Below are 40,525 nucleotides of genomic sequence, written 5' to 3'. Positions count from 1 at the left end.
CGATCGGCGTGGAATACGCCATTACGCCGCTGGGGCACTCTCTGCGTCAGCCCTTCGAGGCGCTCTGCGGTTGGGCACTTGCGCATGGCGACGCGATCAATAACGCCAGCACTGCATGTGACCGCGCCAAGCAGGCCGAGTAGGCTTTACGGGTTATCTTCCAGGAATGGACTGGTGAACGACATCGGGTTTCCCTGGTAAACCGGCAACGTTGAGTTCGGCAGATGGGGCGCCAAGGCGCATCAGAACGCTGCGAAGAGCACGCTCGGGCGCGGTGTCGCGCACGGGGACCTTCGCCATGGTGTTGGACATGGTCGCGCTCCAGGGATTGGAGATGCTGTCAGGGGGAAAAGGAACGGGCCGCCGCGAATCTCGCTGGCATGAGCGCGCCGAGAATGTACCCCATAAGTGCGTCCCGTCGTTTCGACGTCAAGAGGCGTTCCGACGATGGTGCACCATGTGGTCCCGACCCATCTTCGCGCTGGCCGCGCCCTCCTCGGCTGGCGTCACACCGCCCTCGCGGAAGCCTCCGGCGTGTCACCGCGTACCATCAAGCAGCTGGAGCTGGCGCCTGACCTGATTCCCCTCCCCGGCCGGCTTTCACCGTCGAGCAGCTCGTGCAGCCGCTCGCCGACGCGAGAGTGCAGCTGCCCCGCGGACGCGGCGCACTGGGTGTCTCCCTCAGCATATCGTCGCCCGTCCTATCGTGACCGATCCCACTGACGACGAGGAGCGACAACAGCTGAAGGCTGAATGACGAACGAGGGCATCGCCCCCGATGGGTAATTGTATCGCCCGGCCGGCGCCGGCGGGGGGCGGGCCGCCTACGGCCGCCCCCCCCCCCCCGCCGGCGCCCAGCCGGGCTGAGAAAGGTGGAAGGGGAATTCGGTGGCCTCAGGAGATTTCATGACCTTTGTTCCGCCCCACCGCCCCCAACTCGCCGACTCCTCTTCGTCCTATCCGCCCTATCTGCGCGGCTTCGAACACATCCCGCTCCTGCGCTCCGACCTCAATCCTTTCGGCGACGCCGTGTCCGCCAGCTCCGGTGGTATCTGGTGTCGTCACCGCGACGGCAGCGGCCGGGAGACTGGATCGGAACTCATCAAGAGCGGCCCCGGCGGCGGCTTCGCCTTCACCCGTGGCGGCTCCCGCAGCTTGTTTCGTACTCCAGGCCCCTGTCGGCGCCGCCTCGTCCTCGTTGACAGCCCGATGCAGGCGATCTGTCTCGCCGCGCTGAAGCCACATGCTCACGGCACGACCACCTTCGCTGCGCCGGGGCGGGTGGTCGCGGGCTGCAGACGAGACGCTCTCCGCCCTTGTCGCCGCTGATCCCCCGCGGAAGGTGATCCTGGGCTTCGCACCCCTCGTGGATGGTGCCTGTCCCTCGCGTCACCGCGTCCTTGCGCTCCTCCGCGAGGTGATGCCCGCCGGCTCCCACGAGCCGGTGATGCTGGCGCCACCAAGTGGCGGCTGGGTCACCGCCCTCCACGAGGCCCGCTCTCCCGGCCGGCGCGCCGCCTGAACTCGTGGCGGCGGGACGATCACCGACCGCCTCCGCTCACCCTCCCGGATTCCTTCACATGCCTCTCACACCCCACAGTGCTGGCCGCGGCGAGCGTCGCACCCGCGAGTCCATCATCCGTTGGGCTCAGGCTCTTCCTGCCGCCCAGTACGCTATCACCGCCGTTCCTGCCGAACTGAGCAGCGGCACATCTCCGCACCGCCGCGTCTGGGACATCGGCGAGCTCGAGCGTGCCGTCCCTTGGCTCCGCCGCCTCAACGCTAACGGACATCACATCCTCGGTCGTCCGATCGACCCACGGCATGTGTTGATCGACGATCTACACCGGGATGCCGTTACTGCTCTGTCCCGCCATCACCGCCCCGCGGTCGTCGTCGCCTCATCGCCCGGCAACTTGCAAGTCTGGCTTACCATTTCAGACACACCCATCGCGCCTACACTGGCCGACGCCGCCGCGAAGTTGCTGGCGGCCCGCTATGTTGGCGATCTTTGCGCCGCGCGAGCGTCGCAGCCATCCAGGATTCCGGGGCTGACGAACAGGAAGCCCCCGCACCAGCAAGCGACAGGGCTCTTCCCCTACGCGCTGCTCCTCCGCGCTGACGGGCCGGTTCTCGACCCGGGCGGCCCCGCGCTGCTCAGCGAAGCGCGATCAGCTATGGAGAAGGTGGGGAAAGCGAAAAGCCTTCCATCACCCAACACCCCAACTTCCGCGCTGCACCGCTCGCCGGCCGAAGAACATGCCGCTGGGGTGGCGAGGGTTCTGACCTCTCTTCCGCCCGGTGCTGCGCTGGATCGTAGCCGGGCCGACTTCGCGACTGCGCGGCGCTTGGCCCAACGTGGCTTCTCAGTCCCGCAGATCATCGCCGTCATCCTGACTGGTGACCGCGCCAGAGGTCCTCCGCCCTCATCCGCCGAAGTCTACGCCCGGCGAACGGCCGAAGCAGCCTGCGCCGAAAGGCCTTCTTCCCCACAGGATTAGGAGGGCTGATCACACACCCCGCCCGGTTGCCCGGGAAGCCGGGTGTGCCCCGGGCCGGGTCTGTCGCGCCAGCGTGGTTAGCGCTCTTCTGCCCTCACCTCAATGAGTGAACCATGCCACCCATGAATCACGGCGTCCGTGCCCGACTCGCGCAACGTCTAGTTCAGGCCCGCGCACCCGCCAACCGGCTGGAAATCGAACTGCTCCAAGCCGATCGCGATGACCCCATGCTCAGGCCTGTTCTCGAGATCCTAGAGCGCGTAGTCGCCGAGGGCGCAGCTCGATGGTGGACCACGCCTGCCTACGGGTTGAACGGGCAGCTGCCACGCGATGTCGCATTGACTGGACGCTTCGGCCGGGAGCGCGTCGCTGTCCTGCTTCTCCAGATCGAGTGGGGTATTTTGAGTTAGCTTGGTAACCCCACACATCTGCGGCGCCCTCGCCCAGCAATTGAAGGCTGGCGCAACTCCCGGTATCGGCACCCGCCAGGAAATTCCGGCAAACTGGAACTGCACGTTGTGAATAGTGCACGTGTCCTGGCCCGCGCTGAGGCTGCCGGGATCCGGTTTCAGGTGGAGGATGGGGGGGTGCGGATGAGCGCCGTTGCGCCTCCCCCGCCCGATCTGCTGGCCGAGTTGCGCCAGCACCGGGAGGACGTGGCGTTCTTGCTGGCCATCCGGCACGCACTGGAGAACCCCGGGCCCATGGACCACGACGCGGGGGAGGCTGCTGCTATGGCGACCTTCTACGCGGCATCTGCGAGCCCGGATCCCGTCAATCCTCCCCCTCGGCCTCGCGATGAGCTGGACAAGTGGCTGGAGAGCTGACGCTGCCTGCTCTTTCAGAGCCACCCGACGCTGCCATACCGGAAAACTCCAGTCCGACTGCGGCATCTCGTTGCCACCGACGGCGTGCCTGCCGAATGGTCCCATCAGGAAGTCGTAGAATCACGGTCTCAGGCACCGCGCATGGGGCGAAAAGGTGAATTCGAGCCCCGGCGCGCGACAGGTCGAACACCACGCATCTGATGGGTGTCTCGGCCACCGCGAGTTGCCCCAGCCGGATTACTTGCTGTCGGGCCGCCCGGCGTCGCTCCATACCTAACTTCCTATCGACCCATGCCGAGTAGAGAGCCCGGACCTGGATGTTCAGCGGACGGACTGCGAGAGCATGGCACGGCCACATCTCCGCCCGGTGTGTCCAGGCGTGTCCAGTCATTCCAAATCATGCTTGGGAATGACCTTGGGAACGGCCCGCGACCATCTCCGAATTCGCTCGCAAAACCAGCGACTTATAGAGGGTAAATGGCGGAGGGGATGGGATTCGAACCCACGATAGGACTTGACATCCTATAACGGTTTAGCAAACCGCCGCCTTCGGCCACTCGGCCACCCCTCCGCAAGAGTGGATAGTCACACGGCGTTGCAGGCGCCGCTTCTAGCGGCGCCTCGCCCATCCGTCAAACCCTGAAGGCCGGGACAATTCAGGAAAGCTCCACCTCAAAGCCCCGCTTCGTGCCCGGGCGGGCCATCATTCGCTCGTACCAGCTACCAACATTCGGAAAATCATCGAAAGACACTTGGTGCCGCTCATGCCGCCAAGCCCAGCCGATGATGGCGAAATCCGCCACACTCGGCTCACCCTTCGTCGCCACGAAATCCCGCCCGGCCAGTCGCTTATCCAGCACGCCGTAGAGGCGCCGGGTCTCCTTCCCATAGCGGGCAAGGCCATACTCCTTCGCCGGCCCATCTGGCTGCATCAAGAAGTGGTGCACCTGCCCGGGCATGGGGCCAAACCCTCCCATCTGCCACATCAACCATTCAAGCACGGGCACCCGGGCGCGCAGATCGGCCGGCAAGAACTGACCGGTCTTCTCGCCAAGATAGAGCAGGATCGCGCCCGATTCGAACACACTGATTGGCTGCCCCCCGGGCCCCTCGTCATCCACGATGGCCGGGATGCGGTTGTTCGGGCTGATGGCGAGGAACTCCGGGCGGAACTGCTCATCCTTGCTGATATTCACGGTCTTCACCGTGTAGGGCAGCCCCATCTCCTCCAGGGCAACGCTGATCTTGCGGCCGTTCGGGGTGTTCCAGCTATGCAGGGTAATCATTGGCAATCTCCTTGCGCCGGAGCATCGCCCCGGCTTGGCGCCGAGGGAAGACGCCCTGGAACCGAGCCAGCTGCACTCCGATTTATCGGCGGCCATGCCGGAGACCCACCAGCCCGATCTTCCCCGCGTCTCGCTGCCGGAAGCCCCGCTCGGCGGTCTCGCCCTGCTTCGGGCGGTCATTCGCAACCCGCTGGAGGCCCTGCCCCGGGCAGCCTTTGAGCAGCCCAGTACCCGCCGGAGCGTCCTGGGGCGGGAACGTCTTTTCGTGACCGGCCCCGAGTTGATCCAGCAGGTGCTGCTGACCGAGGCAGCCTCCTTCGAAAAGTCGGATACGATGCGCCGCGCCCTCTCCCCCGCCCTCGGGGAAGCTATCCTGACTGCGGATGGCGAGCGCTGGCGTTGGCAGCGCCGGGCCGTCGCGCCCATTTTCCGGTCTGAACGGCTAAAATCCTCCCTTCAGCCCATGCTGGAGGCCGCGGCCCGCACCCGTGATCGCTGGCTCAACCAGCCCCCCGGCACCTCGGTGGAGTTAGGGCACGAGATGATGCGGACCACCTTCGACATCATCGTTGAGACCACGCTCTCCGGCCATGGCGCGATCGACGTGGCCCGCGTGGAGAAAGGGATCACCGACTACCTGGCCAGCACAGGCTGGGCGATCGCGCTCGCGATGACCAAGGCCCCGGCCTGGACACCCTATCCCGGCCAGCGCCGCGCGGCCCGTGCCCGCGATTATCTCCGGGATGAGCTGCTGCACTTGGTCTCGGAACGGCGTCGGCTTGGCTCGGAGCGGGAAGACCTGATCACCCTGTTGATCGCGGCACGCGATCCCGAAACAGGCCACGCGATGAATGACCGCGACATCGCCGACAATCTGCTGACTTTCATCAGCGCGGGCCACGAAACCACGGCGCTCGCCCTCACCTGGGCCTTTTACCTCCTGGCGAAACATCCGGAGGAGGAAGCGCGCCTTCTGACCGAAATCGCCGGCGTCACGGGCGGGCGGCCACTCGAACCCACCCATGTCGCCGCCCTGCCTCGTACCCGCCAGGTCATCCAGGAGGTGCTTCGTCTCTATCCGCCCGCCCCGATCATCGCCCGGACGGCCCATCGGGCCGCCGAGATCGGCGGAGAGGACGTCAGGCCCGGCACTACGGTTATCATCCCGGTCTATGCGACTCACCGCCTTCCCAGCTTTTGGAAGGACCCGGACCGCTTCGACCCGGACCGCTTCGAGCCCGCGGCGGTGAAGGCTCGCCACCGCTATGCCTGGATTCCCTTCGGAGCGGGGCCACGGATCTGCATCGGCAGCGGCTTTGCCATGGACGAAGCGACAGCCATCCTTGCCACTCTCCTGCCAGCGCTCCGCCTCCGCCCCGAACCGGGCTTCGACCCGGGCCTGCAGATGAAGATCACCCTCCGGCCCGCCCGCGGCATGCCAATGCGCATCGAACCCCGACTCGCGTGAAACGACCGGGCCTCCCGCGCGTCCTAACCCCGCGCGGAGGTGGCTGATGGCCGAAGATGGTGTTCTGGACTGCCTGATCATCGGTGGCGGCCCCGCGGGGCTGACCGCCGCCCTTTACCTCGCCCGCTTCAATCGTCGCATCGTGCTGGTGGACGGCGGCGCCAGCCGCGCTGCCTGGATCCCCACGAGCCACAATTTCCCTGTCTTCTCCGAGGGCATCGGCGGTCCCGAGATGCTCGCCCGCCAACGGGAGAATCTGGCGCAATACGGGGTAACCCCCCTTCCCGCCCACGTCTCGGGCCTCATCCGCCAGCCCGGCTGCTTCGTCGCCACGCTGGAGGGCGGATCGAGCGTCCGCCAACTCCGTGCGCGCCGGGTACTGCTGGCGACGGGCTGCGTGGATATCGAACCCGAGTTGCCGAACCTACCCGATGCCGTCCGGCGCGGCCTGCTCCGCTACTGCCCGATCTGTGACGGCTACGAGGCCCGCGGACGTCGCGTGGCCATCTTCGGCCATGGAGCGCGCGGCCTGGGCGAGGCGGTCTTCGTCGCGCGCAGCTACACCAAGGACGTCACGCTCATCACCCTCGGCGAGACACTTTCGCCTGAGGACGACCAGCGCGCGCGCGAGCATGGCATCCGCGTGATCACCGCGCCGATCGAGACCTTGGAGGTGGAGGGCGACCGCATCAATGCGGTGCGTGCGGGGGGGCAGGAGCACCGGTTCGAGACGCTCTACTCCGCCCTTGGTCTGAAGGTCCGCTCTGACCTCGCCCTGGCGCTGGGTGCCGAACATGACGAGGTCGGCGCGCTGATCGTCGACGACCACAACCGCACAACCGTGCCTGGCCTCTACGCGGCAGGCGACGTGGTGCGCGGCCTCAACCAGATCGTGGTGGCGATGGGCCATGCCGCCATCGCCGCCACCGACATCCACAATCACTGCGAGCTGCCGACCGAGGACGAGCCGGGCGGCAACTCGCAAGGCTGATAAGATAGCCGGGCTGGATAGCGTTAGCCGTCCAGCTTCGCCTTCAGTACCTCATTCACCAGGGCCGGGTTGCCCTGTCCCTTCATGGCCTTCATCACCTGGCCCACGAACCAGCCGAACAGGGTTGGCTTGGCGCGGTACTGCTCGATCTTGTCCGGATTGGCGGCCAGGATTGCATCCACTGCGGCCTCGATGGCTCCGGTATCCGTCACCTGCCGAAGGCCGCGCTCCTCCACAATGGTCCCGGGCGGCTTGCCCGTCTCGGCCATCGCTTCCAGCACCTCCTTCGCCATCTTCCCGGACAGGGTTTTGTCCGCGATCAGGTCCAGCAACGCGCCGAGATGCCTGGCCGAGATCGGGCTGTCCTCGATGCCGCGCCCCATGCGGTTGAGGATGGCGAAGAAGTCACCCATCACCCAATTGGCCGCCAGCTTCGGATCGCGCCCGGCAGCCACCTCCTCGTAGAAGGCCGCTGTCTCCTTCTCCGCCACCAGAACGGAGGCGTCATAGGCGGAAAGACCGAACTCGTTCACGTAGCGGGTGCGGCGCGCATCTGGCAGTTCCGGCAGGCCGGCCTTCAGCTCCTCGATCCAGGCGGGATCGACCACCAGCGGCGGCAGGTCCGGATCGGGGAAGTAGCGGTAGTCATGCGCGTCCTCCTTGCTCCGCATGGAGCGGGTGACGCCGCGTGTGGTGTCGAAAAGCCGAGTCTCCTGGTCGACCGTGCCGCCGGACTCCCACACCTCGATCTGCCGCCGCGCCTCGGCCTCCACCGCCTGCATGACGAAGCGGATGGAATTGACGTTCTTCACCTCGCAGCGCGTGCGGAAGCCCTCACCCGCCTTGCGGACCGAAACATTCACGTCCGCGCGCAGCGAGCCCTGCTCCATGTTCCCGTCGCAGGTGCCGAGATAGCGCAGGATCTGCCGCAGCTTCGTCAGATAGGCGCCCGCCTCCTCCGGCGACCGCATGTCGGGCTCCGACACGATCTCCATCAGCGCCACGCCGGAACGGTTCAGGTCGATATAGGACTTGGTCGGGTGCTGATCATGCAGTGACTTGCCCGCATCCTGCTCCAGATGCAGCCGCGTGATGCCGATCTCCCGCGTGCTGCCATCGGACAGCTCGATGGTGATCTTGCCCTCGCCCACGATCGGGAACTGGTACTGGCTGATCTGATAGCCCTGCGGCAGGTCCGCGTAGAAATAGTTCTTCCGGTCGAAGCGCGACCAGGGATTCACCTGCGCGTTCAGCCCGAGCCCCGTGCGCACCGCCTGGGCCACGCATTCGCGGTTGATCACCGGCAGCATGCCGGGAAAGCCCGCATCCACGAAGCTCACCTGGCTGTTCGGCTCCGCGCCGAACTCGGTGGCGGCGCCGCTGAACAGCTTCGCCTTGCTGGTCACCTGGGCATGAACTTCCAGCCCGATCACCAGCTCCCAGGGGCCGGTCTCGCCCTCGATGGTGTAGCTCATGCGAAAGCCCTCACCTGCGGCAGCTTCGTCAGATTGGCAGCGTGCTCAATCGCCGCGCTCACGGCGAAAACGGTTTCCTCGTCAAACGCCTTGCCCAGCACCTGCAGCCCCAGCGGCAGGCTCTGGCGGTCATATCCCGCTGGCACCGTCATGCCGGGAATGCCCGCCAGATTGGCCGTCACGGTGAACACGTCATTCAGATACATTGCCACCGGATCATCCTGCTTCTCCCCGGCCGCGAAAGCGGCGGAGGGCGTCGCCGGCGTCACGATGGCATCCACCTTCGTGAAGGCCTCGTCGAAGTCGCGCTTGATCAGCGCCCGCACCTTCTGCGCCTTCAGGTAATAGGCATCGTAATAGCCGGCACTCAGCACATAGGTGCCGATCATGATGCGGCGCTTTACCTCGTCGCCGAAGCCGGCCGCGCGGGTGCGCTCATACAGGTCCTTCAGATCCTCGCCGTCCACGCGCGCGCCATAACGCACGCCGTCATAGCGGGCGAGGTTCGAGGAAGCCTCCGCCGGGGCCACAATGTAATAGGTCGGCAGCGCGTATTTCGTGTGCGGCAGGGAGATGTCGACGATCTCCGCACCCTCGGCGCGTAGCCAGTCCAGCCCTTGCTGCCACAGCGCCTCGATCTCCTCCGGCATTCCCTCCAGCCGGTACTCGCGCGGAACACCGATCCGCAGCCCCTTCACGCCCCGGGCGCAGGCAGCGGCGAAATCGGGCACGGGAAGATCTGCCGAAGTGCTGTCCTTCGGATCGTGGCCGGACATGCTCTCCAGCAGGAGCGCGCAATCCTCGACCGTGCGCGCCACGGGGCCCGGCGTATCGAGCGAGGAGGCGAAGGCCACCACGCCCCAGCGCGAGCAGCGCCCATAGGTCGGCTTGATACCCGCGATGCCGCAGAAGGCCGCGGGCTGGCGGATGGAGCCGCCCGTATCCGTCGCCGTCGCGCCCAATGCCAGACGCGCGGCCACCGCCGCCGCCGAACCACCGGAGGAGCCACCCGGCACCAGCGTGGTGCCGTCGTCATTCCCACGCTTCCAGGGATTCTCCACCGGCCCGTAGGCCGAGGTGGCGTTGGAGGAGCCCATGGCGAACTCATCCAGGTTCACCTTGCCCAGGAAGACCGCACCATCCCGCAGGAGATTGGACGTCACCGTGCTTTCATAGGGTGGGGTGAACTCGCCCAGGATGCGGCTGGCGGCCGTGGTCCGCACGCCCTGGGTGCAGAACAGGTCCTTGATCGCCAACGGGATGCCTTCAAGCTTCCCGGCAATGCCATCCGCCCGCCGCCTGTCAGAGGCACGGGCCGCCTCCAGGGCGCGCTCGGCTGTCACGGTGATGAAGGCATTCAGCCGCGGGTTCAGCGCCTGGATGGCCTCCAGATGGGCCTGAGTCAGCGCCTCCGAGGTGACGACGCCCTCAGCCAGCGCCTCCAGGGCGCCACGGATGGTAAAATCGGTAGGGTTCATCACTCAACAACCTTCGGAACGGCGAAGAACGCGCCGGCGCGGTCCGGGGCATTGGCGAGCACCGCCTCTGCCTGGCCGCCATCATTCACCACATCCTCGCGCATCGGCATCGCCGTGCCGCCAGCGCCGGAGAGCGGCTCAACACCGCTGGTGTCCACCGCCTGCAACTGCTCGATCCAGCCCAGGATGCCGTTCAGCTCCACTTGCAGGCGCTGATCCTCCCCCTCCTCCAGATGGAGCCGGGCGAGCGACGCGACGCGCCTCACGGTTTTCAAGTCGAGCGACATGGTCGGATGAACTTCCCCAAATTGGGCCGAATGGGGTCAGGAAGCCGCCCGCCCCCCCGAAGTCAAGGGCTGCGGTGGCCGGATCGGCGGCCGCACGGGCAGGCGGGCTCGTCGGATGGCCGCTCCGCGCCGCGGAAGCCAGCGGCTCGATCCGGAAGCGCTGGGTCCTTGCCCACGCAACCAGCCAAACGCTACCGCGGCTAGGCGCGCTACACCCCCGCCCTTCGCGCCGAGCATCCGCTACAAGGCTGCCGCATGCCCCTTCGTCCATCCTCGATCCCGTTCCTGACGTTCCTGCTTCTCGCCTCCTGCGCCGCCTGCCCGCCGGGGGAAGGCGACCGCCTGGTCCTCGCCGCGCAAGGCGCTCCGGCCTCTCTCGCCCTGCTCGGGCGCGAGGCGGGCCCCCTGCCCATCGTGCTCGCGCAAGCCAATGGGGCGGCCCTGCCCTTCGTGCTGGATACGGGGTCCAACCTCACCCTGCTCCGCCCGGGCGCCGCGGCGTCACTCGGCCTTCCGCCCGATCCCGGGCGCGCCACCTCCATCACGGGGGTCGGCGGCACCTCGCGCCTCCCCAACGCTCTGCTGCGACACTTCCAGTTTGGCGGCCGTGCCTTTGAGAACCTCTCCTTGCCCGTGGCACCGGGCGGAGAGGATTCGGGGCGCCTGGCCGGCATCATCGGCGCCGACCTGCTTCGCCATGGCGCCCTGGAGCTGGACCTGCCTGCCGGACGCGTGGTGCTGCACGATTCGCGGGCCTGCATGGCCGCCCCGCCACCCTGGCCGGTTGTACAGGAGGAGCTTCCCGTGGAAGTGACCCCCGAGGGGCTGGTCATCCTCACCCTCCGGATCAACGGCCGCCCCGCGCGCGCCTTGCTGGACACGGGGGCGGCGCGGAGCGTGCTGCGGCAGGACCGCATAGCCGATTTCGGTATTCCGGCAGCGGCGCTGAGGGCCCCGGCTGCCGGCACGATCTACGGCACCGGTGCCGAAACCGCGGCCTTCCACATCCGTGAGGGGATTACCCTTCAACTCGGCGAGCGCGACCGGGTCACACTGCCCATTGTCATCGCGCCCCTGCCGCCCTCCCTTCCGGTGGATCTGGCCTTGGGCCTGGATGTGCTAGGCCACCGCCGGCTCTGGCTCTCCTATGCCGGAGGGCGGCTTTATGTCGCGCCTTCCTCCCCCTCCCCCGCCAGGCCCTGACCAACTATGCCCGTCACGCCACTTCCGGCCCTCCGTGCCGCCCTTCCCCGCCATGCCCGCCTGATCGGGTTGGACCCCGGCAGCAAGACCGTCGGCATCGCCCTCTCCGATGTCCTGCTGATGCTCGCCTCTCCCTATGCGGCCCTCCCCCGCGGCAAGCTGGCGCCCACCGCCGCCGCGATCCGTCGCATTGCCGATAAGGAGGGGGCTGGCGGCCTGGTCTGTGGCCTGCCACTAGGCATGGACGGCTCCTTCGGGCCTGCCGCCCAAGCCGCGAAGGACTGGGCCATGGCCGTTTCGGATGCGACAGGCCTGCCAGTGGCACTGTGGGACGAACGCCTCTCCTCCTCCGCCGTGAACCGGATGATGATCGAGGCCGATATGAGCCGCGCGAAGCGCGCCAAGGCCGTGGACGCCGCCGCGGCCGCCTACATGCTCCAGGCCGCACTGGACGCCACGCGCCCCTGATCCGCCGAGTTCGCCATACCCCTGAGGTATGACAAGCGGCAGCGACCGGCATTGGACACCATGGCAACCCCAGCGCATCCAGGATGCCCCCCGTGCACCCGAGATGACGAGGCAGGACCGATGCTGACCCCGCAGGGCGCCCTGGCCGATCTTCCCGGCCCCGAAGCCGGCGCGGCGCCGAGGCCGCCGAGCTGCGCGGCCCTGTTCCTGGGCTTTCTGACCCTGGGTCTGACGGGCTTCGGCGGCGTCCTGCCCCTGGCCCGGCGCATGATTGTCGAGGAGCGGCGCTGGCTGACACCGGAGAGCTTCACGGAGCTGCTTGGCCTCTGCCAGTTCCTGCCGGGCGGCAACATCATCAACCTCTCCGTCGCCATCGGATTGGAGTTCCGGGGTGTGGCCGGGGCCGTTTCCGCCCTGATGGGGCTGATTGCCGGCCCGACGGCGGTCGTGATCGGCCTCGGCGTCCTCTATGACCGCTTCCGCGACACTCCCACTCTCCAGCACATCTTCGCAGGACTGGCCGCTGCGGCGGCCGGGTTGCTGGTCGCCACCGCGCTGAAGATGCTGGCCCCACTGCGCCGCAAGCCCATGGCGCTTGCCATCGTTGCCCTCTGCTTCCTCGCCATCGCCGTGCTGCGCCTGCCACTGCTACCGAGCATGGCCGTGCTTGCCCCGCTCAGCATCCTCGCCGTGTGGTGGGCCGGCCGATGAGCACGCTCCTCGCCCTGGCGCTGATCTTCACCGAACTTTCTTTGCTCGCCTTCGGCGGGGGCAACACCATTCTGCCGGAAATGCAGCGCCAGGTCGTGCAGGTGCATGGCTGGATGTCAGCGCAGGATTTCAGCGCCCTCTTCGCACTGGCTCAGGCTGCGCCGGGGCCGAACATGATGGTGGTGCCGCTGGTCGGCTGGCATGTGGCGGGCTGGAGCGGGGTGCTGGTTTCGTCCCTGGCGAAATTCGGCCCCTCCTCGCTGCTGACCGGCATCGTTCTCGGCCTCTGGAAGCGCTTCAAGGACCGCCCCTGGCGCTGCGTGATCCAGGCCGGGCTGGTGCCCATGACAGTGGGACTGGTCTGCTCCAGCGCCGCCCTGATTGCCGAAGCGACGAGCACGCACTGGCTGCTCGTCGCCATCACCGCCGCCGGGGCTGGGCTGATGCTCGCCACTCGGCTGCACCCGCTCTGGATCCTGGCGGGGGGTGCAGTGGCAGGGTTGGCGCTGTCCTGAAGTCCCGCGCCCCGCTCTGTCAGGGGCTTCGTTCCATGTATCGCGCCGCGTCGTCGTAGCGCCGCAATATGGCGTCCAGGGCCGGATCGGAAGTCGCCGCGAAGCCCTGCGCCCGCCAGAACTCTTCCGTTCCCGCGATCGCCACCAGGGCCATGGGCAGCCCGCCCGCCAGCGCCGCAAGCCGCTGGATCGCAACCCGTCCGGCACCGGCGCCCCGCGCGGCCGGCAGCAGTGCCAGATCGTGCAGGTAAAAGACCTCCGGCACGGGCGGCAGCGCCCCCAGCAGCACATCCAGCGCCGGCGGATGGCGACGATACCAGGGGTGGGCCATCGCATAGCCCGCCGCCGCCCCGCCGGATTCCAGCATCAGACAGCCCGCGGGAAAGAGCGCCAGCCGCTCCGCAAAGACCGCTTCCGACTCGGGGTAGTCAGGATGCACGGCCGCCGCGATGGCCAAAACCGCCCGCAGATCGCCCAGCGCCATGGGCCGCCAAGCCCAGCCCTTTTCCCCCAAGCCCGCCTCCCCTACACAGCCAGGGGCCGCAAACCCGCCGGCCCTCGCCCGTCCTTCCGCCCGAGGCCCCATGCCCCTCTACCCGCACCGGCACCTCCTCGCGCTTCAAGGACTGGAACCACCCTATATCGCGGAACTGCTAGACTTGGCGGAGAGCTACGCCCTGCTGAACCGCAGCGGGAAGACGCAGCGCGACGTGCTCCGCGGCCAGACCCTGATCAACCTCTTCTTCGAGGACAGCACACGCACCCGCACCAGCTTCGAGCTGGCCGGCAAGCGCCTGGGGGCTGACGTGATCAACATGTCCGTCTCCACCTCCTCGGTGAACAAGGGGGAGACGCTGCTGGACACGGCCGCCACGCTGAACGCGATGAAGACGGACCTGCTGGTGATCCGCCACGCCCAGTCGGGCGCCCCGGCACTCCTTTCCCAGAAGGTCGATGCCGGGGTCATCAATGCCGGCGACGGCACGCATGAGCATCCCACCCAGGCCTTGCTCGACGCCCTCACCATCCGCCGCCACAAGGGCTCCCTCGATAACCTCACGGTAGCCATCTGCGGCGACGTGCTGCATAGCCGCGTTGCCCGCAGCAACATCCACCTGCTGCTGGCCATGAACTGCCGCGTCCGCGTCGTCGGCCCACCCACGCTGATCCCCTCCGAGATCGAGGAACTGGGCGTCGAGGTCTTTCACGACATGAGGGCCGGGCTGAATGACGCCGACGTCGTGATGATGCTACGCCTGCAGAAGGAGCGCATGCAGGGCGGGCTCGTTCCCTCCGCCCGCGAGTTCTTCCGCTTTTACGGACTAGACGCCGCGAAGCTGCGCCACGCCAAGCCCGATGCCATCGTCATGCATCCCGGCCCGATGAACCGCGGTGTGGAGATCGACAGCGCCGTCGCCGACGATCCAACGCGCAGCGTGATCGGCGAGCAGGTGGAAATGGGCGTCGCGGTCCGCATGGCCGTGCTCGACATCCTCTCCCAGAATCAGCGGCGCAACACCCGATGAGCCTTGTCCTCAACAACGCCCGCCTGGTCTGCCCGGAGACCGGGCGCGACTCCCCGGGCAGCCTGCTCGTCGAGAATGGCCGGATCGCCGCTCTGGATGTCACGAGCGCGCCCCAGGGCGCGACGGTGGTGGACTGCGGTGGCGCCATTCTTGCCCCCGGCCTGATCGACCTGCGCGCCTCGCTCGGCGAGCCCGGCCACGAGCACCGTGAGACCATCGAATCCGCGGCGGAGGCGGCGGCGGCTGGCGGCATCACCACCCTCTGCGCCCTGCCGGACAGCGACCCGGCCCTGGACGACCCGGCCCTGCTGCAATTCATCCTCCGCAAGGGCGAGATGACGGGCAGCCTGACCATCCTCCCCTACGGCGCCGCCACGCGCGGCTGCGCGGGCAAGGAAATGACGGAGTTCGGCCTTCTGCGCGAAGCCGGCGCCATCGCCTTCACCGACGGCACCCGGGCCATCGGAGATGCGCGCACCATGCGCCTGGCCCTCTCCTATGCCCGCGCCTTCGGCAGCTTCGTGGTGCAGCACCCCGAGGAACCTTCCCTCACCCGCGGCGCCGCGGCCACGGAAGGCGAGATGGCCACCCGCATGGGCCTTCCCGCGGCCCCCGCCGCCGCCGAGGCGATGATGGTCGCGCGCGACATCGCCCTGGCCCGCCTCACCCGGGGCCATGTCCATTTCGCCCATGTCTCCACTGGTGCCGCGCTCGACCTGATCCGCGCTGCCAAGGCGGAGGGGCTGCGTGTCACCTGCGACACCGCACCGCCCTATTTCGACCTGAACGAGACGGCGATCGGCGATTTCCGCACCTATGCCAAGCTCTCCCCGCCCCTGAGGCGGGAGTCGGACCGGCGCGCCGTGGTCGCGGCGCTCGCCGATGGCACGATCGACGCGGTCGCCTCCGACCACCAGCCGCGTGACGCCGACGATAAGCGCGTGCCCTTCGCCCAGGCCGAGGCCGGTGGCGCCGGGCTGGCCACTCTGCTGGGCGTCACCCTCGCCCGCGTCCATGCCGGCGACGTGACGCTGATGCGCGCCCTGGAACTGCTCACCGCCGGCCCGGCAAGGCTCCTCGGCCTGGAAGCCGGCCGCCTCGCCCCTGGCGCCCCGGCGGACCTCGTCCTGTTCAATCCCGACCGGGGCTGGAAAGTCGAGGCCGGGAAGCTGCCGGGCAAGGCTCAGAACTCGCCCTTCGACGGGCGGGCGCTGGAAGGCCGCGTCCTCGGCACCTGGAAGGCCGGGAGGCGGGTCTTCGGATGAACACCGCCCTCGCCCTCATCCTCGGGCTGCTGCTCGGCTCGATTCCCTTCGGCCTGCTCCTCACCCGCGCCGCCGGGCTGGGGGATATCCGCGCGATCGGCTCCGGCAATATCGGCGCGACCAATGTCCTGCGAACCGGCAACAAGAAGCTGGCCGCGGCCACCTTGCTCCTGGATTTTCTCAAGGGCGCCGTCGCCGTCTGGCTCGCCGCTCGGCTGATTGGCCCAGAAACGGCGGGAATCGCAGCTATCGGCGCGGTGCTCGGCCACTGCCATCCGCCCTGGCTGGCCTTCCGGGGTGGCAAGGGCGTTGCTACGGCCCTGGGCGTCTTCCTGGCCCTGGCCTGGCCTGTCTTCGTCGCCGCGGGGCTGACCTGGCTCGCCATGGCCAAGATTTCCAAGATCTCCTCCGCCAGCGCCCTGACGGGCATGGCGGTCGCCGCCCTGGTCGCCTTCCTCTGGGGTGGCTGGGCCCTCTTCTGGCCGGTGGCGCTGATCGTGATCTACGTCTTCATCCGACACCACGCGAATATCCGGCGCCTCCTGGCGGGGACCGAGCCGCGGATCGGCCAGGGCAAATAGTGAGCCCGGCCGACTCCCTCGCCCGCCTGCGGCTGGCGCGCACGGATGGGGTCGGCCCGCAGCATTTCGGCCGCCTGATGGCTCGGCACGGGGACGCCGCAGGTGCTCTTCGGGCCATCGCCGCCGATTCGACCCGCCGCTTCACCCCGGCCGAAGCGGGCGAGGTAGAGCGGGAACACGACACCGTCCTGGCCATGGGGGGAAGCTGGATTCATCTGGGCCAGCCAGACTACCCACCCCTGCTGGCGGCGCTGGACGACGCCCCCCCGGTCCTGGCCGCCATCGGCAACACTGCCCTCCTGCCCAGCCGCCAGGTCGCCATCGTGGGCGCCCGCAACGCCTCGGCCGGTGGGCGCCGCATTGCCGAGGACATGGCCGAGGCCCTTGCGGAGGCTGGGGTCACCATCACCTCCGGCCTCGCCCGCGGCATCGATGCTGCCGCCCATACCGGCGGGCTCCGCTCGGGCCGGACCATCGCCGTGATCCCCGGTGGGCTGGACATCGCCTATCCGCCCGAGAATCGGGAGCTCCAGGACCGCATTGCGGAGCACGGCCTGCTCCTGGCCGAGGCCCCGCTCGGCACCGCCCCCCTCGCCCGGCATTTCCCTCGCCGGAACCGCATCGTGGCCGGCCTCTCCCTGGGCATCGTGGTGGTGGAGGCCGCGCCACGCTCCGGCACCCTCATCACCGCCCGGCTGGGGGCAGAGGCCGGGCGGGAAATTTATGCGGTCCCCGGCAGCCCGCTGGACCCGCGCTGCCAGGGCTCGAATGACCTCCTGCGGCACGGCGCCCATTTCTGCGAACGGGCTTCTGACGTGTTGGAATCCCTGCCGGCCACGGCCGAGCCCATGCCCCTCTTTGCCCCGCGCCCCTCGCGCGCGCCTGTGCGCGAGCCCGCGCACGCGCGCATGACGTGCGAGGAATCAAGCACTTCCGACCTGCTGACCCTGATCGGGCCGACACCCGTCGCGGTTGACGAGGTGCTCCGTCGCTGCCACCTGTCGGCCCCAAATGCCCGTGCCGCGCTCCTGGAGCTGGAACTGGTGGGTTTGATCGAGGCGCTGCCCGGAAACCGTGTCGTGCGGACCGGCATTCAGCGCGCAGAGGAATTGGAGGGCTAGCAGCCCCGGCATGACAGACGTCGTCGTCGTCGAATCGCCCGCCAAGGCGAAGACCATCAACAAGTACCTGGGCTCCGGCTACACGGTCCTGGCCTCCTTCGGCCATGTGCGCGACCTCCCCGCCAAGGACGGCTCCGTCCGCCCGGAAGAGGACTTCGCCATGGACTGGTCCTCGGAGGACCGGGGCGAGAAGCAGGTGCGCGAGATCGCCCAGGCCTTGAAGGCCGGCCATGCCAAGCGCCTCTATCTCGCCACCGACCCGGACCGGGAGGGCGAGGCCATCTCCTGGCATGTCCGGGAGATGCTGGAGAGCAAGCGTGCCCTGAAGGGTGTCGAGGTTCACCGGATCACCTTCAACGAGATCACCAAGCGCGCCATCCAGCACGCGATCGAGCACCCGCGCGATCTGGACGTGCCGCTGATCGACGCCTACCTGGCCCGCCGCGCGCTGGACTACCTCGTCGGCTTCACCCTCTCTCCCGTGCTGTGGCGCAAGCTCCCGGGCAGCCGCTCGGCAGGACGCGTGCAGTCCGTGGCACTCCGCCTGATCACCGACCGCGAGGCGGAAATCGAGGTCTTCAAGCCCCGCGAGTACTGGACGGTCGAAGCCGCCTTCCGCACCCCGACTGGCGCACCCTTTACGGCGCGGCTGACTCATCTGGAAGGCAAGAAGCTCGACCAGTTCGACCTTCCCAACGAAGCCGCGGCGCATCACGCGAAGATGCTGGTGGAGGGCGGCAGCTACACCGTCTCCTCCGTCGAGAAGAAGCGCGTCCGCCGTAACCCGCCGCCGCCCTTCACCACCTCCACCCTCCAGCAGGAGAGCAGCCGTAAGCTTGGCTTCGGTGCCCAGGCCACGATGCGCCTGGCCCAGCAGCTCTATGAGGGCGTGGATATCGGCGGCGAGACGGTCGGGCTGATCACCTATATGCGGACGGACGGCGTCCAGATGGCGCGCGAGGCCATCATGGGCATCCGCGACCATGTGCAGTCCGCCTTCGGCCAGGATTACCTGCCCGCCGCGCCGCGCGAATACGTGTCCAAGGCGAAGAATGCCCAGGAGGCCCACGAGGCCATCCGCCCGACGGATGTGACCCGCACGCCGCAGGAGGTGGCCCGCTACCTGAACCCGGACCAGCGCCGCCTCTACGACCTGATCTGGAAGCGCGCCGTCGCCAGCCAGATGCAGTCGGCCGAAATGGACCAGACCGCGGTGGATATCGAGGACGCGGCCGGCAAGACCCGCCTGCGCGCCACCGGCCAGGTCATCGCCTTCGACGGTTACCTGAAGCTCTATCGCGAGGATACCGATGACGGCCGCCAGGAGGCGGATGACGACAGCAAGACCCTGCCGCCGCTGCATGAGGGCGAGGCCCCGAAGCGCGGCGAGGTCACTGCCAGCCAGCACTTCACCCAGCCACCGCCCCGCTACACCGAAGCCTCGCTGGTAAAGAAGCTGGAGGAGCTCGGCATCGGCCGCCCCTCCACCTACGCCTCCATCCTGCAGACTCTGCAGGACCGCGATTACGTGCGACTGGAACAGCGCCGCTTCGTGCCGGAGGATCGCGGCCGCCTCGTCACCGCCTTCCTCATCTCCTTCTTCGAGCGCTACGTGGACACGAATTTCACGGCGGCGATGGAGGAGAAGCTCGACGACATCTCCGGCGGCCGGGCCGACTGGCGCCAGGTGATGCATGAGTTCTGGGACCAGTTCCGGGCGGCGGTGGACGCAACCAAGGACCTCAAGATCAGCGACGTCATCGATGCGCTGGATGAGGATCTCGGCCCGCATTTCTTCCCGGCAAAGGAGGACGGCGCCGATCCGCGCGGCTGCCCGGTCTGCCAGGCCGAGCATCGCACTGGCGGCCGGCTGGGCCTGCGTCTCGGCCGCACGGGCGCCTTCATCGGCTGCTCCAACTACCCGGAATGCCGCTACACCCGTCCCCTCGCCGTTCCGGTCGAGGGCGAGGACGCGTCGAATGACGGCCCGCGCACCTTGGGCACCGATCCCGACACTGGTCAGGAGGTCTCGCTCCGCCGGGGTCCCTATGGCCTCTATGTCCAGCTTGGCGAGCCCGGCACCGACGAGAAGGGCAAGGCGACCAAGCCACGCCGCGCCTCGCTGCCACGCGGCATGGATCCGGACACGCTGACGCTGGAGCGGGCGCTGGCGCTGCTGAACATGCCCCGCGTTATCGGTCTGCACCCGGAAACCGGCGAGGAGATCACGGCCAATCTCGGCCGCTTCGGCCCCTATTTGAAGATGGGCGCCCTGTCGCAAAGCCTCACGCCCGGCGACGACGTGCTCTCTATGGGCATGAACCGGGCCATGGAGCTGCTGGCCAATGCCAAGCCGCGCGGCATCACCCTGGGCAACCATCCCGGGGATGGCGCCCCGGTAGAAGTGAAACGCGGACGTTTCGGACCCTTCGCCCAGCACGGCAACCTGGTCGCCTCGTTGCCTCGCGGCGTGCAGATGGAGGACTTCACCCTCGACCAGGCCGTCGCGCTGCTGGCGGAGAAGGGGAAGGTCCTGCCGCCGAAGAAGGGCGCGGCCGGCCGGAAGACGACGGCGAAGAAGGCTGCCACCGCCCCGGCCGCCGAGGCAGCGCCCACCAAGGCCGCGCCACGGGCGACGGCGGCGAAGCCGAAAGCCGCCGCGAAGAAGGCTCCCGCCAAGAAGGCGGCCGCTGCGACGAAGCCCGCCGCTCGCGCGAAGCGGCCGGCCTGACTTGGCCGGGCGCCCCCCGCGCAGGATCGGTCGCGGCGGGCCCGGCTCGGCGGACAGCGGGCCGCGCCCGGTTCCCCGCCCCGCTGCCGGGGAGCCGCTAAATCCCCTGCCCAGCCGGGAGGAGCTGCGCGCCTTCCTGCGCAACGCCACCGGCCGGGTGGGCAAGACGGAGATCGCCCGGCATTTCGGCCTTTCCGCCGACCAGCGTCCGGCCCTTCGCGCCCTGATGGCTGCGCTCAAGGAAGAGGGCAGCATTGCCCCCGTGGGCCGCCGCACGATCCGCCACAGCGCCAATCTGCCGGACATGGCGGCGCTGGAGGTCTTCGGCACCGATCCTGATGGCGAGCCGATGGCCCGCCCGATCACCTGGGAGGGTGAGGACAGGCCCGTCGTCTATATGCGCCCGGAACGCCCGGGCCAGCCGGCCCTGGCGCCAGGCGACCGCGTGCTGGCACGCATCAGCCGGATCGGTGGCAACAAATATGAGGGCCGCACCTTCAAGCGGATCGGCAACAGCTCACCTTCCCGCATCCTCGGCATCTACACCAACGGCACGGTCGAGCCTGTGGACCGCCGTTCCCGCGCCGTCTGGACGATTCCCGCCGGCCAGGAGAACGGCGCCGAGGAAGGCGAGCTGGTCCAGGCCGAGCCCATCCCCGGCGGCAGCCGCGAGCGTTTCATGGGCCCCAAGCCTGCCCGCATCGTGGAGCGGCTGGGGCGCATGGACGATCCGCGCGGGGTCTCGCGTCTCTGCATCGCCGCCCATGGCATTCCCGACGAATCCCCGGAGGAGGTGGTCCAGGCCGCCGAGCGGGCGAAGGCCGTGCCACTGGGCACGCGCGACGACCTGCGCGAGGTGCCGCTGGTTACCATCGACGGCGAGGACGCCCGCGATTTCGACGACGCCGTTTTCGCCGAGCCCGATGGTGACGGCTGGCGCATCATCGTGGCGATCGCGGATGTCGCACATTACGTCCGCCCGAACGCCCCGCTGGATCGCGAGGCCAGCAAGCGCGGCAACTCCGTCTATTTCCCCGACCGCGTCGTGCCGATGCTGCCCGAAGCTCTCTCCAACGGGTGGTGCAGCCTGAAGCCGAATGAGGACCGGGGCTGCCTCTATGTCGAGATGCGCTTCGACCGGGAGGGCACGAAGACCAGCCACCGTTTCGGCCGCGGCCTCATGCGCTCAGCCGCGCGCCTGACTTATGAGAAGGTGCAGGCAGCGCGCGAGGCCGGCGAGGATGCGGGGTTGGAGAAGGGCCATATCGCCCGCCTCTACGGCGCCTTCGAGGCCCTGCTGGCGGCGCGGCTGAGGCGCGGTACGCTGGATCTCGACATCCCCGAGCGGCGCGTGATCCTCGACCCGCAAGGCAAGGTCCTCTCCGTCGCGCCGCGCCCTCGCCACGACAGCCACAGGCTGATCGAGGAGTTCATGGTGGCCGCCAATGTCTGCGCGGCGGAGGAGCTGGAGCGCCTGCACCAACCCTGCATGTACCGGATCCATGACCGCCCCTCGGACGAGAAGATGGAGACGCTGCGCGCCTTCCTCGGCGGATTCGGAATCAGCCTTCCGCCCTCGAATCTGGTGAAGCCGCGCGACTTCGCCCACATCCTCGACAAGATGAAAGACGCGCCGGAGTCGCGGCTGATCAGCGAGACGATCCTGCGCGGTCAGTCGCAGGCGGAATACAATCCGGAGAATATCGGCCATTTCGGCCTCGCCCTGCCCCGCTACGCCCATTTCACCAGCCCGATTCGCCGCTATGCCGACCTGCTGGTCCATCGCGCGCTGATTCGCGGGCTGAAACTCGGCGATGACGGTCTTGCGGAAGCGGAAGCGGCTGCGATGCCCGATATCGGCGAGCACATCACCAAGACCGAGCGACGCGCCGCGCTGGCCGAGCGTGACGCGGTGGACCGCTACCTCGCCGCTTTCATGGCTGATCGCGTCGGTGTGCATTTCCCGGCGCGTGTTTCGGGCGTGACACGCTTCGGCCTCTTCGTGACACTGGAAGAGAACGGCGCCAACGGAATCGTTCCGATGAGCGCCCTCCCGGACGACCAATGGTTTCACGAGGACGCGGCGATGCGCCTGATCGGCCGCCGCACGGGACTGACCTTCACGCTCGGCCAGGAGGTCGAGGTGCGCCTGGCCGAGGCCGTGCCGCGCACGGGCAGCCTGACCTTCGACCTCATGCAGGGCGACCCGCGCGCGTCGGAGCCGCAGGCGGTACGCAAGGGGCCGCCGCGCGGGCGGCAGAAGATCACGGAGCGCAAGCCGAAGCCTGGCCAGCACAGCGGCGCGACGCGGCGGCGCTGATCGCCCGGCGCCGCTTCGGCTGGCTCGGCCTCTGGCATCGCCCCCTGGGGCTGATTGCCCTGACCGTGCTGCTTCTCGTCTCGCCCGCGCGTGCCCAGGACATGGCGCCCACGCTGCGGGCGGCCTTCGGTGCGATCGCCGAGCGGCATCTGGAGGTAACGGATCCCGTTCTGGTTGGCCTCTGGGCGCTGCGGGGGCTGGAGGCGATCGACCCCTATGTCTCCGCCGCGCGGCGTGGCCCCTCGCTGGTGCTCGCCCTTTCGGACCGTGTGCTGGCCGAAAGACCGACGGGAAACAGCCCGGATTCGGTCGGCGATGCCGTCGCTGCCCTTTACGCCGAGGCGGAGCGGCAATCCCCGGCGCTGCGCCGCGCGGGCCAGGAGGCGATGCTCCAGGCGGGCTTCGATGAGGTGTTCAATCACCTCGACCCCTACAGCCGCTACACGAGCCCGGATGAGGCGCGGCACGGCCGGGAGCGCCGGCTGGGCGCGGAGGATCTCGGCCTGACGCTGGTCAAGGCGGGACGGCGCTCCGTGGCTGTGGGCGAGGTGGCGCCGGATGGGGCGGCGGCCCTCGCCGGGCTTCGGCCAGGCGACCGGCTGCTGGCCGCCGATGGCATCATCATCAGCTCGGAGGATCTGGGCGAGGCCCTCTCGGCGCTGGAGGGGCCGCCGGGCAGCAGTCTCCTGCTGACCGTGCAGCGTGGGCGTCGGCGCCTGGACCTGCTCCTGACACGCCGGGCCTCACCCCGCCTCTCGGTCTCGGCCGAAACCCGGGATGGCATGCTCTGGCTTCGTGTGCCGCTTTTCTCGGCGGCCACCCCGGTGCAGCTCGACCGGGCGCTGCGCGAGACGCCGGCCAGCGCAGCACCGCTGGGCGTGGTGCTGGACCTCCGGGGCAATCGGGGCGGGCTGCTTCAGCAGGCGATCCAGGTCGCTGATTCCTTTATCAGCTCCGGCATCCTGGTCATGACGGATGGGCGTCACCCGGCTTCGCGGCGCGTCTTCAACGCCTCGGGACCGGATTTCGCCCAGGGCCGCCCGCTGATCGTTCTGGTCGACGGCCGTACCGCTTCTGCCGCCGAGGTGGTCGCGGCGGCGATCGGAGATCGCGGGCGCGGGTTGGTCGTGGGCAGCAGCACCATGGGCAAAGGGCTGATCCAGGTTCTCGTTCCCCTGCCCAACGGCGCGGAGTTGGCGCTTTCATGGTCGCGTATCCTGGCCCCACGCGGCTGGCCGCTGCAGATGCTGGGCGTGCTACCCGCGATCTGCACCAGCAAGGGGGAGGAAGAGACCGCGCGGAACCTGGCCACGCTGGGCACGCCGGACAGTCCGATGGCCGTGCCCCTCGCCCGCGCCCGCGCCGCCCGGGCGCCGGTTCCGATCAGCGAGATCGCCGCCCTCCGGGGTGCCTGCCCCCCTTCGGAAGGCCGGGATTCGGATTTGGCTACCGCCCGCGCCGTGCTGGAACGGCCGGAACTCTATCAGGCTGCGCTGGCCCGCTGAGCCTTTCCGCTTGACGTCCGCGGGATGGCCGCTAGGTTGCGGCCCCTTCGCGAACCGGCCCTGGCCGGCGATCGCCCCTGTGGAATCGAGTCATGGCCAAGTCGAACACCATCCAGATCCGTCTCGTCAGCTCCGCCGACACCGGCTACTTCTACGTGACGAAGAAGAACACGCGTAATGCGACCGGGAAGATGGAAAAGAAGAAGTACGACCCGGTGGCGCGCAAGCACGTCGTCTTCCGCGAGGCGAAGATCAAGTAATCCCCGGGCGGGCCTCTCGCCCGCCCCAGCGATTGCCACAGGGGGCCTGGAATCCATCGGATTCCAGGCCTTTAGGCATGCGAGCTAGGCCGCCTCTGCCTTCAGCACCATCCGCCCCGTCACCTTGCCGCTGCGCAGCCGCTCCAGCACCGCATTGGCCTCCGGCATCGGCGCCGTGGTCACGGGCAGTGCGGCCAGCTTCCCCGCCTTGGCCAGCGCCATGACGGAGCGCAGGTCGTGCAAGGAGCCGACATAGGAGCCCTGTAGCGTGAGGGCCCGGATGGCCATGAGCGGCAGGGGCAGGGTTACCTCGCCCCCGAACAGCCCGACCTGCACGAGCACCCCGCCCTTGCCCAGCGCGTCGAAGGCGAAGCGCGCGGTGGCGCTGCCATTCACCAGGTCAATCACCGCCAGGACAGGTCCGCCGCAGGCCTTCACGATAGCCCCGGTCACGTCGCCCTCCGCCAGCACCGTGTCCGTGGCGCCTGCCGCCTTCGCGGCTTCCAGCTTCTCCGCCGAGACATCCACGGAGACGATCCGCTGGTGGCCCAGGGCGCGCAGCATGTGAACGGCGTTCAGGCCAAGCCCCCCTGCCCCCACCAGCACCACCGGCCGGTCGGGCGGCAGCTTGCCGAGCTTCTTGATCGCCGCGTGCACGGTGATGCCGGAGCAGGCATAGGTCGCCGCTACGGCCGGATCGATGCCGTCCAGCGGCACGAGGTAGCGCGCATCCGGCACCAGCACATGCGTGGCGTAACCGCCATTGCGGTAGATGCCGAGGGTGCGCGCGGCGTTGGGACACATGTTGTCCTCCTCCGCCGCGCAACGCTCGCATTTCCCGCAGCCGATCCAGGGGAAGACGACCTTCATCTCCCCGGTTGCCACGCCTTTCGCCTCTGGCCCCATGGCCGCGACGCGCCCGACGATCTCATGTCCCATGGCCAGCGGCAGGACGACGCCGCGGTCCTGAAGGGAAAGCCGCCCGCGACTGCCCAGATCGTAGCCGCCCTCCCAGATATGCAGGTCGGAATGGCAGACGCCGCAATGTGTCACCTCGACCAGCACCTCGGCGCCTTTCGGCTCCGGCGTCGGCCAGTCCAGGGCCTGCAAAGGCTGTCCCGTCTCTACCACCGCCCAGGCACGCATGCCGCTCCTCCTTCTGATCCTTGTCCGGGGATGGCACACCCCCGGGAGGGCAGGGTCAAGCGGGCAGCCCTGGCGCGCGCCACCGGATGGGGGTAGTGGCGCCTTCACAAGATCGGAGGACCAACGCCATGGATCGTCGTGCCCTTCTCGGCCGGGCCGGGCAAGCCGCAACCCTGGCTGCCGGCACCGCAGGCCTCGCCGCCCCTGCCATCGCGCAGACCGCGCAACCGACCCTGCGCTGGCGCCTGACCTCCTCCTATCCACGCTCGCTCGATGCGATCTATGGCGCGGGTGAGGTCTTCTCGCGCGTGGTCTCCGAGCTGACCGACGGCCGCTTCGAGATCCGCGTCTTTGCCGCCGGCGAGATCGCGCCGCCATTGCAGGCCCTGGATGCCGTGCAGTCCGGCAGTGTCGAGTGCTGCCACACGACCAGCTTCCTCTACACCGGCAAGAACGACGCCTTCGCCTTCGCCACCGGCCTGCCCTTCGGCCTCAACACGCGCCAGCAGAATGCCTGGATGTATGAGGGCGGCGGCATCGACCTGCTGAATGAGATGCACCGCAAGTTCAACGTCTATGGCATGCCGCTTGGCACCACGGGCGCGCAGATGGGTGGCTGGTTCCGCAAGGCGCTCGGCCCGGCCTCGGACCTGAACGGGCTGAAGATGCGGATCGGCGGCCTTGCCGGGCAGGTCCTGTCCCGACTCGGCGGCGTGCCGCAGCAGCTCGGCGCGGGCGACCTCTACCCGGGGCTGGAGCGCGGCACGATCGATGCCGCCGAATGGCTCGGCCCCTATGACGACGAGAAGCTCGGCTTCGTCCGCGTCGCCCCATTCTATCACTACCCCGCTTGGTGGGAGGGTGCGGCCAACACCTATTTCTACGTTAACCTCGACCAGTGGAACGCCCTGCCGAAGTCTTACCAGGCCGCGATCCGCGCCGGCTGCGCCGAGGCGACGCACTGGATGGTCGCGCGCTACGACATCCGCAATCCCGACGCCCTGCGCCGCCTCGTCGCTCAGGGCGCGAAGCTCACCCCCTTCTCCCGCGACATGCTGGACACCTGCCTGCGGACCTGGATGGAGCTGGAGAAGGAGCTGGTCGCGAAGAACCCGGACTTCGCGAAGATCCATGAGAGCTGGTCGAAGCACCGCGACGACATGCGGATCTGGTTCCGCGTGTCGGAGCTGCCTTTCGACAACTACGTCGCCCAGGCTTCCGCGCGCCGCTGATCGCCGGGGTCGACCAGCGGGGGGCGGATGCGGCATGAAGGCGCCTGGTCCCGCGGGGCATGCCCGCGGGGCCGGACCAGCGTCAGGACGACCCCGCCATGCCCCGCATTCTCCGCCTCGCCGCGGCCCAGATGGGCCCCAACCAGCGCGCCGATAGCCGCGAGGCCATCCTCGCCCGGATGATCAAGCTTCTGGAGGAGGCAGCTGGCCAGGGCGCGAAGCTCGTCGTCTTCCCGGAACTGGCCTTCACCACCTTCTTCCCGCGCTGGCTGCTCGAGGGCGCGGAGCTGGATGCCTATTACGAGCGGTCCATGCCTAACCCGCGGGTCCAGCCCCTCTTCGACCGCGCGCGGGAGCTCGGGGTGGGCTTCTATGTCGGCTATGCGGAGCTGACCGAGGACGGACGCCGCTTCAACAGTGCCATCACCACCAATCCGGACGGCACGATCCTGGCGAAGTACCGCAAGGTCCACCTCCCCGGCTCCGTCGAGCCGCGCCCGGGCGACCGTTTCCAGCAGTTGGAGAAGCGGTATTTCGAGTATGGCGATCTCGGCTTCCCCGCCTTCCGGGGGCCGGCCGAATGGAACGCGCCAATCATGGGGATGCTGGTCTGCAACGACCGCCGCTGGCCGGAAGCCTGGCGCGTCTATGCCCTGCAGGGGATGGAGCTGATGGTGGTCGGCTACAACTCCGCCGCCTATGACCCGAATGGCGGCAGCACGGAGAATGAGGAAATCCGCACCTTCCATTCGATCCTGGCCGCTCAGTCCAACGCCTATATGAACGCCACCTGGGCCGTCAGCGTGGCCAAGGCTGGAAATGAGGACGGGTCGGGCCTCATCGGCGGCTCGGTCATCGTTGATCCAAACGGGGTGATTGTTGCTCAGGCGAAGACCCTGGGCGATGAGGTGCTGGTCGCCGATTGCGATCTCGATCTCTGCCGGCAGGGCAAGGAGAAGATGTTCAACTTCGCTGCCCATCGGCGGCCTGAGCATTACCGCCGGATCGTCGAGCAGGTCGGCGCCGAGCCGCCGGCCTGAGAAAGGTCGCCGGGCGGAACCGCCGGGAAGCGCGGATCCGCTTTTTGCGACAGGACCGGGGCATCCGAACCAGCGGGATGCTCCGGCAGCGCTTCGTCGGGTTGGCTGATCCGGCAGGGGCCGTGGCGGCCTGGGCTGCGTGACCTCCTCCAGCCCTTACCGAGGTTTCCGTTTCCGGCCAAGGTCATCCGGCATGCGGTCTGATTGTATTGTCCCCCGCTCCTGAAGTTCTGACTGACCGAAGGTCTGGGTAGCAGGTGCGTGAGCCAATACGGCCTGGCGCGGCGGTGAGCTCTGGTTCCAGGCCGCGCAGCACTGCCGCCTAGAAGGCGGCCTGCTGGTTCTCGCGCGCTGCCACCGAACCCGCTCGGATCGACGCTGCCGAGCCCATTGCGCGCCCGCCCTCAGGGCTGAGCACGCCGAATTACACCGCCGCAGAATGAGCCCGCGCGAATGACTCAGCAGTTCATGCGGCCCATGCGGCGGGTCTCACTCTTTCACCGCACCGGTGAGCGAAGAGACATAGTAGTCCACGAAGAAAGAGTAGAAAATTGCAACGGGAAGCGAACCGAGGAGTGAGCCGGCCATCAGCGAGCCCCATTGGTACACGTCGCCTTGCACCAGCTCCGTGAGGATCGCGACGGGAACGGTCTTCTTCTCCGAGGAGGAGATGAAGGCGAGCGCATAGATGAACTCGTTCCACGATAGGGTGAAGGAGAAGATGCCAGCGCTGATCAGGCCGGGCACCGCAAGGGGCAGCGTGATCCGGCGCAGGATTTGCAGCCGGGACGCACCATCCATCAGCGCGCATTCCTCCAGCTCATAGGGAATGGACTTGAAGTATCCGATCAGGAGCCAGGTGCAGAACGGGATCAGAAAGGTCGGATAGGTAAGGATCAGGGCAAGGGGACTGTCGAACAGGCCGAGTTGGAAGACCATGGTTGCGAGGGGAATGAACAGGATCGATGGCGGGACGAGATACGCCAGGTAAATCGCAAGCCCCACCGCGTTCGCCCCGCGAAAACGCAAGCGCTGGATGGCATAGGCGGCCAGGACGGAAGCGAAGATGGACAGAACTGTAGAGCAGACGGCGACCAGCATCGTGGTCATCAGCCAGCGCGGATAGGAGGTCTCGAAGAGCAGCTTGTTGATATTGGCAAGCGTCGGATGCACGACCCAGAAGGGGTTGAAGTTCTTGTAGTCGTAGAGCTCCGCGTTCGGTTTGAAGGTCGTGATGGTCATCCAATAAAAAGGGAAGAGCAGCACGAAAATGAAGCAGGCTAGCGGAAGATAAACCGTCAGGACTCTTCGTGGGCGGGATTGCCAGGACAGATGCGCATCGTCCGCAGTGGCGTCACTCATCACTGCCTCCCTGCTGCCACTTGCGACGCGCAAGGGCGAAATAGCTGAACAGCGTGGCAAAGAGCAGGAAGGGGATCATGGAGACGGCGATGGCCGCTCCCTCCCCCAGCTGACCGCCGGGAATGCCACGCTGGAAGGCAAGGGTCGCCATCAGATGGGTGGAATTGATCGGGCCACCGCGGGTGATGGCATAGACCAGCTGGAAGTCCGTGAAGGTGAAGAGCACGGAGAAGGTGAGCACCACCGCGAGAATTGGCAGCAGCAGCGGAAAGGTGATCTTCGTGAAGCGCTGCCATGAGGTGGCTCCGTCCAACAGCGCCGCCTCGTAAAGAGAGGGCGAGATGGTCTGCAGCCCGGCCAGAAGCGAGATCGCCACAAAGGGAATGCCGCGCCAGACATTGGCCGCGATCAGCGACCAGCGTGCATGCCAGGGTGTGCCGAGGAAATCGATGTAGTGCGAACTCCAGCCCAGCACGTCGACCAGCACATAGGAGATGATGGAGAACTGCGCGTCATAGATCCACCAGAAGGTGATGGCGGAGAGGACGGTCGGCACGATCCAAGGCATCAGGATGATGGCACGGATGAGCGACTTGAACGGAATTTTCTCATTCAGCAGCAGGGCAAGCCAAAGCCCCAGCCCGAACTTCAGCACCGTCGCCACGGCCGTATAGAACACGGTGTAGAAGACGGCGCTCCAGAAGACGCGATCGTACCAGAGGGATTCGAAGTTCTCGAGGCCCACGAAGATGCCACCGCGGCCGATATGGGTGTCCGTGAAGGCGAGCCAGATGCCAAGGCCCAGCGGATAGGTGAGGAAGGTCAGCAACAGCCCAACCGCGGGGAAGAGGCAGATCGCGATCAGGAATGGCTTGCTGTCGAAGAGCCTGGCCACCCAACCGCGCTCGGCGCGTCGGGGGCTCCAGGTCAGGTCGGCGGATGTGACGCCGGACATCGGCTCCCTCCTGCGGAATGCGGGACGCGGCGCGACGGGCGCGGCGCCCCGACAAGCTTCAGCGGTAGTAGCGGCGGCAGCGGCGCTCGGCCTCGCGCACCGCCTCCTCGGGCGTAGCCTGCCCCGAGGACGCCGAGGCGAACATCTGAACGACCACGTAATCCGCCGCGACTGAGCCCGATGCCGCACTGATCGGCCCCTTGTAGCCGGACCAGTACTCCACCGTATTGGTATCGCGGTACACGGCGAGCTTGGGATCGCTCCTCCAGACCTCACTCTCGCCATAGGCGTTGAGCGGGTGCGCCCAATAACCGCCGCAGCCGACCAGCCAGGGATTGTACTGCTCCGCCTCCATCATGAAGCGGAGATACTCCTTTGCGGCATTGGGGTAGCGGCTGTGCTTGAACACCATCGCATTCAGCAGCAGCACGTTCTCCGCCAGCTTGCCTGCGGACCCCGTGGGCATGTGCTCCATGCCCGTGTCCTCGGCGATGGGCGCCGTGCGGGGGTCGTTCTTCATTGAGAAGTACATGGAGACGCCGTTCTGGGTCAGCCCGATCTCGCCTGCCGCATAGGCGCGGTTGTTGTTCACATCGCCCCAGGAGACAGTGCCGGGAATGAAGGTCTGGTACAGCTCCTTGGCGTAGCGGAGCGCCTGTAGGGTTTGAGGACTGTTGATGGCGACCTTGCCGGCCTCGTCCACCACCATGCCGCCATGCGACCAGAGCAGCCAATTGCAATAGGCGTTGCCATCGCCCACTGCATTGCCCAGCGCGAAGCCGGCGGGATGGCCGTTGCGCTTCAGCCCCTGGCAGAGCTTCAGGAAGCCCTCATGGTCGGTTGGCAAGCGATCGAACCCCGCCTCCTTGGCCCAGGAGATGCGGTAGACGCAGGGCGAGCCGGTGCCACCCATGGGAATGGAGATCCACTGATCCGACCCCCACTTTTTCCCAAAGCGCTGCGGCAGGGCCATCCACCCCCCATATTTCTGGCCGAGGTAGTTGGCCAGCTCGGTCATGTCGAGCAGCTTGTCCGAATAGATGTGCGGATCATCCGCCCAGCCGACCACCACGTCCGGCCCCGCGCCGGTATTCGCAGCCACAGCCGTCTGGGGGCGGAGGTCCTCCCAGCCCGCGAAGTCCACGCGCACCTGTACGCCGGTCTGGGCCGCAAACTTAGCGCTGTTCTCGCGGAACACCGTCTCGTCGGCATCCACGAATTTTGTCGGACGCAGTACACGCAGGGTCGCCCCGTTCTCGATGCGCGCCTGGGGTGGCGTGGCATTTCCCATGGGGATGGCAGCGCGCGCATCACGGCCAGTTGCGCCTGCGGCGAAAGCGCCGGCGCCAAGCACCAGGGTTCCGCGCCGGGTGAAGCTGTTCATTTCTTGGTTCCTCCTCCACTGCCGTCTCCGGCACCGCGCCGCCATCAGGCCATGAGGCGCAACCCGGTTTCACCGTTGAACAGATGAGCAAGTGCCGGCTCCGGCTGGACGTGAAGCGTGTCGCCCACCCGCGCCGAAACCCGCTCCCGGAAAGCACCGACGAGCGTGATGTTCCCCATGCGAGCCGTCACCATCGTCTCCGCGCCCGTGGGCTCGACGAGTTGGACGGTCACGGGGATGCCTGTGTCGGAGAGGCGAAGATGCTCGGGGCGGATGCCATAGACCACCGGCTGCCCCTCTGCCGCCCGCTCGGGCAGCGGAAGTGCGATCGGCCCGGCGCTGTCCAGCCCTTCCGGACGGAAGGCGCCGCCGTTGACCTGGCCACGCAGGAGGTTCATTGCCGGGCTTCCAATGAAGCCGGCGACGAAGAGGTTCGCCGGCCGGTCATAAAGCTCAAGCGGCGTGCCGATCTGCTCCACCCGCCCAGCCTGCATCACGACGATCTTGTCGGCCATGGTCATGGCCTCGATCTGGTCATGGGTGACGTAGACGGTGGTGGTTCGCAACCGCTGGTGCAGATCCTTGATCTCGCCACGCATCTGCACGCGCAGCTTCGCATCAAGGTTGGAGAGGGGCTCGTCGAAAAGGAAGACCTGCGGATGGCGCACGATCGCGCGGCCCATCGCCACGCGCTGCCTCTGGCCACCGGAGAGCTGCCGCGGATAACGGTCGAGCAGCGCCTCCAGCCCAAGGATGCGGCTCGCCTTTGTGGTCTCGGCCTCAATCACCGATTCCGGCGCCTTCGCCAGGCGCAGCGAAAAGGCCATGTTCTCGCGCACCGTCATATGCGGGTAGAGCGCGTAGTTCTGGAACACCATGGCGATGTCCCGGTCCTTCGGCGGCACGGTGTTTACCACCCTGCCATCGATGGCGATCTCCCCGCTCGTGATGTTCTCCAGCCCCGCAACCATGCGGAGAAGCGTGGACTTCCCGCATCCTGAAGGCCCGACGAGCACGCAAAACTCGCCATCGGCGATGTCCAGGTCGATTCCATGGAGGATGGGAGTTCCGCCGAAGCTCTTGCGGACGCCGCGAATCTCGACAGAGGCCATGGATCAACCGTCAGCGCTGCACGGCAGTTCGCAACCGCATACACGGCATGGACGGCCTCCCCTTCGTTGTCCCGAGCCTACGCATCGTCGGAGCATTTTTGCAACAAACTTCGGAGAAAGGGTCGGGCAGTTCGGCCGGTGGTCCTTGCCCGGCCTATCGGAAAGGGACGCACTCCGGCTGCCAGAATGACGCCAGAGGGCGTCGTCAGGTTTGTGACGTCAGGTTCAAAAACTATCCGTGCTGGCGGTGCCGTCCCAGGGCGGATGCGGCTCCGGTCACATCAAGCCAAACGCGGATCGCAGGATGGGGAAGACGCGGGCCTGTGCAGCCCGTGCAGGCGCCGCACCCAGTTCAGTCCAACCTCGCGCCGGAGATGCGAACCGCTTTCCGTCAAAGGGCAGCGTTGGCTTGGATGGTGCCCAGGCAATCGGTTGGTTCGCCGCAGATTGAAGTAGCACCCGGCCATTCCAAGTCTCTGCACGGAAACCGGGGAATCCCGTCTCGTCAAAGGTCGGCACATCCCGGAGGCTCGGAACCCGGTCAAGATCGGCAATGGCCAGATACCGGATGCTCCCGCCACCCTGATGCGGGATGACGTCCGCCGGGTTGCCGAAATGCGCCGCGACATCGCCCGTCAGAAGCGCCTGGGTCGCCGGCGCGCCCTCCCTGTACAGAACGTGTTGCATCTCGGTGCCGGCGCGCGACAGGAAGAGCACCACCGCAAGGTGAGGTGAAGATCCATTACCAGCGCTCGAATAGTCGAACTTGCCTCGTGAGCGGCGTGCCAGATCCAAGAACTCCAAACGCCTGAACTGCCTGAGATAACGGGGACCGGCGCCAAGTGCTTCGCCGGATCGAAGCTCAGCTGCATCAGCACCGGCAGCATCATCATCTGAGACGCACTCGCCACGAACAGCGTTCAGCCGTCCGGTGCATTGCGCGCGACGAACTCAGCAGCGATGGCGTCATTGGCACCGCTGCGATTCTCCACGACCACGGGATGGCCCAGTGCCCGGGAGAGATGCTGACCAATCATGCGGGCTTGCGTGTCAGCGCTGTCGTCGGCCGTGCCGATGACGGCGCCGGTAGAATGACTGGGCTAGTGGGCGCGCTCCAGGCCGACGGCATCGAGAACTGTGACCAGGGCGGCCGACATCTGCTCGATAGACGCAACCGGAAGGCGAGAGGAGCGGCCGGTGCCGCGCTGATCAAGAACGAGCACGGTGAATTCCCGAGCGAAGCGCTCAACATGCGGCTTCCGCCACTTGCTGGTGCGCCCTAGGCCGGAGGCAAGCACGAGGGAGGCCCGAACCATGGAGCTCGTGGTAGAGGTCGCAATCGTCCTGATGGGCAAAGCGCATGAGGAGTCCGGCGGGCTGCGCCGCGAACAAGGCACCCGCAGGCACCAGGCCAGTTTGCGGGATCGGGGCAAAGGAGACGGCGCCCGCTCTGGCCCCCCTTGTCGCTTTCCGATCGAGGGTGATGGCCCGGATAAGCCCCGGATGTTTCCTGGGCCGAGAGAATGGCGCGCTGGGTCGGACCAGCCAGCGCCGAGATGGGATTTTGGCCGGCGCTCGATCCTTTCCGGTACTTAGCGGCAGTTGCAGCGCTTCAGGCCACCGCGCCACACCCAGCCTTTCCTCTTAGCCCTCTGTCGGATCCACAACCACTTCCAATTCCGCCGTCATCGCGTGACCACTGATCAGCACCTTGACAAGGACGCCAAAACGGCACCCGCCCGGTGAAGGCTTGGTCGGCCTGGGTGCTCCTGGTTCCTCCGTCGCCGACCCGATGGCGCGTCCCCTGCCGTACTGCTGTGCTCCCTTGGGAAGCCCGGCCTGTGCCCCCAGGCGCCGGAGGTGCTTTCGGGGGTCATGCTGGCGGAAGACCAACGGCCCTCCGAGTCTGCGAGACCTCCGGACTATTCCTGAGAGATGACAGAAGCGCAGGGCGGCAATGCCGGTCTGTCTGCGACAAGGGCCAAATGAGCACTATGCATGACGTCCCAGAAACCCCACATGGGTCGATCTCGGCGAGTTGAACTTGGATGAAGGGCGCGGCCGCGAGGCGGTCGCCCTGGCGGAATCTCAGGAGTGGTGCGCATGGCGGCGATGGAAGCGGGCAATGAGATGGTGCTGGACGAGCGGGAGGAGGCTCTCCTCTCATCGCTCCCCGAGGCAGAGGGCCAGGCCCTTCGGCGCCTGACCTGGATTGCCCGGAGCCGGGGTCATGTGACCCACGCCGAGGTTTCTGCCGCACTTCCCTCCGACCAGCTCTCCTCTGACCGCATTGAGGACGCGCTCGGCGTGCTGTCCGCCATGGGGGTCGAGGTGGCCGAGGAGGAGGACGCCGAGGCGGAGGAGGGCGAGACGGACGAGGGGCCGCGTGCGGCTCCTGAGAGCGACGAGGAGTCCGTCGGGAACGTCAAGGACGACGCGGGGCGCTCAGCCGACCCGGTCCGCATGTATCTGCGGGACATGGGCACGGTCATGCTGCTGAGCCGCGAGGGCGAGATTGCCATCGCCAAGCGTATCGAGGCCGGGCGGAACATGATGATCGAGGGGCTCTGCGAAGCCCCTCTGGTGCTGGATGCCCTTCTCGGCTGGTACCGGGCGGTCCAGGACGGGAGCATGCTCCTCCGCGACGTGCTCGACCTTGAGGCAACGGCAGGCGCCGGGGAGGACCCGCCCGACGATGCCTCCGAGCAGGATGATGAAGAGTCGGGCGAGGGAAGCGAGGCGGGCACGATCGTGTCGCCCTCGGTTCTCGAGCAGCAGCTCAAGCCCGAGGCCCTGGCCGCATTCGAGGCCATCGAGGCAGCCCAGACCTCTTTGCGCGGGCTCCAGGCCCGCCGCATGGCAGCTTACGCTGGAGGCGGATCCCTGGCGGCCGCGGACGAGGCGGAGTTTACCCGGCTTCGCGGCGAGCTGGTTGCGCTTGTTGGCCGGGTTCGCCTGCACGCCAACCGCATCTCGGAGCTGGTGGAGCGCATGCGCGAGGTGAACAAGCGCCTCACCGGGGCAGAAGGGCGTCTCCTTCGCATTGCCGAGACGGCAGGCGTGAAGCGCGATGACTTCCTTGCGGCTTACAATGCCTCTGGGTCCTCGCCCGAATGGGTGGCCAGCCTCTCCTCGCGCAAGGGAAAGGGGTGGATGGCGCTCGCGACGCGTTACTCCGCAGAGGCGGAGGAAGCGCGGGCGGCCATTGCCACCATCGCGGAAGAACTCGGGATGCCCGTTGCGGAGTTCCGCCGCGTGCAGGCTGTCGTGGCCAAGGGCGAGCGCGATATGAACCGGGCGAAGAAGGAGATGATCGAGGCGAACCTGCGCCTCGTGATCTCCATCGCCAAGAAGTACACGAACCGAGGCCTGCAGTTCCTGGACCTGATCCAGGAAGGCAATATCGGCCTGATGAAGGCCGTGGATAAGTTTGAGTACCGCCGCGGCTTCAAGTTCTCGACCTACGCCACCTGGTGGATCCGGCAGTCCGTCACCCGCGCCATCGCCGATCAAGCCCGCACCATCCGGGTCCCGGTCCACATGACCGAGACGGTCAACAAGCTGAACCGCACCTCGCGCCAGATGATGCACGAACTCGGGCGCGAGCCGACCCCGGCCGAACTCGCCGCGAAGATGGGCATGCCGCTCGAGAAAGTGGTCAAGGCGCAGAAGATCGCCCGCGAGCCAATTAGCCTCGAGACGCCAATCGGTGACGAGGAGGACAGCCATCTCGGCGACTTCATCCGGGATGAGAACGCCGTCATGCCGCTCGACGTCGCGTTGCAAGCCGGCTTGCGCGATGCGGCCAGCAAGGCGCTTTCCGGCCTGACCCCGCGTGAGGAGCGCGTGCTCCGGATGCGGTTCGGAATCGGGATGAACTCCGACCACACGCTCGAGGAGGTCGGGCAGCAGTTCAACGTGACCCGTGAGCGCATCCGGCAGATCGAGGCAAAGGCGCTAAGGAAGATGAAGCACCCGCCCCGCGCCAGGCAGCTGCGCAGCTTCCTGGACATCGGATAGGCGGGCTGCCCTGGCTGGGCGGGTACTGCGCTGCAGGCCTTCGCCATTGGGCCGGGCGCCAGTGCGGTGAACCGGATCCACGAGGCGCCAAGGCGGACCCCGGCGGCATAGTCGCCGGGGTCAATCGCCGACGGCCGGCTTCACGACCCCTCCAACCCCGCCGTTATCGCCTGCCTGCTGATCACTGCCGTGAGGTCAGCAATGCAGCCTGCCGCACTTGGCTCGATGTGATCTGATCTGCGTCCGCGGCGTGATGACATCGCCAGCCCGGATACTTTTTTGGCCCTGCACCACCAATCTGGCCCCGACACCGGCCGCCCTTCGGCCGGGCTACGCCCCCGCGGCTTCACTGACCGCAAATTGCAAAGATTTCTTGCAGGCCGATAATGATCCAGCCCACCCGCTCGGAAAGATTCGCAGTGGGATGGCCGTTTCCGTGCCGGCAGGAGGCTTTTGATGGCCGACCAATCAGCAAGCGGCCGTATCGGCCGCCGGACCGCGTTCACCGGTTTGGCGGCTGCCGTGCCCATAGCCGCCGGCCTTGCCAGGCCTGCCTCTGGCGCCGGCGCCGGGAAGCGGACCTTTGTCCTCGTTCACGGAGCGTGGCACGGCGCCTGGTGCTATCAGCGTGTGACCGACAAGCTGACCTCCGCCGGCCACAAGGTCTATACGCCAACCCTGACGGGCCTCGCGGACCGCTCGCATCTCATGATGCCCGGGATCACCTTGCAGACGCATGTCGACGATGTCGTGAACCTCATAAAGTGGGAGGACCTGACGGACATCGTCCTCTGCGGCCACTCCTATGGCGGCGCGGTCATATCCGGAGTGGCGGAAGCGATGCTGCCGCAGATCGCCTCCATCGTCTTCCTGGACGCCTTCATGCCCGAGAGCGGGCAGACAATCGCCGAGCTTTCACCGACGAGCCGGGAGAATGTGCTCGCCTCCCAGGCCCGCGGCGCGATCTCGCTTCCGGCCCCGCCTGCCCGGGCTTTCGCCGTGAACCCGGCGGACCAGGCCATGGTGGACGCGAAATGCACGCCCCAGCCGATCCGAACCTTCACCGAAGGCATCCCGATCACCGGCGCGCGCGAGCGGGTGCGCCGAAAAGCCTATGTGCGTGGCGAGCAATATGCCCGCGACGCCTTCGACGCCGCCTATGAGAAAGCCCGGCAGGATCCGGGCTGGGTGGCCCACAAACTGCCCTGCGGCCACGATGTCATGCTCGACCTCCCCGACCGCATTGCGGAGATCCTGCTGCAGGCGGCAGCCAACTGATGAGTTGGGCAGGCCCGACGGTGGGCCGGCCCTAGCCCCGCTTCGGCGGCGCCGGCGGGCGCGCGGAGATCAGCGCCCGCCGGATCTCGGCCTCCGCCTCGCCCAGCGCCTTGGTGGCGGCAATACGCCGCTCGCGGCCTTCCTGCGCAATCCGCAGCGAATCCTCGATGGTCGCAACCAGCGCGGCATTCGCCTTCTGCACGGATTCCAGGTCGACCACGCCGCGCTCGATCTCCGTCCGCACCTCGATATTGGCGCGGCGCAGCCCCTCGGCATTGGCGGTCAGCAGCTCATTGGTCAGGTCGGTGGCTGCGCGCACGGCCGCGCCAGCCTCGCGCATGCGCTGAAGGGCCAGCGCCTGGGCAAGCTGGGTGCGCCAGAGAGGCACGGTGTTGGCGAGCACGGAATAGATCCGGCCAGCCAGCGCCTTGTCATTCTCCTGGATCAGCCGGATCGAGGGCAGCGCCTGCATGGCGACCTGCCGCGTCAGGCGCAGGTCATGGACGCGGCGGTCCAGATCTTCCCGGGCCGCCCGCAAGTCGCGAAGGCGCTGCGGGGCCAGGGGATCGTCCGGGTTCTCGGCCGCCTTCTCCGCGGCAGGGATGGCCTCTGCGTCGGTGCGGGCCAGCACGGCCTCACCGGCCGCCACATGGTCGGCCAAGGAATGGAACCAGCCCAACGTCGCCTCATAGAGGCGCTCCAGCCGCTCCACATCCTCCATCAGCCGGGTGCGATGCATCTCCAGCTTGTCGCCGATCGCCTCTACCTGCCCGCGCACGCTCTCGTATCGCTGGAGGATGGCGGTGGTCTCCGCCCCCGCACGGGTGAAAAGGCGGGCGAGCAAGCCGGGCTTCTCGTCCAGCTTCGTCACGTCGAAGCCGCGCAGGGTGGACAGCAGTTTCGAGAGCGACTCCCCCGCCTCCCCCACGGCATCGCTCCGCGCCGAGCCAAGCATGGCATCGGCCGCGGAGGCAGCGCGGCCCTGCGCCTCCTGCCCGAAGCGGGTGATGCTGGCGGGGTCGTTCAGGTCGATCCGGGCCGCCAGTTCGGTGACGCGCTCGGGTGCGGGTTGCAGCGTATCTTCGCTCACGCGATGCCCTCCTGGTGCAGGCGGTCCTGCAGGACCTTCACCTGGATCGCCAGCGCCTCCGTCTCGGCGGCGCGCAGATCCTCGGCCGATTGCCGGGCGGAGCGGGTCAGGTCGTCCAGCAGCCTCGGCAGGGTTTCGGGCGGGTCGGCACCCTGGGAAAGGCGAACACCGATGCGCTCCAGCCCATCCACCCCGATCACCAGCACCCGGCGGGCCTGGCCGGCGGCATCGGGCCGGAGGGCCAGCTCATCCAGCAGGGCGCGCAATGCCGTCGCGGCCGGCCGCAGGCGTTCATCGCCGAACAGCAAGGCGGAGAGCCGGGCACGCAAAGGGTCCAGCGTATCCGGCGGCGGAGCCGGGCGCGGGGGCGGTGGAGGCGGCGGCGGCGCGACCTCGGTCACGCCCTCGTAGAGCAGGCGCGCGCCACCCCAGGCCATGGCACCAAGCACCACAGCACCGAACGCCCCCGTATCGGCCGCAAAGCCGGCCGCGAGCCCGGTCCCAACCCCCAGCAGCACCCCGGCCCTGCGGGCATCACCGCGCCGCGCCCGAGCGAGGCGGGACATGGCCAGTCCCACACCCGCGAGGCCGGCGATGGTGCCGCCGATCAGCCTCCCCTCCCCGCTCGCCAGGGCGAGGAAGAAGGTGGGGACGAAAGGAAGGGCGAACAGCGCGATGGGAATGCCGCGCAGGCCCGTCCACCAGCGCGGTAGCTTGTCGAACCCCCGATAGGGGCCGCGGGACGTGCTCAATCGAACAACTCCACCAGCACGTGGATGAAGGAGAGCAGCCCGGTAAAGCCGACGCCGGCGGCCAGAAGGGCCAGGCCGGCCAGGCGGCGTGCGGGGGCAGGAAGGGAGATCGGATTCATCGCGCGGCGAAGATCGGCCCGCCTGCCCCCCGCTTCAAGCGTCTGGGGTGGTCAGAGCCGCACCCGCAGCGCCCTGGCCAGTTCCCCGACGATGCCCGCCCGGAAGGCAAGAACGCAGGCGACGAAGATCACGCCCTGGATGATGGTCACCCAGGCGCCGAAAGGAGCGAGATAGGTCTGCATGGCCACCACGGCTCCCGCCCCGATCACCGGCCCGAAGAGGGTGCCCAGGCCACCAAGCAGGGTCATGAGCACCACCTCGCCCGACATGGTCCAGTGGACATCGGTCAGGGTGGCGATGCCCACCGTGATGGCCTTGGCACCACCCGCGATGCCGGCAATCCCTGCGGATAGGACGAAGGCCACCAGCTTGTAGTCATCTGTGCGGTAGCCCAGTGAGGTCGCGCGCGGCTCATTCTCCCGGATGGCGGTCAGCACCTGCCCGAAGGGGGAATGAATGATCCGGTGGATCAGCAGGAAGCCGGCGAGGAACAGCCCGGCGATGAACCAATAGAG

At 67.7% G+C, this 40,525-nt stretch carries 41 protein-coding genes and 1 tRNA gene; 22 read left to right on the top strand and 20 right to left on the bottom strand.

Features of this window, described 5'->3' with window-relative positions; all coding sequences use genetic code 11:
- Positions 1-153 precede the first annotated feature (153 nt).
- Positions 154-312, bottom strand: coding sequence for a PDDEXK family nuclease (locus ACO1BU_RS26640; RefSeq protein ID WP_424139003.1), 159 nt, complete (start codon positions 310-312; stop codon positions 154-156).
- A 594-nt stretch (positions 313-906) separates the two neighbouring features.
- Between ACO1BU_RS26640 and ACO1BU_RS26635 the strand changes: the two genes are divergently transcribed.
- The 4 genes from ACO1BU_RS26635 to ACO1BU_RS26620 all read left to right on the top strand — a co-directional run bounded on the left by ACO1BU_RS26635 (position 907) and on the right by ACO1BU_RS26620 (position 3,328).
- On the top strand, positions 907-1,329 hold the full coding sequence (locus ACO1BU_RS26635) for a hypothetical protein (protein ID WP_424139002.1): 423 nt from the start codon (positions 907-909) through the stop codon (positions 1,327-1,329).
- Between the two features lie 13 nt (positions 1,330-1,342).
- Positions 1,343-1,522: a hypothetical protein gene (locus ACO1BU_RS26630; RefSeq protein WP_424139001.1), complete on the top strand. Its 180-nt coding sequence runs from the start codon at positions 1,343-1,345 to the stop codon at positions 1,520-1,522.
- Between the two features lie 58 nt (positions 1,523-1,580).
- The gene (locus ACO1BU_RS26625) at positions 1,581-2,501 is read left to right on the top strand and encodes a DNA-primase RepB domain-containing protein (RefSeq protein ID WP_424139000.1); all 921 of its coding nucleotides are present in this window, start codon (positions 1,581-1,583) and stop codon (positions 2,499-2,501) included.
- A 593-nt stretch (positions 2,502-3,094) separates the two neighbouring features.
- A complete protein-coding gene (locus tag ACO1BU_RS26620) occupies positions 3,095-3,328 on the top strand; it encodes a hypothetical protein (RefSeq protein WP_424139004.1) in 234 nt (77 codons plus the stop codon).
- On the opposite strand, the gene ACO1BU_RS26615 is transcribed toward ACO1BU_RS26620, so the two are convergent.
- From ACO1BU_RS26615 to ACO1BU_RS26605, 3 genes are all read right to left on the bottom strand, one after another.
- Positions 3,276-3,599, bottom strand: coding sequence for a PilZ domain-containing protein (locus ACO1BU_RS26615; RefSeq protein ID WP_424138999.1), 324 nt, complete (start codon positions 3,597-3,599; stop codon positions 3,276-3,278). The genes ACO1BU_RS26620 and ACO1BU_RS26615 overlap by 53 nt on opposite strands.
- Positions 3,600-3,806: 207 nt before the next feature.
- Positions 3,807-3,899, bottom strand: a tRNA-Ser gene (locus ACO1BU_RS26610).
- Positions 3,900-3,984: 85 nt separating this feature from the next.
- The gene (locus tag ACO1BU_RS26605; protein WP_424138998.1) at positions 3,985-4,614 is read right to left on the bottom strand and encodes a glutathione S-transferase family protein; all 630 of its coding nucleotides are present in this window, start codon (positions 4,612-4,614) and stop codon (positions 3,985-3,987) included.
- Positions 4,615-4,708: 94 nt separating this feature from the next.
- On the opposite strand from ACO1BU_RS26605, the gene ACO1BU_RS26600 reads away from it, so the two are divergent.
- Together ACO1BU_RS26600 and ACO1BU_RS26595 are read left to right on the top strand one after the other, a co-directional pair.
- The gene (locus ACO1BU_RS26600; RefSeq protein ID WP_424138997.1) at positions 4,709-6,082 is read left to right on the top strand and encodes a cytochrome P450; all 1,374 of its coding nucleotides are present in this window, start codon (positions 4,709-4,711) and stop codon (positions 6,080-6,082) included.
- 46 nt (positions 6,083-6,128) lie between these two features.
- Positions 6,129-7,073 (top strand): NAD(P)/FAD-dependent oxidoreductase, encoded by a 945-nt coding sequence (locus ACO1BU_RS26595; protein WP_424138996.1) that lies wholly within the window; start codon positions 6,129-6,131, stop codon positions 7,071-7,073.
- 23 nt (positions 7,074-7,096) lie between these two features.
- Here the strand turns inward: ACO1BU_RS26595 and gatB are convergent, their stop codons facing one another.
- Genes gatB through gatC form a run of 3 tightly spaced genes read right to left on the bottom strand, consistent with a single transcriptional unit; the run spans position 7,097 to position 10,313 of the window.
- Positions 7,097-8,548, bottom strand: a complete 1,452-nt coding sequence (gatB, locus tag ACO1BU_RS26590) for an Asp-tRNA(Asn)/Glu-tRNA(Gln) amidotransferase subunit GatB (RefSeq protein ID WP_424138995.1) — start codon at positions 8,546-8,548, stop codon at positions 7,097-7,099.
- Entirely contained in the window at positions 8,545-10,026 is a 1,482-nt protein-coding gene (gatA, locus tag ACO1BU_RS26585) for an Asp-tRNA(Asn)/Glu-tRNA(Gln) amidotransferase subunit GatA (RefSeq protein ID WP_424138994.1), read from the bottom strand. Before gatA ends, gatB begins: the two co-directional genes overlap by 4 nt.
- On the bottom strand, positions 10,026-10,313 hold the full coding sequence (gene gatC / locus ACO1BU_RS26580; protein ID WP_424138993.1) for an Asp-tRNA(Asn)/Glu-tRNA(Gln) amidotransferase subunit GatC: 288 nt from the start codon (positions 10,311-10,313) through the stop codon (positions 10,026-10,028). The genes gatA and gatC overlap by 1 nt, the downstream gene beginning before the upstream one ends.
- Before the next feature lie 255 nt (positions 10,314-10,568).
- On the opposite strand from gatC, the gene ACO1BU_RS26575 reads away from it, so the two are divergent.
- The 4 genes from ACO1BU_RS26575 (at position 10,569) to ACO1BU_RS26560 (ending at position 13,210) form a co-directional block, all read left to right on the top strand.
- Positions 10,569-11,516, top strand: a complete 948-nt coding sequence (locus ACO1BU_RS26575; protein ID WP_424138992.1) for an aspartyl protease family protein — start codon at positions 10,569-10,571, stop codon at positions 11,514-11,516.
- Between the two features lie 6 nt (positions 11,517-11,522).
- Complete coding sequence (ruvX, locus tag ACO1BU_RS26570) at positions 11,523-11,984, top strand: Holliday junction resolvase RuvX (protein ID WP_424138991.1); 462 nt, start codon at positions 11,523-11,525, stop codon at positions 11,982-11,984.
- 120 nt (positions 11,985-12,104) lie between these two features.
- Positions 12,105-12,695, top strand: a complete 591-nt coding sequence (locus tag ACO1BU_RS26565; protein ID WP_424138990.1) for a chromate transporter — start codon at positions 12,105-12,107, stop codon at positions 12,693-12,695.
- Positions 12,692-13,210, top strand: coding sequence for a chromate transporter (locus tag ACO1BU_RS26560; RefSeq protein ID WP_424138989.1), 519 nt, complete (start codon positions 12,692-12,694; stop codon positions 13,208-13,210). Before ACO1BU_RS26565 ends, ACO1BU_RS26560 begins: the two co-directional genes overlap by 4 nt.
- A 19-nt stretch (positions 13,211-13,229) precedes the next feature.
- Here the strand turns inward: ACO1BU_RS26560 and ACO1BU_RS26555 are convergent, their stop codons facing one another.
- On the bottom strand, positions 13,230-13,724 hold the full coding sequence (locus tag ACO1BU_RS26555; RefSeq protein ID WP_424138988.1) for a GNAT family N-acetyltransferase: 495 nt from the start codon (positions 13,722-13,724) through the stop codon (positions 13,230-13,232).
- Between the two features lie 70 nt (positions 13,725-13,794).
- Between ACO1BU_RS26555 and ACO1BU_RS26550 the strand changes: the two genes are divergently transcribed.
- The 8 genes from ACO1BU_RS26550 to rpmG all read left to right on the top strand — a co-directional run bounded on the left by ACO1BU_RS26550 (position 13,795) and on the right by rpmG (position 24,519).
- Complete coding sequence (locus ACO1BU_RS26550) at positions 13,795-14,736, top strand: aspartate carbamoyltransferase catalytic subunit (protein WP_424138987.1); 942 nt, start codon at positions 13,795-13,797, stop codon at positions 14,734-14,736.
- Entirely contained in the window at positions 14,733-16,001 is a 1,269-nt protein-coding gene (locus ACO1BU_RS26545) for a dihydroorotase (protein WP_424138986.1), read from the top strand. Before ACO1BU_RS26550 ends, ACO1BU_RS26545 begins: the two co-directional genes overlap by 4 nt.
- Positions 15,998-16,582 carry a glycerol-3-phosphate 1-O-acyltransferase PlsY gene (plsY, locus tag ACO1BU_RS26540; RefSeq protein WP_424138985.1) on the top strand — a complete coding sequence of 195 codons (585 nt, stop codon included), beginning with the start codon at positions 15,998-16,000 and terminating at the stop codon, positions 16,580-16,582. The genes ACO1BU_RS26545 and plsY overlap by 4 nt, the downstream gene beginning before the upstream one ends.
- The gene (dprA, locus tag ACO1BU_RS26535) at positions 16,582-17,703 is read left to right on the top strand and encodes a DNA-processing protein DprA (RefSeq protein ID WP_424138984.1); all 1,122 of its coding nucleotides are present in this window, start codon (positions 16,582-16,584) and stop codon (positions 17,701-17,703) included. Before plsY ends, dprA begins: the two co-directional genes overlap by 1 nt.
- Positions 17,704-17,713: 10 nt before the next feature.
- The gene (gene topA, locus ACO1BU_RS26530) at positions 17,714-20,434 is read left to right on the top strand and encodes a type I DNA topoisomerase (protein ID WP_424138983.1); all 2,721 of its coding nucleotides are present in this window, start codon (positions 17,714-17,716) and stop codon (positions 20,432-20,434) included.
- 1 nt (position 20,435) lies between these two features.
- The gene (gene rnr, locus ACO1BU_RS26525; protein WP_424138982.1) at positions 20,436-22,754 is read left to right on the top strand and encodes a ribonuclease R; all 2,319 of its coding nucleotides are present in this window, start codon (positions 20,436-20,438) and stop codon (positions 22,752-22,754) included.
- 65 nt (positions 22,755-22,819) lie between these two features.
- Positions 22,820-24,259, top strand: coding sequence for a S41 family peptidase (locus ACO1BU_RS26520; RefSeq protein WP_424138981.1), 1,440 nt, complete (start codon positions 22,820-22,822; stop codon positions 24,257-24,259).
- A 92-nt stretch (positions 24,260-24,351) separates the two neighbouring features.
- A complete protein-coding gene (gene rpmG, locus ACO1BU_RS26515) occupies positions 24,352-24,519 on the top strand; it encodes a 50S ribosomal protein L33 (RefSeq protein WP_073134866.1) in 168 nt (55 codons plus the stop codon).
- Positions 24,520-24,603: 84 nt separating this feature from the next.
- On the opposite strand, the gene ACO1BU_RS26510 is transcribed toward rpmG, so the two are convergent.
- Positions 24,604-25,665 carry an alcohol dehydrogenase gene (locus ACO1BU_RS26510; protein ID WP_424138980.1) on the bottom strand — a complete coding sequence of 354 codons (1,062 nt, stop codon included), beginning with the start codon at positions 25,663-25,665 and terminating at the stop codon, positions 24,604-24,606.
- A gap of 128 nt (positions 25,666-25,793) precedes the next feature.
- Here ACO1BU_RS26510 and ACO1BU_RS26505 point away from each other — a divergent pair, with 128 nt between their 5' ends.
- Both ACO1BU_RS26505 and ACO1BU_RS26500 read left to right on the top strand, forming a co-directional pair.
- The gene (locus ACO1BU_RS26505) at positions 25,794-26,897 is read left to right on the top strand and encodes a TRAP transporter substrate-binding protein (protein WP_424138979.1); all 1,104 of its coding nucleotides are present in this window, start codon (positions 25,794-25,796) and stop codon (positions 26,895-26,897) included.
- Positions 26,898-26,995: 98 nt separating this feature from the next.
- Positions 26,996-27,937 (top strand): N-carbamoyl-D-amino-acid hydrolase, encoded by a 942-nt coding sequence (locus ACO1BU_RS26500; RefSeq protein WP_424138978.1) that lies wholly within the window; start codon positions 26,996-26,998, stop codon positions 27,935-27,937.
- Positions 27,938-28,426: 489 nt separating this feature from the next.
- Here ACO1BU_RS26500 and ACO1BU_RS26495 read toward each other — a convergent pair whose 3' ends face one another.
- The 7 genes from ACO1BU_RS26495 to ACO1BU_RS26465 all read right to left on the bottom strand — a co-directional run bounded on the left by ACO1BU_RS26495 (position 28,427) and on the right by ACO1BU_RS26465 (position 34,066).
- Positions 28,427-29,299 carry a carbohydrate ABC transporter permease gene (locus ACO1BU_RS26495; protein WP_424138977.1) on the bottom strand — a complete coding sequence of 291 codons (873 nt, stop codon included), beginning with the start codon at positions 29,297-29,299 and terminating at the stop codon, positions 28,427-28,429.
- A complete protein-coding gene (locus ACO1BU_RS26490) occupies positions 29,292-30,254 on the bottom strand; it encodes a carbohydrate ABC transporter permease (RefSeq protein ID WP_424138976.1) in 963 nt (320 codons plus the stop codon). The genes ACO1BU_RS26495 and ACO1BU_RS26490 overlap by 8 nt, the downstream gene beginning before the upstream one ends.
- Positions 30,255-30,312: 58 nt before the next feature.
- Positions 30,313-31,638 (bottom strand): ABC transporter substrate-binding protein, encoded by a 1,326-nt coding sequence (locus ACO1BU_RS26485; protein ID WP_424138975.1) that lies wholly within the window; start codon positions 31,636-31,638, stop codon positions 30,313-30,315.
- Positions 31,639-31,682: 44 nt separating this feature from the next.
- The gene (locus tag ACO1BU_RS26480) at positions 31,683-32,750 is read right to left on the bottom strand and encodes an ABC transporter ATP-binding protein (protein WP_424138974.1); all 1,068 of its coding nucleotides are present in this window, start codon (positions 32,748-32,750) and stop codon (positions 31,683-31,685) included.
- 276 nt (positions 32,751-33,026) lie between these two features.
- Entirely contained in the window at positions 33,027-33,545 is a 519-nt protein-coding gene (locus ACO1BU_RS26475) for a tripartite tricarboxylate transporter substrate-binding protein (RefSeq protein ID WP_424138973.1), read from the bottom strand.
- A gap of 125 nt (positions 33,546-33,670) precedes the next feature.
- Positions 33,671-33,787, bottom strand: coding sequence for a tripartite tricarboxylate transporter substrate-binding protein (locus ACO1BU_RS26470; RefSeq protein WP_424138972.1), 117 nt, complete (start codon positions 33,785-33,787; stop codon positions 33,671-33,673).
- A gap of 63 nt (positions 33,788-33,850) precedes the next feature.
- The gene (locus ACO1BU_RS26465; RefSeq protein ID WP_424138971.1) at positions 33,851-34,066 is read right to left on the bottom strand and encodes an alpha/beta fold hydrolase; all 216 of its coding nucleotides are present in this window, start codon (positions 34,064-34,066) and stop codon (positions 33,851-33,853) included.
- Between the two features lie 787 nt (positions 34,067-34,853).
- On the opposite strand from ACO1BU_RS26465, the gene rpoD reads away from it, so the two are divergent.
- Complete coding sequence (rpoD, locus tag ACO1BU_RS26460; RefSeq protein ID WP_424138970.1) at positions 34,854-36,770, top strand: RNA polymerase sigma factor RpoD; 1,917 nt, start codon at positions 34,854-34,856, stop codon at positions 36,768-36,770.
- 456 nt (positions 36,771-37,226) lie between these two features.
- Positions 37,227-38,048, top strand: a complete 822-nt coding sequence (locus ACO1BU_RS26455) for an alpha/beta fold hydrolase (protein WP_424138969.1) — start codon at positions 37,227-37,229, stop codon at positions 38,046-38,048.
- Positions 38,049-38,079: 31 nt separating this feature from the next.
- Here ACO1BU_RS26455 and ACO1BU_RS26450 read toward each other — a convergent pair whose 3' ends face one another.
- The 4 genes from ACO1BU_RS26450 to ACO1BU_RS26435 all read right to left on the bottom strand — a co-directional run.
- Entirely contained in the window at positions 38,080-39,138 is a 1,059-nt protein-coding gene (locus ACO1BU_RS26450; protein ID WP_424138968.1) for a toxic anion resistance protein, read from the bottom strand.
- Positions 39,135-39,890, bottom strand: a complete 756-nt coding sequence (locus ACO1BU_RS26445) for a hypothetical protein (RefSeq protein WP_424138967.1) — start codon at positions 39,888-39,890, stop codon at positions 39,135-39,137. The genes ACO1BU_RS26450 and ACO1BU_RS26445 overlap by 4 nt, the downstream gene beginning before the upstream one ends.
- Positions 39,887-40,009, bottom strand: a complete 123-nt coding sequence (locus ACO1BU_RS26440; RefSeq protein WP_424138966.1) for a hypothetical protein — start codon at positions 40,007-40,009, stop codon at positions 39,887-39,889. Before ACO1BU_RS26440 ends, ACO1BU_RS26445 begins: the two co-directional genes overlap by 4 nt.
- A gap of 51 nt (positions 40,010-40,060) precedes the next feature.
- The coding region (locus ACO1BU_RS26435) for a branched-chain amino acid ABC transporter permease (RefSeq protein WP_424138965.1) at positions 40,061-40,525 on the bottom strand (465 nt) is incomplete at its 5' end.

The organism is Roseomonas chloroacetimidivorans (assembly GCF_049629625.1).
Taxonomy (GTDB): Bacteria; Pseudomonadota; Alphaproteobacteria; order Acetobacterales; family Acetobacteraceae; genus Roseomonas; species Roseomonas chloroacetimidivorans.
This window is presented reverse-complemented; position numbering and strand designations above follow the sequence as displayed.

Coding starts and splice junctions, on each gene's coding strand:
- ACO1BU_RS26640 (WP_424139003.1), bottom strand. CDS start 312: ATGTCCAACACCATGGCGAAGGTCCCCGTGCGCGACACCGCGCCCGAG.
- ACO1BU_RS26635 (WP_424139002.1), top strand. CDS start 907: ATGACCTTTGTTCCGCCCCACCGCCCCCAACTCGCCGACTCCTCTTCG.
- ACO1BU_RS26625 (WP_424139000.1), top strand. CDS start 1,581: ATGCCTCTCACACCCCACAGTGCTGGCCGCGGCGAGCGTCGCACCCGC.
- ACO1BU_RS26620 (WP_424139004.1), top strand. CDS start 3,095: ATGAGCGCCGTTGCGCCTCCCCCGCCCGATCTGCTGGCCGAGTTGCGC.
- ACO1BU_RS26615 (WP_424138999.1), bottom strand. CDS start 3,599: ATGGAGCGACGCCGGGCGGCCCGACAGCAAGTAATCCGGCTGGGGCAA.
- ACO1BU_RS26605 (WP_424138998.1), bottom strand. CDS start 4,614: ATGATTACCCTGCATAGCTGGAACACCCCGAACGGCCGCAAGATCAGC.
- ACO1BU_RS26600 (WP_424138997.1), top strand. CDS start 4,709: ATGCCGGAGACCCACCAGCCCGATCTTCCCCGCGTCTCGCTGCCGGAA.
- ACO1BU_RS26595 (WP_424138996.1), top strand. CDS start 6,129: ATGGCCGAAGATGGTGTTCTGGACTGCCTGATCATCGGTGGCGGCCCC.
- gatB (WP_424138995.1), bottom strand. CDS start 8,548: ATGAGCTACACCATCGAGGGCGAGACCGGCCCCTGGGAGCTGGTGATC.
- gatA (WP_424138994.1), bottom strand. CDS start 10,026: ATGAACCCTACCGATTTTACCATCCGTGGCGCCCTGGAGGCGCTGGCT.
- gatC (WP_424138993.1), bottom strand. CDS start 10,313: ATGTCGCTCGACTTGAAAACCGTGAGGCGCGTCGCGTCGCTCGCCCGG.
- ACO1BU_RS26575 (WP_424138992.1), top strand. CDS start 10,569: ATGCCCCTTCGTCCATCCTCGATCCCGTTCCTGACGTTCCTGCTTCTC.
- ruvX (WP_424138991.1), top strand. CDS start 11,523: ATGCCCGTCACGCCACTTCCGGCCCTCCGTGCCGCCCTTCCCCGCCAT.
- ACO1BU_RS26565 (WP_424138990.1), top strand. CDS start 12,105: ATGCTGACCCCGCAGGGCGCCCTGGCCGATCTTCCCGGCCCCGAAGCC.
- ACO1BU_RS26560 (WP_424138989.1), top strand. CDS start 12,692: ATGAGCACGCTCCTCGCCCTGGCGCTGATCTTCACCGAACTTTCTTTG.
- ACO1BU_RS26550 (WP_424138987.1), top strand. CDS start 13,795: ATGCCCCTCTACCCGCACCGGCACCTCCTCGCGCTTCAAGGACTGGAA.
- ACO1BU_RS26545 (WP_424138986.1), top strand. CDS start 14,733: ATGAGCCTTGTCCTCAACAACGCCCGCCTGGTCTGCCCGGAGACCGGG.
- plsY (WP_424138985.1), top strand. CDS start 15,998: ATGAACACCGCCCTCGCCCTCATCCTCGGGCTGCTGCTCGGCTCGATT.
- topA (WP_424138983.1), top strand. CDS start 17,714: ATGACAGACGTCGTCGTCGTCGAATCGCCCGCCAAGGCGAAGACCATC.
- rpmG (WP_073134866.1), top strand. CDS start 24,352: ATGGCCAAGTCGAACACCATCCAGATCCGTCTCGTCAGCTCCGCCGAC.
- ACO1BU_RS26510 (WP_424138980.1), bottom strand. CDS start 25,665: ATGCGTGCCTGGGCGGTGGTAGAGACGGGACAGCCTTTGCAGGCCCTG.
- ACO1BU_RS26505 (WP_424138979.1), top strand. CDS start 25,794: ATGGATCGTCGTGCCCTTCTCGGCCGGGCCGGGCAAGCCGCAACCCTG.
- ACO1BU_RS26500 (WP_424138978.1), top strand. CDS start 26,996: ATGCCCCGCATTCTCCGCCTCGCCGCGGCCCAGATGGGCCCCAACCAG.
- ACO1BU_RS26495 (WP_424138977.1), bottom strand. CDS start 29,299: ATGAGTGACGCCACTGCGGACGATGCGCATCTGTCCTGGCAATCCCGC.
- ACO1BU_RS26490 (WP_424138976.1), bottom strand. CDS start 30,254: ATGTCCGGCGTCACATCCGCCGACCTGACCTGGAGCCCCCGACGCGCC.
- ACO1BU_RS26485 (WP_424138975.1), bottom strand. CDS start 31,638: ATGAACAGCTTCACCCGGCGCGGAACCCTGGTGCTTGGCGCCGGCGCT.
- ACO1BU_RS26480 (WP_424138974.1), bottom strand. CDS start 32,750: ATGGCCTCTGTCGAGATTCGCGGCGTCCGCAAGAGCTTCGGCGGAACT.
- ACO1BU_RS26470 (WP_424138972.1), bottom strand. CDS start 33,787: ATGATTGGTCAGCATCTCTCCCGGGCACTGGGCCATCCCGTGGTCGTG.
- ACO1BU_RS26465 (WP_424138971.1), bottom strand. CDS start 34,066: ATGGTTCGGGCCTCCCTCGTGCTTGCCTCCGGCCTAGGGCGCACCAGC.
- rpoD (WP_424138970.1), top strand. CDS start 34,854: ATGGCGGCGATGGAAGCGGGCAATGAGATGGTGCTGGACGAGCGGGAG.
- ACO1BU_RS26455 (WP_424138969.1), top strand. CDS start 37,227: ATGGCCGACCAATCAGCAAGCGGCCGTATCGGCCGCCGGACCGCGTTC.
- ACO1BU_RS26440 (WP_424138966.1), bottom strand. CDS start 40,009: ATGAATCCGATCTCCCTTCCTGCCCCCGCACGCCGCCTGGCCGGCCTG.